At 72.5% G+C, this 46,393-nt stretch carries 44 protein-coding genes; 17 read left to right on the top strand and 27 right to left on the bottom strand.

Translation table 11 applies throughout. The features are described 5' to 3' along the window. Positions 1-168: 168 nt before the first annotated feature. From ispF to ACWDAK_RS21415, 3 genes are all read right to left on the bottom strand, one after another. Positions 169-657 (bottom strand): 2-C-methyl-D-erythritol 2,4-cyclodiphosphate synthase, encoded by a 489-nt coding sequence (gene ispF, locus ACWDAK_RS21425; RefSeq protein WP_344634989.1) that lies wholly within the window; start codon positions 655-657, stop codon positions 169-171. Next, positions 647-1,402, bottom strand: a complete 756-nt coding sequence (gene ispD / locus ACWDAK_RS21420; RefSeq protein ID WP_344635103.1) for a 2-C-methyl-D-erythritol 4-phosphate cytidylyltransferase — start codon at positions 1,400-1,402, stop codon at positions 647-649. Before ispD ends, ispF begins: the two co-directional genes overlap by 11 nt. Before the next feature lie 319 nt (positions 1,403-1,721). Further along, complete coding sequence (locus tag ACWDAK_RS21415) at positions 1,722-2,204, bottom strand: CarD family transcriptional regulator (protein WP_014136563.1); 483 nt, start codon at positions 2,202-2,204, stop codon at positions 1,722-1,724. A 459-nt stretch (positions 2,205-2,663) separates the two neighbouring features. On the opposite strand from ACWDAK_RS21415, the gene ACWDAK_RS21410 reads away from it, so the two are divergent. Then, positions 2,664-3,362 carry a DUF461 domain-containing protein gene (locus ACWDAK_RS21410; protein ID WP_427394208.1) on the top strand — a complete coding sequence of 233 codons (699 nt, stop codon included), beginning with the start codon at positions 2,664-2,666 and terminating at the stop codon, positions 3,360-3,362. A gap of 64 nt (positions 3,363-3,426) precedes the next feature. Here the strand turns inward: ACWDAK_RS21410 and ACWDAK_RS21405 are convergent, their stop codons facing one another. Next, complete coding sequence (locus tag ACWDAK_RS21405) at positions 3,427-4,122, bottom strand: response regulator transcription factor (protein WP_344634991.1); 696 nt, start codon at positions 4,120-4,122, stop codon at positions 3,427-3,429. Beyond that, on the bottom strand, positions 4,119-5,402 hold the full coding sequence (locus tag ACWDAK_RS21400; protein ID WP_427394207.1) for a sensor histidine kinase: 1,284 nt from the start codon (positions 5,400-5,402) through the stop codon (positions 4,119-4,121). Before ACWDAK_RS21400 ends, ACWDAK_RS21405 begins: the two co-directional genes overlap by 4 nt. A gap of 307 nt (positions 5,403-5,709) precedes the next feature. Between ACWDAK_RS21400 and phoU the strand changes: the two genes are divergently transcribed. After that, positions 5,710-6,390 carry a phosphate signaling complex protein PhoU gene (phoU, locus tag ACWDAK_RS21395; protein WP_344634993.1) on the top strand — a complete coding sequence of 227 codons (681 nt, stop codon included), beginning with the start codon at positions 5,710-5,712 and terminating at the stop codon, positions 6,388-6,390. Positions 6,391-6,577: 187 nt separating this feature from the next. Next, complete coding sequence (locus tag ACWDAK_RS21390; protein ID WP_344634994.1) at positions 6,578-6,757, top strand: hypothetical protein; 180 nt, start codon at positions 6,578-6,580, stop codon at positions 6,755-6,757. 84 nt (positions 6,758-6,841) lie between these two features. Here the strand turns inward: ACWDAK_RS21390 and ACWDAK_RS21385 are convergent, their stop codons facing one another. Then, the gene (locus ACWDAK_RS21385) at positions 6,842-7,084 is read right to left on the bottom strand and encodes a lytic polysaccharide monooxygenase (RefSeq protein WP_425557535.1); all 243 of its coding nucleotides are present in this window, start codon (positions 7,082-7,084) and stop codon (positions 6,842-6,844) included. A gap of 155 nt (positions 7,085-7,239) precedes the next feature. Beyond that, the gene (locus ACWDAK_RS21380; protein ID WP_344634995.1) at positions 7,240-7,998 is read right to left on the bottom strand and encodes a phosphoglyceromutase; all 759 of its coding nucleotides are present in this window, start codon (positions 7,996-7,998) and stop codon (positions 7,240-7,242) included. Positions 7,999-8,141: 143 nt separating this feature from the next. Between ACWDAK_RS21380 and ACWDAK_RS21375 the strand changes: the two genes are divergently transcribed. Beyond that, the gene (locus ACWDAK_RS21375; RefSeq protein WP_344634996.1) at positions 8,142-9,491 is read left to right on the top strand and encodes an MDR family MFS transporter; all 1,350 of its coding nucleotides are present in this window, start codon (positions 8,142-8,144) and stop codon (positions 9,489-9,491) included. Positions 9,492-9,549: 58 nt separating this feature from the next. Here ACWDAK_RS21375 and ACWDAK_RS21370 read toward each other — a convergent pair whose 3' ends face one another. Further along, positions 9,550-10,116, bottom strand: a complete 567-nt coding sequence (locus tag ACWDAK_RS21370; protein WP_344634997.1) for a type III secretion system chaperone family protein — start codon at positions 10,114-10,116, stop codon at positions 9,550-9,552. A 125-nt stretch (positions 10,117-10,241) separates the two neighbouring features. Beyond that, positions 10,242-11,612 (bottom strand): D-inositol-3-phosphate glycosyltransferase, encoded by a 1,371-nt coding sequence (gene mshA, locus ACWDAK_RS21365; RefSeq protein WP_425557536.1) that lies wholly within the window; start codon positions 11,610-11,612, stop codon positions 10,242-10,244. 218 nt (positions 11,613-11,830) lie between these two features. Here mshA and ACWDAK_RS21360 point away from each other — a divergent pair, with 218 nt between their 5' ends. Continuing rightward, entirely contained in the window at positions 11,831-12,652 is an 822-nt protein-coding gene (locus ACWDAK_RS21360; protein WP_344634998.1) for a class I SAM-dependent methyltransferase, read from the top strand. A gap of 214 nt (positions 12,653-12,866) precedes the next feature. Here the strand turns inward: ACWDAK_RS21360 and ACWDAK_RS21355 are convergent, their stop codons facing one another. Then, a complete protein-coding gene (locus tag ACWDAK_RS21355) occupies positions 12,867-13,475 on the bottom strand; it encodes an O-acetyl-ADP-ribose deacetylase (RefSeq protein ID WP_427394206.1) in 609 nt (202 codons plus the stop codon). A gap of 281 nt (positions 13,476-13,756) precedes the next feature. Between ACWDAK_RS21355 and ACWDAK_RS21350 the strand changes: the two genes are divergently transcribed. Continuing rightward, complete coding sequence (locus tag ACWDAK_RS21350) at positions 13,757-15,469, top strand: PP2C family protein-serine/threonine phosphatase (protein WP_427394205.1); 1,713 nt, start codon at positions 13,757-13,759, stop codon at positions 15,467-15,469. 166 nt (positions 15,470-15,635) lie between these two features. On the opposite strand, the gene ACWDAK_RS21345 is transcribed toward ACWDAK_RS21350, so the two are convergent. From ACWDAK_RS21345 to ACWDAK_RS21335, 3 genes are all read right to left on the bottom strand, one after another. Next, positions 15,636-15,965: a DUF2516 family protein gene (locus tag ACWDAK_RS21345; RefSeq protein ID WP_425557542.1), complete on the bottom strand. Its 330-nt coding sequence runs from the start codon at positions 15,963-15,965 to the stop codon at positions 15,636-15,638. 233 nt (positions 15,966-16,198) lie between these two features. Next, positions 16,199-16,738 (bottom strand): hypothetical protein, encoded by a 540-nt coding sequence (locus ACWDAK_RS21340; protein WP_427394204.1) that lies wholly within the window; start codon positions 16,736-16,738, stop codon positions 16,199-16,201. Between the two features lie 90 nt (positions 16,739-16,828). After that, positions 16,829-17,245 carry a helix-turn-helix domain-containing protein gene (locus tag ACWDAK_RS21335; RefSeq protein WP_344635003.1) on the bottom strand — a complete coding sequence of 139 codons (417 nt, stop codon included), beginning with the start codon at positions 17,243-17,245 and terminating at the stop codon, positions 16,829-16,831. Positions 17,246-17,594: 349 nt separating this feature from the next. Here ACWDAK_RS21335 and ACWDAK_RS21330 point away from each other — a divergent pair, with 349 nt between their 5' ends. Further along, positions 17,595-17,711, top strand: a complete 117-nt coding sequence (locus ACWDAK_RS21330) for a hypothetical protein (RefSeq protein WP_344635004.1) — start codon at positions 17,595-17,597, stop codon at positions 17,709-17,711. A 16-nt stretch (positions 17,712-17,727) separates the two neighbouring features. Here the strand turns inward: ACWDAK_RS21330 and ACWDAK_RS21325 are convergent, their stop codons facing one another. Then, the gene (locus ACWDAK_RS21325; RefSeq protein WP_344635005.1) at positions 17,728-18,906 is read right to left on the bottom strand and encodes an alpha/beta hydrolase; all 1,179 of its coding nucleotides are present in this window, start codon (positions 18,904-18,906) and stop codon (positions 17,728-17,730) included. Between the two features lie 328 nt (positions 18,907-19,234). Between ACWDAK_RS21325 and ACWDAK_RS21320 the strand changes: the two genes are divergently transcribed. Continuing rightward, positions 19,235-19,849, top strand: coding sequence for a DUF3995 domain-containing protein (locus ACWDAK_RS21320; RefSeq protein WP_344635006.1), 615 nt, complete (start codon positions 19,235-19,237; stop codon positions 19,847-19,849). A gap of 81 nt (positions 19,850-19,930) precedes the next feature. Here ACWDAK_RS21320 and ACWDAK_RS21315 read toward each other — a convergent pair whose 3' ends face one another. Further along, on the bottom strand, positions 19,931-20,206 hold the full coding sequence (locus tag ACWDAK_RS21315; RefSeq protein ID WP_344635007.1) for a hypothetical protein: 276 nt from the start codon (positions 20,204-20,206) through the stop codon (positions 19,931-19,933). Positions 20,207-20,305: 99 nt separating this feature from the next. Between ACWDAK_RS21315 and ACWDAK_RS21310 the strand changes: the two genes are divergently transcribed. Beyond that, on the top strand, positions 20,306-20,458 hold the full coding sequence (locus ACWDAK_RS21310; RefSeq protein WP_344635008.1) for a hypothetical protein: 153 nt from the start codon (positions 20,306-20,308) through the stop codon (positions 20,456-20,458). Between the two features lie 446 nt (positions 20,459-20,904). Here the strand turns inward: ACWDAK_RS21310 and ACWDAK_RS21305 are convergent, their stop codons facing one another. Together ACWDAK_RS21305 and ACWDAK_RS21300 are read right to left on the bottom strand one after the other, a co-directional pair. Continuing rightward, complete coding sequence (locus tag ACWDAK_RS21305; RefSeq protein ID WP_344635009.1) at positions 20,905-21,114, bottom strand: hypothetical protein; 210 nt, start codon at positions 21,112-21,114, stop codon at positions 20,905-20,907. Next, the gene (locus ACWDAK_RS21300; protein WP_449806487.1) at positions 21,111-24,653 is read right to left on the bottom strand and encodes an SNF2-related protein; all 3,543 of its coding nucleotides are present in this window, start codon (positions 24,651-24,653) and stop codon (positions 21,111-21,113) included. The genes ACWDAK_RS21305 and ACWDAK_RS21300 overlap by 4 nt, the downstream gene beginning before the upstream one ends. A 110-nt stretch (positions 24,654-24,763) precedes the next feature. Here ACWDAK_RS21300 and ACWDAK_RS21295 point away from each other — a divergent pair, with 110 nt between their 5' ends. Next, complete coding sequence (locus ACWDAK_RS21295; protein WP_344635011.1) at positions 24,764-25,306, top strand: DinB family protein; 543 nt, start codon at positions 24,764-24,766, stop codon at positions 25,304-25,306. Between the two features lie 255 nt (positions 25,307-25,561). After that, positions 25,562-26,167, top strand: coding sequence for a YceI family protein (locus ACWDAK_RS21290; protein ID WP_427394202.1), 606 nt, complete (start codon positions 25,562-25,564; stop codon positions 26,165-26,167). 207 nt (positions 26,168-26,374) lie between these two features. Here ACWDAK_RS21290 and ACWDAK_RS21285 read toward each other — a convergent pair whose 3' ends face one another. Beyond that, entirely contained in the window at positions 26,375-27,337 is a 963-nt protein-coding gene (locus tag ACWDAK_RS21285; protein ID WP_344635013.1) for a LysR family transcriptional regulator, read from the bottom strand. A 152-nt stretch (positions 27,338-27,489) separates the two neighbouring features. On the opposite strand from ACWDAK_RS21285, the gene ACWDAK_RS21280 reads away from it, so the two are divergent. Continuing rightward, positions 27,490-28,752, top strand: coding sequence for an MFS transporter (locus tag ACWDAK_RS21280; RefSeq protein WP_344635014.1), 1,263 nt, complete (start codon positions 27,490-27,492; stop codon positions 28,750-28,752). A 10-nt stretch (positions 28,753-28,762) separates the two neighbouring features. After that, a complete protein-coding gene (locus ACWDAK_RS21275) occupies positions 28,763-29,257 on the top strand; it encodes a macro domain-containing protein (RefSeq protein ID WP_344635015.1) in 495 nt (164 codons plus the stop codon). Positions 29,258-29,300: 43 nt separating this feature from the next. Here ACWDAK_RS21275 and ACWDAK_RS21270 read toward each other — a convergent pair whose 3' ends face one another. Continuing rightward, positions 29,301-29,834: a GNAT family N-acetyltransferase gene (locus tag ACWDAK_RS21270; RefSeq protein ID WP_344635016.1), complete on the bottom strand. Its 534-nt coding sequence runs from the start codon at positions 29,832-29,834 to the stop codon at positions 29,301-29,303. Between the two features lie 245 nt (positions 29,835-30,079). On the opposite strand from ACWDAK_RS21270, the gene ACWDAK_RS21265 reads away from it, so the two are divergent. Then, positions 30,080-30,922 (top strand): TetR/AcrR family transcriptional regulator, encoded by an 843-nt coding sequence (locus tag ACWDAK_RS21265; protein ID WP_425557537.1) that lies wholly within the window; start codon positions 30,080-30,082, stop codon positions 30,920-30,922. 135 nt (positions 30,923-31,057) lie between these two features. On the opposite strand, the gene ACWDAK_RS21260 is transcribed toward ACWDAK_RS21265, so the two are convergent. The 5 genes from ACWDAK_RS21260 to ACWDAK_RS21240 form a co-directional block, all read right to left on the bottom strand. After that, on the bottom strand, positions 31,058-32,338 hold the full coding sequence (locus ACWDAK_RS21260; RefSeq protein ID WP_344635017.1) for a GNAT family N-acetyltransferase: 1,281 nt from the start codon (positions 32,336-32,338) through the stop codon (positions 31,058-31,060). Between the two features lie 150 nt (positions 32,339-32,488). Next, on the bottom strand, positions 32,489-33,778 hold the full coding sequence (locus ACWDAK_RS21255; RefSeq protein ID WP_427394201.1) for a C40 family peptidase: 1,290 nt from the start codon (positions 33,776-33,778) through the stop codon (positions 32,489-32,491). Between the two features lie 196 nt (positions 33,779-33,974). Then, positions 33,975-35,138, bottom strand: a complete 1,164-nt coding sequence (locus tag ACWDAK_RS21250) for a hypothetical protein (RefSeq protein WP_344635019.1) — start codon at positions 35,136-35,138, stop codon at positions 33,975-33,977. Positions 35,139-35,193: 55 nt separating this feature from the next. Continuing rightward, positions 35,194-36,951 (bottom strand): threonine/serine exporter family protein, encoded by a 1,758-nt coding sequence (locus tag ACWDAK_RS21245; protein ID WP_344635020.1) that lies wholly within the window; start codon positions 36,949-36,951, stop codon positions 35,194-35,196. A 112-nt stretch (positions 36,952-37,063) separates the two neighbouring features. Next, positions 37,064-37,723 (bottom strand): DedA family protein, encoded by a 660-nt coding sequence (locus tag ACWDAK_RS21240; RefSeq protein ID WP_427394200.1) that lies wholly within the window; start codon positions 37,721-37,723, stop codon positions 37,064-37,066. A gap of 158 nt (positions 37,724-37,881) precedes the next feature. Here ACWDAK_RS21240 and ACWDAK_RS21235 point away from each other — a divergent pair, with 158 nt between their 5' ends. Continuing rightward, the gene (locus ACWDAK_RS21235; RefSeq protein ID WP_344635106.1) at positions 37,882-38,562 is read left to right on the top strand and encodes a DUF6445 family protein; all 681 of its coding nucleotides are present in this window, start codon (positions 37,882-37,884) and stop codon (positions 38,560-38,562) included. A 137-nt stretch (positions 38,563-38,699) separates the two neighbouring features. Here ACWDAK_RS21235 and ACWDAK_RS21230 read toward each other — a convergent pair whose 3' ends face one another. Both ACWDAK_RS21230 and ACWDAK_RS21225 read right to left on the bottom strand, forming a co-directional pair. After that, entirely contained in the window at positions 38,700-41,063 is a 2,364-nt protein-coding gene (locus ACWDAK_RS21230; RefSeq protein WP_427394199.1) for a hypothetical protein, read from the bottom strand. Next, positions 41,060-42,994 carry an ATP-binding protein gene (locus ACWDAK_RS21225; RefSeq protein ID WP_427394198.1) on the bottom strand — a complete coding sequence of 645 codons (1,935 nt, stop codon included), beginning with the start codon at positions 42,992-42,994 and terminating at the stop codon, positions 41,060-41,062. Before ACWDAK_RS21225 ends, ACWDAK_RS21230 begins: the two co-directional genes overlap by 4 nt. Before the next feature lie 356 nt (positions 42,995-43,350). Here ACWDAK_RS21225 and ACWDAK_RS21220 point away from each other — a divergent pair, with 356 nt between their 5' ends. Continuing rightward, the gene (locus tag ACWDAK_RS21220) at positions 43,351-43,641 is read left to right on the top strand and encodes a hypothetical protein (protein ID WP_427394197.1); all 291 of its coding nucleotides are present in this window, start codon (positions 43,351-43,353) and stop codon (positions 43,639-43,641) included. A gap of 148 nt (positions 43,642-43,789) precedes the next feature. Here the strand turns inward: ACWDAK_RS21220 and ACWDAK_RS21215 are convergent, their stop codons facing one another. Beyond that, positions 43,790-44,959, bottom strand: a complete 1,170-nt coding sequence (locus ACWDAK_RS21215; RefSeq protein ID WP_344635025.1) for a TetR/AcrR family transcriptional regulator — start codon at positions 44,957-44,959, stop codon at positions 43,790-43,792. 234 nt (positions 44,960-45,193) lie between these two features. On the opposite strand from ACWDAK_RS21215, the gene ACWDAK_RS21210 reads away from it, so the two are divergent. Continuing rightward, the gene (locus ACWDAK_RS21210; RefSeq protein WP_344635107.1) at positions 45,194-46,351 is read left to right on the top strand and encodes an acyl-CoA dehydrogenase family protein; all 1,158 of its coding nucleotides are present in this window, start codon (positions 45,194-45,196) and stop codon (positions 46,349-46,351) included. Positions 46,352-46,393 lie beyond the last annotated feature (42 nt).

The raw sequence follows: 46,393 nt of genomic DNA, 5'->3' as shown, positions 1-46,393 counted from the left end.
GCCGGCGACCAGAGCCCCCGGCTGCACACGGACCTGGGCCGGCTGGCCGAGGGCGGGGTCGGCGCGGCGATCCGCCGCCCGCCCACGCTATCGACTCTCTTGCCGTACAGGAGGGTTGAACACTCGTCAGGCCGCAAATCGTCCCGGCCGACGGTCAGCTGCCGACGGTCAGAACCGGTACACCAGCGCGGTGGCGATCGCGGCCAGGCCCTCGCCCCGGCCGGTGAGGCCGAGCCCGTCCGTGGTGGTGCCGGAGACCGAGACCGGGGCCCCGACGGCGGCCGACAGCGCGGCCTGCGCCTCGTCCCGGCGCTTGCCGATCTTCGGGCGGACGCCGATCACCTGGACCGAGACGTTGCCGATCTCGAAACCCGCCGCGCGCACCAGCCGGGCCGCCTCGGCGAGCAGGGTCACCCCGGCGGCGCCGGACCACTCCGGCCGGTCGGTCCCGAAGTGCGCGCCCAGGTCGCCGATCCCGGCGGCCGAGAAGAGCGCGTCGCACGCCGCGTGCGCGGCCACGTCGGCGTCCGAGTGCCCGGCCAGGCCGACCTCGGAGTCCGGCCAGTCGAGGCCGGCCACCCTGAGCGGGCGCCCCACCTCGAAGGCGTGCACGTCGGTGCCGATACCGATCCGCGGAATCAGCGGCTCAGAAGCCATCGGAGGCCCTCCTGCGGGCGAGTACGGCCTCGGCGAGCACGAGGTCCAGCGGACGGGTGACCTTGAAGGCCTCCTCGTGGCCGGGCACCACGACCACCTGACCGCCGTAGCGCTCGACCAGACCGGCGTCGTCGGTGACCGGCGGCAGGCCGCCGCCGGCCTCCTCGGCCAGCGCCTTCTGGTGCACCTCGTGCAGGGTGTCCAGACGGAAGCCCTGCGGGGTCTGCACCGCGCGCAACGTGGCGCGGTCGGGCGTGTCGAGCACCGGCTCGGGCACCCCCGGCGCGGCGGCCGGAGTGACCCGCTTGACCGTGTCGGCCAGCGGCACGGCCGGCACGACGGCCTCGGCACCCGCCCGGACGGCGGCGGCGACCGCGTCCACCACCTCCACCGGGACCAGCGGCCGGGCGGCGTCGTGCACCAGCACGATCCCGGTCCCGGCCGGGATCGCGGCCAGGCCCAGGCGCACCGACTCCTGCCGGGTCGCGCCACCGGCCACCACCCGGATGTCCTTGCCGTCCAGGCCGTGGCTGTCCAGCAGTGCGGCCACTCCGGCCACACCGTCCGGCGGCGCAGCGACCACCACCAGGCCGACCGCCCGGCTGCGCGCCAGCGCCCGGACCGCGTGCACCAGCAGGGGCACCCCGCCGAGCTCGCGCAGGGCCTTGGGCGCGCCCGGCCCAAGCCGTTCACCCCGCCCGGCGGCGGGTACGACGGCTGCTGCAACTGCTGCTGTGGCGTTCAGGTTTCACTCCTTCGCCGAAGTGGGTATGGCCATGGCGTGCGCGGCGGGTGCACAGCGCGGACCCCTTCCAACCGCAGACCCGTGGACCTCCGCGGACTACCGGCACTCCGCACCACCCCGGACATCGGACCGTCCAGGTCCGGCCGTGGCTGTCCGGGCCGGCTCGCCGTTTCACTCGGATCCACCGAACCAGGGCGCCCGGCTACGGGTACGCCGAAGCGCCCGAGGTGCCACCGCGCCACCCGCCCGGCGTACCGAACCGTGGTGGCGCGCCGACATCGGGCGCTGTGGCGTTCGCGGTGCTACCGGGAGGCCGGCCTCAGGAGGCCAGCACCTCGTCGAGTAGCGTCTCCGCCTTGTCCTCGTTGGTGTTCTCGGCCAGGGCCAGCTCGCTGACCAGGATCTGCCGGGCCTTGGCGAGCATCCGCTTCTCGCCGGCCGACAGGCCGCGCTCGCGCTCGCGACGCCACAGGTCGCGCACGACCTCGGCGACCTTGATAACGTCACCCGAAGCGAGCTTCTCCAGGTTTGCCTTGTAGCGGCGGGACCAGTTGGTGGGCTCTTCGGTGTACGGTGCACGCAGCACCTCGAAGACGCGGTCCAGACCCTCCTGGCCGACTACGTCGCGCACGCCGACGAACTCTGCGTTCTCCGCGGGCACGCGCAGCGTCAGGTCTCCCTGCTGCACCTTCAGCACCAGGTAGGTCTTGTCCACACCTTTGATCTGGCGAGTTTCGATGGCCTCGATCAGCGCAGCCCCGTGATGGGGGTAGACCACCGTGTCGCCAACCTTGAACGTCATGTGACAGGACCCCTTCCGTGGCTTTCCAGAATAACACGCTTTTCGGCGCACCCGAAGGGCGTTTCCGCAGGTCAGGGCGGGTCTCGGGGCTTGACAACCACCCCCTTCACGTGCTGCGACCGGTGTTCGACGGAGGCTTCTCGCAGGTCGGAGGCGGTATGGAGGACCTGACGAAACCCCTGGCGACACTTCGGAAACCATGATTGGATCTTGAGTTTTTGCCGCACAGCGCGCCGCGCCCCGTCGCGATCCCGGTCACACTCCGGTCCGCCGAGCCGCGGAGCCACGGCGGATGATCGTCGTTCGTAAACGGTGCACCCGTGTCGACGAGGGGCGGGAAGCGCCGGAAGTGCGCTCCGGATGCGACACGGGGCCACCCCGTGAGAAGCAGATAAGTGTGGTCGGTAGTCTGAGCCCTGACTGACCACCCGACACGTGATCCAAGGAGAAGTCGCCGCCGTGAGCCGGAGCCTTCGACGCGGCGCCATCGCCGCCCTCGTCCTCGCAGCGATCGTCCCGCTGTCCGCCTGCGCCGCCGGGAACACCCCGGACACCCTGGAGATCAAGCCGGACAGCGCGGCCACCTCGCTGGGCGAGCACCTCAAGCTCAACAACATCGTGGTGGTGACCAAGGCCGACGCGATCGGCGACCAGACCGGCCCGGCCAACGTCTCGGTCAACATCGCCAACAACGGCACCACCCCCGAGACGCTGCAGTCGATCACGCTCGGCGAGGGCAGCGCGGCGACCTTCACCGACGTCAAGGGCGCTCCGGTCACCGAGATCGTCATCCCGGCCGGCGGTGCGGTGCTGGTCGGCGGCCAGGGCCAGCCGGCCGCTCACGTCGCCTCGGCCAAGGTCACGGTCGGCGGCTTCGCCCCGGTCAGCTTCGCCTTCGCCAAAAGCGGCAAGGTCACCGCGCAGGCCCAGGTCAGCCCGGCCACCGGCCTGTTCGCCTCGTACGGCCCGACCGTCGCCCCGGCGCCGGTGACCCCCACCACCTCGGCCCCGGCCACCGCCTCGGCCCCGGCCACCGCCCCGGCCTCCGCCACCGCCTCGCCCTCGGGCGCCGCCACGGCCCCCGCCTCCGGCGCTGCCACGGCCCCGGCCGGTACGACCCCGAGCGGCGCCGCCTCCGGCACCCCCGCCACCCACTGACTCCGCGGTCGTACGCCGAAGGGCCCCTGCTCGGCAGGGGCCCTTCGCTTCGCTGCTGCGGGGTTTACGGCTCGAACTTGTAGCCGAGGCCGCGCACCGTGACCAGGTAGCGCGGCGCGCCCGGGTCCGGCTCGATCTTGGCCCGCAGGCGCTTGACGTGGACGTCCAGGGTCTTGGTGTCACCGACGTAGTCGGCGCCCCAGACCCGGTCGATCAGCTGCATCCGGGTGAGCACCCGGCCCGCGTTGCGCAGCAGCATCTCCAGCAGGTCGAACTCCTTCAGTGGCAGGTCGACCTTGGCGCCGTCCACCGTGACCACGTGCCGGTCCACGTCCATCCGGACCGGGCCCGCCTCCAGGGCGCCCGGGCCGCCGCCGTCGCCGTTGCCCCCCGCGTCCTCGCCACGGCGGCGCAGCACCGCGCGGATCCGGGCGACCAGTTCGCGGGTCGAGTACGGCTTGGTGACGTAGTCGTCAGCCCCTATCTCCAGGCCGACCACCTTGTCGATCTCGCTGTCCTTCGCGGTCACCATGATCACCGGGACGTTGGAGCGGACCCTCAGCTGACGGCAGACCTCGGTGCCGGGCAGCCCGGGGAGCATCAGGTCGAGCAGCACCAGGTCGGCGCCGTTCCGTTCGAACTGCTCCAGCGCGTCGGGCCCGGTGGCGGCGACGGCCACCTCGAAGCCCTCCTTGCGGAGCATGTACGAGAGGGCGTCGCTGAACGACTCCTCGTCCTCGACCACCAGTACTCGGGTCACGATCGGGCCTCCGGGGCAGAAATGGGGCTTGTGGTTGCGGGGATTCGCTTCGACAGCGGGGTGATCGGCTGCTCCACCGGGATCTGCCCGGCGGGGAGCCGCAGAGTGAACGTGGAGCCTTGGCCCTCGACGCTCCAGACGGACACGGTGCCGCCGTGGGAAGCGGCGACGTGTTTGACGATGGACAGGCCGAGGCCGGTTCCGCCAGTGGCACGGGAACGGGCCGGATCTACACGGTAGAACCGCTCGAAGATCCGCTCTCGGTCCTTCTCCGAGATGCCGATGCCCTGGTCGGTCACCGAGATCTCGATCAGTTCGCCGTCCGCCTCGCCCAGCGCCGCGGCGCTGGAGATGCGGCGGGTGGCGATGGCCACCCGGGTCCGCGGCGGGCTGTAGTTGACCGCGTTCTCCACCAGGTTGCCGAGCGCGGCGGCAAGCTGGCCGCGGTTCCCGTGCAGGTAGAGGCCGGCGACACCGCCGGAGGCGATGTGGATCTGCTTGGCGGCGGCGGGCTGGCGGCAGCGGTCGGTGGCCTCCGCGATCAGCTCGTCCACCGGCACCGGCTCCGGGTCGGTCAGCAGTTGGTCGTCCTGGACCCGGGATAGGTCGATGATCTCCTGGACCAGGCTGGCCAGCCGGGTCGCCTCGATCTGCATCCGGCCCGCGAAGCGCTGGACGGCCTCGGGGTCGTCGGCGGCGTCCGCGACGGCCTCGGAGAGCAACGAGAGCGCGCCGACCGGGGTCTTGAGCTCATGACTGACGTTGGCCACGAAGTCGCGGCGGACCGCCTCGATTCGGCGGCGCTCGGTCAGGTCCTCGACCAGGACCAGCACCAGCCGGGAGCCGAGCGGGGCGACCCGGACCGAGACCGCGAGCGGATCGGCCGCGCGGGCCACCCCCGGCTTCGGCACCTCCAGCTCGACCTGCCGGATCTCGCCGTCGCGCCGGGTGCCGCGGGCCAGCGACAGTATCTGCTCGACGGCCACCGCGCCGCCCCGCACCAGGCCCATCGCATAGGCCGCCGAGCTGGCCTTGACCACCTCGTCGGCCTCGCCGAGCACGATGGCGCAGGAGCGCAGCACCGACAGCACGGTGTCCACTCCGGGCGGCAGTGCCGGCTCGTGCGGGGGCGCACCACCGGTACTGCTCCTGGTCTTGCCGCCGACCCTGCTGCTCCGGCTCTGCTCGCGCTCACTCCAGCGGAAGGCTATGGCGGCGGTGAGGCCGACACCGAGCCCGGCTATGGCGCAGGCAGCGGCGGCGGCCACATTCACGTCCATACGGCCAGCCTAAGCGCAAGGTGAAGACCTCCCCCAAGCTTGCGATCAAGGGATCGACCTTACGTTGCCGAGAATTCACCTTCAGGTTGCCACCGGTTCACTGCTGCGGCCGTGCGCCGTCGCCCGGACGGCCCAGTGTGGGTCGCGCAGCCCGTGCGGGCGGTGGCGTGCGCGTACGATTCGCGCCACCTGCAGCGGCCTCCCGGCCCTCGCGCACGTCCACGGGCGGATGTCCACGGATGTGGTCGCACGAGTCGGCGGGACGACCGGTCGGCACCGCCACCGACACAGCTACTGAGGAGAGAGCATGCGCGACGCGTACCACGAGGAACTCGACTCGATCAGCGACGGACTGGTCGAGATGGCGCGGCTGGTCGGTTCGGCCATGGGCCGGGCCACCACCGCGCTGCTCGACGCCGACCTGGAACTGGCCGAGAGCGTCATCGCCGCCGACGCGAAGATCAACGATCTGCACCACGACCTGGAGAACCGGGCCATCGACCTGCTGGCGCGCCAGCAGCCGGTCGCCACCGACCTGCGGATCGTCGTCACCAGCCTGCGGATGAGCGCCGACCTGGAGCGTTGCGGCGACCTCGCCCGGCACGTCGCCAAGGTGGCCCGCCTGCGCTACCCGGCCACGGCCGTCCCGGGCGACCTGCACCCGATCGTGCTGGAGATGGGGCAACTCGCCCAGCGTCTGGTCGCCAAGGCCGGACTGGTCATCTCCACCAAGAACGTGGACAAGGCCCTGGAGCTGGAGCAGGACGACGACGCGATCGACGCGCTGCACCGCGAGCTCTTCTCGCACCTGCTGGACGACCGCTGGCAGCACGGCATCGAGACCGCCGTGGACGTCACCCTGGTCGGCCGGTACTACGAGCGGTTCGCCGACCACGCGGTGTCGGTGGCCAAGCGCGTGGTGTTCCTGGTGACGGGTGAGCACGCGGCCGAGTTCGTCGCCGCGCAGGAGGCTTCCCAGGCCCAGTAGGCACGGGGCGGGGGCAGCTGCCGGTGGCATGCCCGGGGCTGCCTCCGGAGGACATCGCACAGACGGGGGCGCACGGTGCGCCTCGCGAGCGCCTCTGCGCGCCCGTTGACGCCCTGTTATGGGCGGGGCTTCACTCATGGGCGTAGGCACACCCGCCGTGTGCCCGTCCCGAGGAGGGCCCAGCGCGATGAAGGCAACCCCGACCCCCAACACCCCACCGCCGAGCGTCATCGAACCGCCCGCACCGGCCCTGCTGCCGATCCTCGCCGCCGGCTGCGGCTGCGGACCCGGCTGCGGCTGCGGCTGCCAGTCCGGAGCGCCGTGCCAGTGCGGCGGCGCCAGCGGCGGCTGCTGCGGCGACCACTGAGCCCAGGCAGGCCCGCGACCGGGTGTCCCGCCGTACGGCGGGGCACCCGGTCGCGGTTCTGCTGCCGCCGCGCACCGGCGGACGTCAGAAGTCGACGTCGGTGCAGGAGTAGAAGGCGTTGCCGGTGTCGGCGATGTCCCAGACCGCGAGCACCACCTGGTGGCCGGTCCGGCCGACCGGAAGGGTCGCGGTGCGGCTGAGCGTGCTCGGGGGCTGGGCGCCGCCGTAGGGGACGGTGAGGAAGGGCGTGGTGTCCAGGCCGTCCCGGGTCAGCGGCTGGGAGGCGTCGCAGAAGCGCCACCCGCGACCGTCAATGGTCTGAACCACCGTGAGCACCAAGGGAGTTGACCGGACACCCCTGAGGACGCACGCCGCCACCACGACACTCCCCGGATCGGCCCGGCGCACACGACCGAGCCCCCTGCCGCGCGGCGGGACCGCGGGCAGGGGGCTCGGAGGAGTGCGGCGAGTGCCGTGCGGGCTTACTTCTTGCCCTGGTTCTTGACCGCCTCGATGGCGGCTGCGGCGGCCTCGGCGTCCAGGTAGCGGCCACCCTTGACGACCGGCTTGAAGTCGGCGTCCAGCTCGTACACCAGCGGGATGCCGGTGGGGATGTTCAGGCCGGCGATGTCCGCGTCGGAGATGCCGTCGAGGTGCTTGACCAGCGCGCGCAGGCTGTTGCCGTGCGCGGTGACCAGCACGGTCTTACCGGCGGCCAGGTCCGGGACGATCGCGTCGTACCAGTACGGCAGCATGCGCTCGACGACGTCCTTGAGGCACTCGGTGCGCGGGCGCAGCTCGCTCGGGATGTCCGCGTAGCGGGCGTCGTGCGCCTGCGAGTACTCGGCGTCGTCGGCCAGCGCCGGCGGCGGGGTGTCGTAGGAGCGGCGCCAGAGCTGGAACTGCTCCTCGCCGAACTCGGCCAGGGTCTGGGCCTTGTCCTTGCCCTGGAGCGCACCGTAGTGACGCTCGTTCAGGCGCCAGCTGCGGCTGACCGGGATCCAGTGGCGATCGGCCTTGTCCAGCGCGATCTGGGAGGTGCGGATCGCACGGCGCAGCAGCGAGGTGTGGACCACGTCGGGGAACAGACCCTCGGCGGCGAGCAGCTCGCCACCACGTGCGGCCTCCTTCTCGCCCTTCTCGTTGAGGTCGACGTCGACCCAGCCGGTGAAGAGGTTCTTCTGGTTCCACTGGCTCTCGCCGTGGCGGAGCAGGATGAGTCGGTACGTCGTGTCAGCCATGGCCCACAGCTTAATGGAGCCAAATAACCAGTGGCCGGGCCGAAAGTCCCTTAGTAATATGCGATCAAGCATTGGACCACTTACATGCCCGTTGGGCAGCCCCCAGCCCGCTCGGCGGGCCCCTGCTGCCCTCGGAGCCCCCTTTGCCCGGACCCGCCCGCATCCCCGCCGCCCTCTCGAACGCCGTCGGCGGCCTGCCGAGACAGTTCTGGTGGCTCTGGACGTCTACGCTTGTGAACCGCCTGGGCGGCTTCGTGGTCACCTTCCTCGCCCTCTATCTGACCGCCGAGCGCGGCTACTCGGCCTCGTACGCGGGCCTGGTCGCGTCGCTCTTCGGGCTCGGCTCGGCCATCGCGGCCCTCGGCGCGGGCGTGCTCGCCGACCGGATCGGGCGGCGGCCGACGCTGCTGGTCGCGCAGCTGTCCACGGCGCTCTTCACCGCCGTGCTCGGTTTCACCGACGGCCCGGTGGCCATCGCGGCGGTCGCCTTCCTGGTCGGCCTGTCGAACAACGCCTCCCGCCCGGCCATCTCGGCGATCATCGCCGACGTGGTTCCGGCCAAGGACCGGGTCCGCGCGTTCTCGCTGAACTACTGGGCGATCAACATCGGGTTCGGGGTCTCGTCGGCCGCCGCCGGGCTGATCGCGAGCCACGGCTACCTGACCCTCTTCCTGCTGGACGCGCTGAGCACGCTGCTCTGCGCCGTGGTGGTCTTCGTCAAGATCCCCGAAACCCGGCCGGAGGCCGCCGTCCGGCCGGTCGAGACGGCCGGGCCCGGCGCCGAGGCCCGGATCGGGCTGGGCGCGGTCTTCAGGGACGGCCGGTTCATGGCGGTGGTCGGCGCCAACCTGCTGCTCGCCGTGGTCGCGCAGCAGGGCAGCACCACACTTGCGGTCAGCATGGGGGAGGCGGGCATCTCCACCACCGGGTACGGCTTCGTCATCGGCCTGAACGGGCTGCTGATCGTGCTGCTCCAGCTGCCGCTCACCCAGCTGACCAACGGCCGCAACCGGACGGCGCTGCTGGTCGCGAGTGCCCTGCTGACCGGCTGGGGCTTCGGGCTGACCGCGCTGGCCGGCTCCTCGGCCGCCTTCTACGCCCTCACCGTGGCCGTCTGGACGATCGGCGAGATCATCAACGCGCCGACCATGATGAGCCTGGTCGCCGAGCTCTCACCGACCGTGGCACGTGGCCGCTACCAGGGTGTGTACTCGCTCTCCTGGTCACTGGCCTCCTTCCTCGGTCCGGCGGCCGGCGGCTACCTCCTGCAGCACGCGGGCGGCGCCGTCTGGGGCGCCTGCGCGGTCTGCGGGACGGCCGCCGGCCTCGCGTTCCTGCTGCTCGGGCGGCGGAAGGCGGCGCAGCCGGGCACGGCCGAGTCCGGCTCCTTCAGCGAGTCCGACTCCTTTGACGAGTCCGGCGATTTCGGCACGCCCGGTGCGTCGGGCGCATCGGGCACCGTCGCTGAGCGGAAGGCGGTCTCCTCGACCTGAGTTCCGGGTCGGGTCACTCCGGGTTTCGGCTCTTGGGCTCCGGCCGTCCGGCCGGGGCTCAGGCCGTCCCGTCCGTGCCGGCCACCGGCCGGCCGTCCTCCTGCGGCCGGGGCTCGGAGGCCGCCGGTCCGGCGAGGTGTGCGAAGGCTTCGAGATTCCGGGTCGACTCGCCGCGCTTGGTGCGCCACTCCCACTCGCGCCGGATCGCCGTGGCGAAGCCGAGTTCGAGCAGGGTGTTGAAAGGCTCGTCGGCACTCTCCAGGACGGTGCCGAGCAGCCGGTCGACGACGTCCGGGGTGAGCGCGTCCAGCGGGACGCGGCCCGCGAGGTAGACGTCACCGAGCCGGTCGACGGCGTAGGCGACCCCGAACAGACGGGTGTTGCGCTCCAGCAGCCAGCGGTAGACCGCCTCGTGGTTCTCGTCGGGGCGGCGGATCACGAACGCGTTCACCGAGAGGGTGTGCTCGCCGACCCGCAGCGCGCAGGTGGTGGCCAGCTTTCGACTGCCCGGTAGCGAGGCGACCAGGGTGTACGGATCGGTGGCGGCCGGTTCCCAGGTCACCCCAACCTCGTCCAGGGCGGAGCGGAGCAGCTCGAGGGCGTCGTCCTTCGTGCGGATTGCCATGGAGGAGACGCTACTCGGCGGTAAGCCCGGCTTTCCAGCGACACCTGGTGATGCGCGCTCCCGGGCGCAGAGTCCGCACGACGCCCCCGGGGTCGTCCGAGCGACCCCGGGGCTGGGTCAGCTGCTCAGCTGATGCGGAGGCGGGAGCGGGCGAGGCGGCCCGCCTGTCGGGCGAGCGCGCCCGCGTACACGTCGGCCGTGGCCGCGGCGGCCGTGCTCCAGCCGAAACCCGCCGCATGCCGGGCCGCGGCGGCGCCCTGCTGCCCGACCAGCTCGGGCCGGGTGGCGTACTGGTGCAGTGCGTCGGCCCAGGTGTCCGGGTCATGGCCCTGCACCAGGGTGCCGGTACGGCCGCCCTGGACCGCGACCGGGAGACCGCCGACCGCGGCCGCGACCACCGGCGTGCCGCATGCCTGGGCCTCCAGGGCGACCAGCCCGAAGGACTCGCTGTACGAGGGCATCACCAGCGCCGATGCGGCCCGGTACCACTCGGCGAGCTCGGCCTGCCCGACCGGCGGGTGGAAGCGGACCACGTCCGTTATGCCGAGCTGGGCGGCGAGCTTGTGCAGGCTCTCCGGCTTGGCCAGTCCCGTTCCGGACGGCCCGCCGACAACCGGGACCACCAGTCGCTCGCGCAGGCCGGGCTCGCGCTCCAGCAGCACCGCGACGGCCCTGAGCAGCACGTCGGGCGCCTTGAGCGGTTGGATCCGCCCGGCGAAGAGCAGGACTGGGGCGTCCTGCGGGAGCCCGAGTCTGGCGCGGGCGGCGGCGCGGTCGCCGGGCCGGAAGATGTCCAGGTTGACACCCGGGTGGACGACGGCGAGCTGGTCCTCGCGGGCGGAGTAGTGGTACGAGAGCTCGCCGGCCTCCTCGGCCGTGTTGGCGATCAGGCGGTCGGCGGCCTCGACCACCTGGGTCTCACCTATGACCCGCGCCGTCGGCTCCGGCGTGTCGCCCTCGGCGAGGGCGGCGTTCTTGACCTTGGCCATGGTGTGCATGGTGTGCACCAGCGGCACGCCCCAGCGCTCGGCAGCCAGCCAGCCGACCTGGCCGGAGAGCCAGTAGTGCGAGTGCACCAGGTCGTAGTGGCCCGGCCGGTGCCCGGCCTCGGCCCGCAGCACGCCGTGGGTGAAGGCACAGAGCTGGGCGGGCAGATCCTCCTTGACCAGCCCCTCGTACGGCCCGGCCGTGACGTGTCGGACCAGGACTCCGGGCGCGAGCTGCACCAGGGGCGCGTCCTCGGAGCGGATCGCCCTGGTGAAGATCTCGACCTCGATGTCCAGCTCGGCCAGCCGCTTGGCCAGCTCGACGATGTAGACGTTCATCCCGCCCGCATCGCCGGTGCCCGGCTGGTGCAACGGCGAGGTGTGGACGCTCAGCATGGCTATCCGGCGGGGCCTGCGCGGACGACCGCCGACCAGCGACTGCAGGCGCGCGCGGGTGGGCGTTAGCGCGTACTGGGCACGGCGTGCCTTCCGTACGGGGTGCTGGGTCACCGGGCTGAAGCCTCCTCTTGCTCCCCCGACTGCCTAGGGGCCGTGCTGCCTGCGGACCGTACTGCTCCGGACGTTCTGTGCGGCCGCCCCGCCGGACCCCCTGCCGAACGGCGGCGGCCCCACGTGGGCATTCGTCCAGTGTGACAACCCCGGGGCCGACGGCCGCTATTCCCGTCTCGCTGAATGAGATGCGGCGCGGTCCGCGTAGGCTTCCTCGCATGGCCGCCTCGTTCGATCCCTCCGCCGCCCGTGGGCGCTCCGCGCGCCCGGTCGGGACGGTCACCCGGGGCACCACCAACACCAACCGCCTGCGCCGGATGGACCGCTGGATAGCCCACGCCCTCGGCCCGGCACTGCGCCGCGCCGACCGGCCGCCGATCGCCGTGGACCTCGGCTACGGCGCGGCGCCCTGGACCGCGGTCGAACTCTCCACCCGCCTGCGTGCGGTACGGACTGACATCCGGGTGGTGGGCATCGAGATCGAGCCCGACCGGGTCGCGGCCGCCCTCCCGTACGCCGCTCCCCCACTGCTGACCTTCCGGCGCGGCGGCTTCGAGGTACCGCTGGACGGTGCGGCTCCGCTGCTGATCCGGGCGGCGAACGTACTACGGCAGTACGAGGAGTCGGCGGTGGCCGCGGTCTGGGAGCGGCTGCGCGAACGGCTCGCCCCCGGCGGACTGCTGGTCGAGGGCACCTGCGACGAGATCGGACGGCGGCACGTCTGGGTGGCACTCGGCCCCGATGGCCCCCGCACGGTGACCTTCGCGGCCCGGCTCGGCGGCCTCGACCAGCCCTCCGACCTGGCCGAACGGCTGCCGAAGGCACTGATCCACCACAACGTGCCCGGCCGTCCGGTGCACGCCTTCCTGACCGACTTCGACCGCGCCTGGGCCGCGGCCGCGCCGTACGGAGCCTTCGGGGCGCGCCAGCGCTGGGTGGCCGCGTGCACCGCCTTGGCGGGGAACTGGCCGCTGGTGGACGCCCGTGGCCGCTGGCGGCAGGGCGAGGTCACACTGCCGTGGAGCGCTCTGGCGCCGTAGCCGGGGCCAGGCCGAGCTGGGCCGGGGCCGGGGCCGGTCAGACCCGGTCAGGCCGGAACCGACTGGGCCGGACCTGCGATCCGACGCGCTGCGGCTTGCGCGAGTTCACTCGAACGAGTTATCGAATACCTCTAGCATGTTGACGCCCCACCAGGTCACCATGGGGGCGGCTGCACGAGCTGACGGCTTTCGACAAGGGGGACTTGAGCCCCCGTCAGCTCCGCCGCTCCAGGGCGCGCCACACCCGCTCGAACACTCCGCACGCCTCCGCACCGAACAGCACGAACCGCACCTCGGCCAAGCCCGTGGACTCCACCGACCCGACCGACGCCGGTCCGACCGGCACCGGCCCGGCGGGTCCGGCAGGTTCGACCGGCCCGGCCACCGCTTCCGCCACCGCCGTGAGGGCGATCCGCGCCGCGTCCTCCAACGGCCAGCCGTACACCCCGGCCGAGATCGCCGGGAACGCCACCGTCCGCACCCCCAACCCGACCGCCACCCGCAGCGATTCGCGATAACAGGAGGCCAACAGCTCGGCCCGCTGCTCGTACTCCTCCGACAGATGGACGGGCCCCACCGTGTGCACCACCCACCTGGCCGGCAACCGGCCGGCCGTCGTGGCGACGGCCTGCCCGGTCGGCAGGCCCCTGCCGTAGCGGGAGGCCCGCAGCCTGCGGCAGTCCGCGAGGATCTCCGGGCCGCCCCTGCGGTGGATCGCACCGTCTACCCCACCACCACCGAGCAGGGAGGAGTTGGCTGCGTTCACAATCCCGTCCACCTGCTGCTCCGTGACGTCACCCTCGACCAACGTGATCTGCGTCACCAGACCAGGCCTCCCGTCACACCGTGCCCACAGGGCGCCCACACTAACCACCCCGACCGCTGGGAGCATGGCAATAACCACATCGACGCCGGTCGGTCAGAGAAATCCCCGGAGATCACGTTATGGTCGCGAGAAGCTCCCCGACACACGGTGCCATGCGGGCACTGAGCACGGCTCTCAGCCGTTGCCCAGTCGGGGAAAGGGAGGATCGACCAATGCCCGCAACGGGAGACGGGCGGGCACCGCGTGCCTCGTACCGGCCGGGCAGCCCCGGCGGAGTCTTGACCGAACATGCCATCGCCACTGTCGGCGGCGTCCTGACCGAGCGTGCCGCAGGCACCGCCCTCGACCGGCTGGACGGCTGCGGTGAGACCACCGTGAACCGGTCGTCCGGGCAGGCGAGCGGGCATGCCGCATCCCGCTCGGACGGCGTCACCGACGGTCGGCCCGACGAGCAGCTCGACGAGCTCGGCGACGGACGGTTCCACGGAGAGCTCGACGGTCTCGCCGGCCGGCGCTCCGACGGCTGCGGCGGTGTGCCCGGAAGCCGATCCGACGGTCAGCTCAACCTTGCGAGCCCCATACCGCACCCGCGGAGCACCAACGGCGCTCCCGGCACGCCCTTTCGCGGCGAGCCGTTCCGGCTGCTCGTCATCGAGAGTGACGTCTCCGACGCGGTCCTGATCGAGCAACTGGTCGCCGACAGCGGTACTCCCATCGAGATCCACTGGGCGCACGGGATCGACCAGGCCGTCGGCCTGCTCTCCCCCACGCTGCCCGGTGCCAGGCGCAGCCGCCCGCGCGGCGCCGACTTCGGCTGCGTCCTGCTCGACCTGGCCGCCCCCGGCGAGCCGGGTGATCAGGCGGGCGGTCCCGCCGGGGTGCACACCCTCGGCGGGGTGAACGGACCGGACGGGCTCGACGGCCTGCGCGAGCTGCTGCGCCGGGCGCCGCACACCGCCGTCGTGGTCCTGACCGAGGCCGACAGCGCCGAGCTCGGAGCCGCCGCCGTCGCCGCGGGTGCCCAGGACTTCCTGGTCAAGCACGAGACGGACGGGCCGCTGCTGGCCCGTGCCCTGCGCTACGCGGTCGAGCGCAAGCGGGCCGACGAGTCGCAGCGCCGCCTGGTCGAGGCCGAGCTGCGCGGCCAGGAGAACGCCCGGCTGCAACGCCATCTGCTCCCCACCCCCTTGCTCGACGGCGCCGGGCTCGCGTTCACCCGGCGCTACCGCCCCGGCCGCCGCCGAGCCCTCCTCGGCGGCGACTTCTACGACGCGGTCCGCACCTCCGACGGCACCGTCCATGTGGTGATCGGCGATGTCTGCGGCCACGGCCCGGACGAAGCGGCCCTCGGCGTCGCCCTCCGGATAGCGTGGCGCACCCTGATCTTCGCCGGGCTCACCGGCGAGGCACTGCTCAGCACCCTCCAGCACGTGCTGGAGCACGAGCGCCGCAGTGACGAGATCTTCGCGACGCTCTGCATGCTGGTGCTCTCCCCCGGAGCCGCGCCGTCCACCGGCCGGGCAGCCTCCGGCCATCCGGTGGCGTCCGCCGACTCCGCGGCGCCCGTCGGCCCCGGCGAGGCCGAGCATGCCCGGCTCTACCTGGCCGGGCACCCGGCACCGTTGCTGCTCCGGCCGGACGACCGTCCCGTACTGCTCCCGTCCGACCAGGCCGGTCCCGCGCTCGGGCTGGTCCCGTGCGACGACGGACAGGCGGTCTGGCCGGCCCAGGAGCTCGAGCTCCACCCCGGCTGGCGGCTGCTGCTCTACACCGACGGCCTGGTCGAGGGCCGGGTCGGCGCAGGCTCCCGCCGACTGGGCCAGGACGGTCTGGTCGAGCTGATCGGCGACCACCAGTCCGCCGGCCTCACCCGGGGCAGGCTGGTCGACAGCGCCATCGCCGAGGTCGAGGAGCTCAACGGCGGCGCGCTCGCCGACGATGTCGCCGTTCTGCTACTGGAGCGCAACCCGGTGCCGCTCATCATGGGCTGAAGGTCGTCACGAAACGCGGTGGGAGCGGCACCCGACCGGTACCGCTCCCACCGTCCCGTACGGATCCGCCTTCTCGTACGGTTCCACTGCTCCTGCAGCCCTGCCGCTCCCATCCGTCCGCTGCATCCCGTCCGCCGCCCCGCGGGCGGCCCAGCCGGTGCGGTGATCACCAGGGTCCGTACGGCCCCACGTTCCGCCGGCCGCCCTTGCCCCGACCGTCGGTCAACTGCTTGATGGCGGGGCGGACGTCAACCACGTACACGATCGCGGCCACCAGTCCGGCCAGCGACAGCATGCCGAACAGGCTGGACCCGAGCAGCAGGTCGAGCACCAGGGCGAGACCGAGGATGATCAACCAGAACTGCTTCGTCTTCTTGTCCGCCGCACGGTAGGCGTCCTCGCGACGCGTGGCGGCGTCCACGAACGCGAAGAGCTTGAAGCACACCATCGCGGTGGTCAGCCACCAGAACGGATTCAGATAGGCGAAGGCCAGGATCTGTCCCACTGCGGTCTCCTCACTGTGGTCTCGACGGAACCGCCCCGGGTGCCACCGGGTCGGGCAACGGCCACTTCCCATCGTGGCACGGCCGGCGTCGTGCCCACCGGACAACGAACCGACCGGCCCCGATGTGCCCGGCAGCGCTCCCCGGGGCCGGACGCGGCCCGCTCACCGGCCGGTCCGCCGCCCCGCCGCGGTCTCCCCGAGCCTCCCGGTGACCCTGAGGCGGCCTACTCCGCGGACTTGTCGGCGGACTTCCGCACCCGCGGGGCCTTCCTGGCGCCCTCCGGGGCAGCCGGTGCCCCGGAGTCCTCGACGATCTCGGCCTCAACGGGCTCGTCCGCGTCGACCGCGACCACCGCGGGCTCGGTCGCCGAGCTGTCCCCGGCCCAGCTCTGGCCGCGCTCCACGACCGCCTTGCCGCGCACGGCCAGCTCGTCGTAGACCTCCTTGGCCCGGACCGCCAACTCCGCCGCCCGGCCGACCTGCTGCAACGCGAAGACCTGGGCCTTCTCCTGCAGTGCCTTCAGGTCGGTCGGCAGCGTGGTGACCGTCTCGGTCACCTTCGCCTGCGCCTCGACCAGCCGAGTCTGAGCCTCCTGCAGCCGGACCACGGCCTTCTCCTGAGTGCCCTTCCGATCGGCCGCCAGCGCCTCGACCTTGCCCGGCACCTCGCGCAGCTTCTCGTAGGCGAGGTCGCCGGCGCCCGCGAGGGCGTACAGCGGGGTCGGGTCGCTGAGGGTCTTCTTGATCTCGTCGGTGATCGGCATGACCGGTCCTCCCTTTGCGTCGACAGCCGGGCGACCGGTCTGTCATGGGTCTTCGCCCGGTGGCCACCCGATCGGGCAGCCACCCCGTGTTCAGCCCTCGTCGGCGTTCGGTCCTGGCCCGCCGGGCCCGGCCGCCGCCGTGCCGTCCGCGGGGGACGGCCCTTCCTTGTTCTCCTTCAGGAAGGCGTCGTAGACCGCGAGCAGCGCCTGCTTCTGCCGCTCGTTGATCAGCGGATCGGCCAGGATCGCGGCCCGCAGTTCGAGCCCCTCACCCTGCCGCTCCTCCAGAATCCCGGCCTGGACGTACAGCGTCTCCGCCGAGATCCGCAGCGCCTTGGCGATCTGCTGCAGGATCTCCGCACTCGGCTTGCGCAACCCTCGCTCGATCTGGCTGAGGTACGGGTTGGACACGCCGGCGGCCTCCGCCAACTGCCGCAGCGAGAACTGCGCGTTCCGCCGCTGCTCCCGGATGTACTCGCCCAGCGAGCCAACGTTCAGTGAGGCCATACGGGCAGTCTCCCCCGCCGTGCTTGCAAATGCAAGCACGGCGCTAACACTAGCAATCACTGCGACCTGGACCGGCGCCGTGAGTGTCCCGTCTCTGCGAAGGTGAGCAGTCTCGATCGTTCTGCACCAACTGATCGCGCGTCTCAGTCGACCTCGGCCAACTCCCGATCTGCCTCGATCTTCCTGAGCCAGAGGTCGTTCCCGCCCCCTACGGTCGTTCTGCCAGGTCAGCGCCGACTGAGGGGTGGCTGGTGGAGGCGGACTCCACCGCCACCACGGCCTCCCGAGACCGGCCAGGGCTTAGCACACGATCTGGCACGGATGTTCCTCAACCCCCGACTTCGCCTCGATGACGGACGAGAGGGCCCGCCTGCAGCACCTCGCGCTGCAGGCGGGCATCGGCCTGGAGACGTTCTGGCTCGACTGGCTCGACCAGGAGCTGGACGGGGACCTGGGGGAGACCTGAACCGCCTGCCGGTCGGTCAGTGCTTCGCCGGGATGATCCCGCTGAGCCACTTGAAGGAGGGCTCGACGATCGGAATCCAGGTCGAGCTCAGGTGCGGGCCGTGGGTCTCGAAGGTCGTCACCGAGGTCGGGGACTTGGCCGCCTTCTGCAGCGCTGCCGCGTCCTCCAAGCCGTCGCCCTTGTTGCCGGTCTCGAAGAGGGAGACGTTCGGCGGGGTGGTGGCGTGGGTCAGCAGGTACAGCGGGTTGGCGGTCTCCCGCAGGTGCGGGTCCTTGCCGGTCAGCGAAGCGGATTCCCCCGCCGGGTCGTTGTAGCCGGACATGCTGATCGCGGCCCGGTAGCGGTTCGGGTGCGCCAGCGCGAGCCTGGTGGCGCAGTGCCCGCCCGCCGAGTAGCCAGCCACCGCCCAGCGGTCGGAGGAGGCGTCCGCCCGGAAGTTGTCCAGCACCATCTGCGGCACGTCACGCGACAGCCAGGTCTCCGCGTTGACCTTGCCCGGGATGTCCGCACAGCCCGTGTCGGTGCTCTCGCCGAGCAGCTTGACCCGGGGTGAGACCAGGATGAACGGTGTCACCTGACCGGACTTCATCAGTGGTGCGAGCTCCTTGGAGGCCTTCATGGTGCCGAACCAGGCGTTTGCACTGCCGGGGAACCCGACCAACAGCTCGACCACGGGGAAGGTCTTGTCCTTGTACGCCGGGTCGTCGTACTGCGGCGGCGTCCACACCAGGACCTCACCGTCCACTCCGGAGAGCTGGCCCTTGAGATCGGTCTCCTTGACGTCCTTGGGAATCATGTCGTTGTCCACCCCGTGGAAAGACTGGATCACCTTGGGCCGATCCTTGCCCGCGCCGGAGTCGCCCGCGATGCCGTTGTCCTTCGGCGGCACCGGAACCGCCCGGACATGGCTGCTGGTACCCAGCAGGTCGCCCCAACTGTCGTAGAGCATGTTCTCGTTGTTGACTATGACGAACACCAGCATCACGGCGGTGAACTGGCAGAGCAGGACGGTCGCCAGGTAGCCGACGAACCGGAGCGGCCCCAGCCTGCTCGCCGCCGCCTGCCCCTGCGCGCCGCCCCGGCCCCAGCGGATGCCGCTTCCTCCTCCCCTCGCCCACTGCAGCATGGCCAACCCTATGGAGGCCAGGAACAGGACGATCGTGAGGATGTAGAAGGGGGTGCCGGTCAGTTTCATCGCGTTGTTGTATCCAGCTCCTGTGCCGTCCGGGCCACCTGCCCGGCTCGTACTGCGTTCGAAGAGACCACCGGAAGCCCGTGTTCGGTTGCCTGTGATCCACAATCCGGACGGAGTCTTCCCGGCCGCCTCAACCCGGCCCGCCGCGCTGCCCGTTGCCGCGGCGGTAGGGCGTGGGCTCCGGGTGCCAGGAGGTCCGCATTCGTGGTCGTCGGTTCCGTCTCCTTCGGGTCGTCAGCCGCAAGGCGTCGAGACCTAGCCCGCATGGGGGAGGGAGCTCCTCGGTGCAGATGATGCCTCGTCACCGCCGGTCAGCCAGAGTGGAGTCATGACGACCACGCGTTCTCCGGGTGACAGGGTGCGGCCGATCCCGCGGACGGCGCACCGTCTCCGTCCGGGCGAGTGGTCCGGATACGCCGCCGCGGCGTGGGGCCTCCTGTTCGCCGTGCCCAGCTTCGTCTGGGCCTCGGGTGGCACCCTCGGGGCGGAGTCGACGGTGTCTCCGGCGCTGATGAAGCTCGCTCGCGACGGGGTGCCGTGGTTCCTGGCCGTCCTGTGGGTGACCGGCTTCCTGAAGCTCTTCGGAGCGGTGATCGGCATCGGCCTGACACACCCCCGGCGCAGGCGGATCAGCCGCCTCCTGGTGTTCTGCGGCGGCGGCGCGGCCGTCCTGCTCGTCTGGCACGGCTGCCTCTTCGTGGTTCACGGCGTGCTGGTCGAGGCCGGAGTGCTTTCTGTCACGCCCGACCTGGTCGGGCTGACCCGTTGGTACCTCTACCTGTGGGGGCCGTGGTTCATCCTCGGTAGCCTGGTATTCGCCGCCGCTACCGTTCGACATGTCCGGCGGCACGGTTGCCCGCGCGAGGTGTGGTTCCACGGCGCTGCGGGTGCGCTCGGCGCCCTGCTCCTGTCAGTGGCGTCGACGGCCACCGGGATCGGTTGAGAGCTGTCACGTGACTGCCGGCCACGAGAGAGAAGGACGGCGCTCTCGCCGGGGCGCGGCCGGCTGGCCAGGGAAAGGCCGTCACAGAGCCTTCAGCGCGGCCTCGCAGGCCTGGCAGCGACGGGTCCGCTGGGACGGCGGGTACCAGGGGGCTCCCGGCCCGGTCGAGCGGTACGGCTCACGCTCCAGGCCGCTCGTGGCGATACCGCAGAAGGTGAGCGGGCCCGGGGCCTCGGGCACGTCCGGGGCGGTCGGGGCCGCGTGGACCCAGCGGATCCGGGCGCTCACGTCGACCTCGCCGGCATCGAGGACCTCGGCAAAGGGCTCCAGTTCCAGTAGCACGATCACACCACTCATGGTTCTGACCGTGCGGCAGCGGACCGGCGGGCGCATCTCGGCGCAGCCCCGACCGGCGGTGCTGTGACCCGTCTGCCGCGCCGTGCCGTGATGCCGGGCGTGGACCGCTTCGAAAACCCGTTCGCCGAGGTCACCCTCGACGACCACGTGGTCACCGCCACCAGTACCGCAGGCCGGATCTGGAGCTTCCCCCGGAACGCGCTCCACCGGGTGAGGACCACACCGGACCCGGCCTACCCGTGGCCCCGCTGAGGCCGCTCCCGCCGAGACCGCGCCGGCACGGTCACGACCGGCTCAGGCCGCGCCAGGAGGGCCAGCCAGTCCTGTACCGGGCCGCCTGCTCATCCGTCAGAAACTCCACCGCCACCACGGCCCTCCGAAGTTCGACAACATCGACCCGCGACCTCGACGACTTCACTGCCGAGCGCGAGGCCGCGCAGGGCGCTCAGGCATCAGATTGACTGAGACGACAACCCGCAGCTCGTCTCAGTCAATCTTGACACCCCTGGTCACAGCCTCGGCATGGTTCACCCTCACTGAGACAGGACAGTGAGCTCTTCCTGATCCACCACCACCCCGGCCGCCTCCGGGTCCGGGGTGCGGCCCGACTCGCGCCTGTGCTCGCGGCCGGCCGACCCGGCGGCAGTGGCCCGGCCGCGCTCATCGGGAGGCGGGACGGCAGTGCACACCGCCGGGCGTCAGTCGGCGGATCCGGTCAGCCGGCGGTAGGCGGGGGCGAGCAGGGCGGCGAGATCACGTCCGACGATCCGGATGCCCGCAGGGCCGAGGCCGGCGAGGGCCGAGTCGGACGACGCTCCGGCCGCGGAGTCCGGTGAGGCAGGACGGAGGGTGAACTCGCCCTCCCAGAAGGTGTCCAGAAGCTCGGACAACGGCTGCGCGTCGGTCATCGGTCACTCACCCCCACGGCAGGTCTGCCCGCACTCGCGTCATCCGGCGCCTCGAACTCGCCGATCGCGTCGGCGGAGAGGGAGACCAGTTCGCGCAGCGCGCCGGTGGACAGATCGGCGAGCCAGTGCTCACCCTCGCCGACCACGGCTTTGGCCAACGACCGCTTGGACTCGATCAGTTCGGCGATCCGCTCCTCCACGGTGCCGACGCAGACCAGACGCCGCACCTGGACGTCCCGGCGCTGGCCGATCCGGAAGGCGCGGTCGGTCGCCTGGTCCTCCACCGCCGGGTTCCACCAACGGTCGAGGTGCACCACGTGGTTGGCATTGGTCAGGTTGAGTCCGGTGCCGCCCGCTCTGAGCGACAGCAGGAAGATCCGGGGCCCGTCCGGCGCCTGGAAGCGGGCGACCATCTCCTCGCGCCGGCGCTTCGGCACACCCCCGTGCAGATAGAGCACCTCCTCGCCGAACCGGGCGGCCAGGTGGGGCTGGAGCATCCGGCCGAACTCCGCGTACTGGGTGAAGACCAGGACCCGGCCGTCCTCCGCGAGCGCCTCCGCCAGAATCCCCTCCAGGCGCGCCACCTTGCCCGATCGGCCACCGAACGCCGAACGGTCGCGCAGGAGTTGGGAGGGATGGTTGCACACCTGCTTGAGCTTGCCGATCGCGGCGAGCACGGCGCCTTGGCGCTCCACCCCGCGCACGCCCGCCAGGCGCCGCGAGAGGTCGGCCACCACCGCCCGGTAGAGCCCGGCCTGCTCGGCGGTGAGGTTGCACCAGACCGTGATCTCCTGCTTTGCGGGCAGCTCGGCCGCGACCGCCGGGTCCGACTTGGACCGGCGGAGCATGAACGGTCCGGTCAGCCTGCGGAGCCGGCTGGTCAGCGTCGCGTTCCCGTTGAGCTCGACCGGGATGGCGTAGCGCTCCTTGAAGGACTCTGCGGAGCCGAACAGGCCCGGGTTGGCGAAGTCGAGGACGGCGTGCAGCTCGGCGAGCCGGTTCTCGACCGGTGTGCCGGTGAGCGCGATCCGGTGCCCGGCCCGCAGTGAACGGACCGCCCGGGACTGGGCGGTGGCCGCGTTCTTGATGAACTGCGCCTCGTCCGCGATCACCCGGCGCCAGGGGATCCGGCCCAGCTCCTCGGCGTCCCGCTGCACCAGACCGTAGGTGGTGATCACCAGATCGGCCCCGTCCGCGACGGCCCGGGTGACCGACCCCGCCGCCCGGTCCGCGCCGTGGTGGACGTGGACGCGCAGCATCGGGGCGAACCGCGTGGCCTCCCGCTGCCAGTTGCCGACGAGGGACATCGGGCAGACCAGCAGGTTCGCCCGCGCGGCCGCCCGGCCCTTCGAGGGCCGTCCGGCTGCCTCGGTGTGCTCGACCGCGAGCAGGGCGAGGGTCTGCACCGTCTTGCCGAGCCCCATGTCATCGGCGAGTACGGCGCCCAGGCCGAGTCGGGCGAGGCTGTGCAGCCAGGCCAGGCCCCGCTCCTGGTACGGGCGAAGGGTCGCCCCGAAGCCGACCGGGAGCGCGGGCGGCGTGTGCGCCCCGTCGCCCGGAGCACCGGCGGCACCCGTACCGCCGGTACGGCCGGCGAGGAGATCGCCGAGCGGGCCGGCTGCCTCGACCCGGGCGACCGGCAGCCCGGCGACCTGCGCGGCGGGGTCGAGTGCCAGGCGCAGCACGTCCGTTGTGGACATCACCCCGGAGCCCCGCTGGGCGAGGAAAGCGAGCGCGGTCGCGATCTGCTCCACGTCCGCCTCGATCCACCGGCCGCGCAGCCGAACCAGGCCCTGCTGCGCCGCTCCCAGCTCGGCCAGCTCCTGCGCGGTGAGGGTGAGGTCGCCGATCGCAGCGGACCAGCGGAAGTCCACCACCGCGTCGCGGTCGATCCGGCCGGTCCGCTCCAGCGCCCCCGCGACGGGCGTACGAGCGGCCTTGAGCACCAGTCCGAGGCGCGGCCGGCGCTGCCACCAGGCCGGGAGCAGCACGCCGAAGCCGGCTTCGGTCAGGGCGGGGGCGGCCTCGCGGAGGAAGCCGAGGGCCTGGGCCCGGCCGAGGGTGAGACCAGTGGGACGGGAGGTGCGGAGCGCCGCGCGGAGTTCGGGGCGGCGGAGTACGGCCCGGTCGAGTTCCGCGGTGTAGCCGCCGACGGGGTCGGCGACCAGTCGGGAGAGCGCCGCCCACGCCGGGCCGCGGGACCAGAGGTCCGCGGCGGTGACGAGGAGGGAGGGTTGGTCGACGGGCTGGAGGAGGAAGTCCAGACGCCAGTCGTCGTCGCCCGCCGGCTGGTCGGGGGCGGGGAGGTCCGAACGGTCCGGCAGGTCGGCGTCGTGGCCGAGCGGTTCGGACAGCCGGAAGCAGAGGCGTAGCGCCCGGTCGGACGCGGGTGCCCCGGCCTGCCAGGCGGCCAGCCGCTCCCCGAGGTCTGCGGCGGCGGGGTCGGCCGCGGCGGGCTCCGCAGCGGTCCGCCGTGCCGCGTTCGCGCCCTCGGTGGCGGCCGGGACCGGTGGCACCACCGGCGCGAGGCGCCCGTCGGCGGTGTGGAGCGCCGCCAGCCAGGACTCGGCGGTGGTGGCAGGGGAACGGCGCAACGGGGGTGGTGCGGCCTCCAGGGCGACCCGGGTCTCCTGGTCGACCAGGACGTCCAGCAGGTCGGCGAGCAGTTCGGTGCCGGTCCGGGCGGGGTCACCGGGACGGTCCTCGGCGCGGCAGACCGGCGGGCATCCCGCGGCGAGCGCCTCCGCTTCGCGCCGGGCGGCCGCGTCGGGTGCGGGCTGCCAGTGCGCCCGGAGCACACCGTCCCGTGCGCGGAGCACCGGCAGTACGCGGCCCTGGCCGACCATCCGCCAGGCGAGGTCGTGTACGGCGGTCAGCCAGCGCAGCGAGGCCCCGTACGCGACCTCGACCGGGCCGGTCCCGGGGAGTTCGGCGATGGCCACGGAGCAGTGCGGGTCGAAGAGTTCGCCGAGCAGCTGGGCGGCCTGGGGTGCTTCGAAGAGCAGTACCGGGATCCGCCACGAGGACAGCGTGACACCGCGCCGGACGGTGCCGACGGGCAGCTGCGGGGAGGGGGCCGGCGTGGCGCCCAGGCTGGGGAGCAGCAGGGTGGCCCACCGCTCGAGGGCCTGTTCGGCCAGCCAGCCGAGCCCGGGGCCGATGGCACCGAGGAGGCGCGTGAGTGCGTCGGCGGGGCACGCGTACGGGTGCACTGCCGTACGTGCGCCCTTGTGCACCGGGCGCGCAGCGCTCGCAGTGAGCGCCCGGCTCACCGCGGCTGCTCCCGGCGCAGGCTCGGCTTCCGGCACGACGGCCGCGCCGGGCGCACTGAGAACCGCGGGCACATCGGAGAGCCCACCCGCCGGCCCGAGCGGCGTGGCGCCGGCCGCGCCAGCCGCACGGGTCTCGCGGGCCTCGCGGGCCTCGCGGGACGGCCTGCCGAAGGCCCGCGCGTCCTCCGCCCAGAGGGCCAGGCGGCCGTCGGCCCGCCAGAGCGCGTGCAGGGCGTACATCGGCCTGGCCTCCCGGGGAGCGAACACTGACTCGATCGACCCTAACCGGAGTCGAGTAGCGGACAGATCCTGCCCTAAACGCTGGCTAACGTCGGTCCTACCGAAGCGGGGCAACCCCACGACGAGAGGGAGTCGACATGCCCATCCTGGTGCGCGCGGAGAGCGATGAGCGCGACGGCCTGCTGGCCTTCCTGGACGCCCAGCGCGGCGCGATCCGCCGCGCCGCGTTCGGGCTGACCGAGGAGCAGGCGGCGGCCACACCCAGCGTGAGCAGCCTGTCGGTGGCCGGACTGGTCAAGCACGTGGCACGGTGCGAGCGGTTCTGGATCCTCGGCATCCTGATGGACGACGAGCGCGGGAAGGTCACGCCGGACGACTGGGCGGACGAGCACCGGCTGCTCGACGGCGAGACGCTGGCGGGCTGGCTCAAGGAGTACGAAGCGGTGGCCGCCGAGACCGAGGAGGCCATCCGCAGCCTGCCCGATCTGGACGTGGACGCGGCGCTGCCGACCGCCCCGTGGTTCCCGCCGGGCAGCCGCCGCACCGCGCGCTGGATCCTGATGCACCTGATCGAGGAGGTGGCGCGCCACGCGGGGCACGCGGACATCATCCGGGAGAGCACCGACGGCCGGACGGCCTTCGAGTTGGTGGACGCCGCCGAGGAGGTGGCAAAGGGCTGAACTGGATGGCCGGCGGAGGGCTGGCCACCGGGGAGCGTTCTCCGGGAGGCGCGCCCGGAGCGCGCTCTGGGGGCACCCGGAGCGTTCTCCGGGAGATACGCCCGGCGTGCACCCGTTGCCGCGCGACGGATCGAGCCAGTGGGGGGATTCCTTCGGGAATCCCCCCACTCATGGTTGAACATTGAACGAAATGGGGCTATGGTGGAGCCAACAAGTTGAAGCCTAAACAACTGGCTTCGGATTTCAGGAGGAGCCATGGGCATCTTCAGCCGCAACAAGACCACCGCCGCCGTCATCGCACCGGCCTCCGCCGGACCCGACCTGTCCCATCTGACCGGCGCCTACACCATCGACCAGGCCCACAGCCGGATCGGCTTCGGCGTGCGCCACGCCATGGTGACCAATGTCCGCGGCGAGTTCGCCGAGTACGAGGGCAAGCTGCAGCTGGACGGCAGCAACCCGGCCAACTCCTCCGCCGAACTGGTGATCAAGGTCGCCAGCATCGACACCAACCAGGCCCAGCGCGACGAGCACCTGCGCACCGGCGACTTCTTCGCCGCCGACACCTACCCGGAGATCGCCTTCCGCAGCACCTCCATCCAGCGGCTGCGCGACGACTCGTACCGGATGTCCGGCAACCTCACCGTCAAGGACACCACCCGCCCGGTCACCCTCGACCTCGACTTCACGGGCAGTGCGACCGACGTCTACGGCGCCAACCGGGTCGGCTTCGAGGGCTCGACCACCATCGACCGCACCCAGTGGGGCCTCACCTACAACGCGGCGCTGGAGACCGGTGGCGTGCTGATCGGCGAGAAGGTCAAGCTGACCTTCGACATCTCCGCCGTCAGGGCCTCCTGATCCATCCCCGAACACGTTCGGCCTCCCGGGCCGCCCCCGCCGCTCCCCCGTCGGCGGGGTCGGCCCGGGAGGCCGAACGCTTTCACTTCCGACGCCGCTACTTCCGACCCGGTCACTTTCAACGCGGCCACCCCCGACCCGGTCACCTCCGACCCGGTCACCTCCGACGGGGTCACCTCCGACGGGGAGAAGCCGCTCCGCCCGGGATCACCCCAGTAGCGCGGCATCCTCCCCCGGCAGCCAGCTGCCCGGCGGGCGCCGCAACCAGCCCTCGCGCGCGCCGAACTCCGCCGCCGCGGCGCGCAGCGCGTCCAGCCCGGGGTGGCGCAGCTCCGGACGGTGGACCAGGCAGACCAGGCTCAGCGGCACCGGATCGACCAGCGGCCGGGTGACCGATCCGGGGATCTCCGGACCGCCGACCGTGGTGAGCACCGCCTCGCCGTGCCGCGCCAGGTAGTGGGCCATCTCGTCCGCGCCGACCGGCGGGGTGTAGGGCCGCGCGGTCACCAGGCCGTGCTCGGCGGCGAGCCGGCGGCCGAGGTCGGACCACTCGGTGGTCGCCTGGTTGCCCGCGCAGACGTCGAGCGGGTGCCCGGCCAGGGCGGCCAGCGGCACCGCGGCCCGCCCGGCGAGCGGATGGCCGGCCGGCAACAGCACCGCCATGCGCTCCAGCCGGACGGGTGTGTGGGCGAGTTGGGACCGCACCGGCGCCGGAAGGCCGGCGAAGCGCCCGAACGAGACGTCCAGCCGGTGCGCCAGCAACTCCGCCGCGGCACCGGCCAGTCCACCGCAGTAGCGGGCGAGGAGTTCGCCACCGGGCAGCGCGGCGCGGGCGGCGGCGAGCAGCCGGTCGGCGGTCAGGTCCGCGCCGCTGACCGCGCTGTTGAGATCGACCAGTAGCGCCCGGTCGCCGGAGCCGGCCACGATCTCGTCGTGCAGCGCCAGTAGTCGGCGCACCTTCGGCAGCAACTGCTCGCCCGCCGGGGTGAGTTGGACGGCTCGGGTGGTGCGGCTGAACAGCGCGCCGCCCAACGCCCGCTCCAGCGCCCGGATGTCCCGGCTGAGGGCCTGCTGCGCGATGTGCAGGCGCTGCGCGGCCCGGCCGAAGTGCAGCGTCTCGGCAGTGGCCAGGAAACCGCGCAGCAGACGCGGATGCAGGTCAACGGGCATGGCCGCAGGTTAGCAACGCGATTCAGCGACCCCGTCCGCCGCCCGCGATTGACAACACGGACGCGTCAATCCGGCAGAACAGGTGTTGGACCGGCCCGGGCCGGCACCGCGAGGCTTGGCGGCACACCCCCCACCACCCTCCCGGGAGACCCGTGCTCGCCTCGTACCGCCGCCTCTTCGCCCCACCGGGGGCGCTCGCCTTCACCCTGGCCGGACTGCTCGGGCGGCTCTCGTTCTCGATGACGGGTGTCGGCACCGTGGTGATGATCGCCGCCCGCCGGGACTCGTACGCGCTGGCGGGCGCGGTCTCGGCGGCCGGCGTGGCGGCGGTGGCCATCGGGCTGCCGCTGCTGGGGCGACTGGTCGACCGGCACGGCCAGCGGAGGGTCGCGGTGCGTGGCGTGCTGGCCGCCGCCGTCCCGTTCGCCGGGCTGCTGCTCTGCGTGCACTACGGCGCGCCCGCCTGGACGTACTTCGTTTGCTGGCCGGCCGCCTCGGTGCAGCCGAACCTGGGCGGCATGGCGCGGGCCCGCTGGGCCCACCTGTACCGGGACGACCCGGCCGCCCGCCATCTCGCCAACTCCTTCGAACAGGCCCTGGACGAGTTCTGCTTCATGGCCGGGCCGGTGCTGTCGATGCTGCTCTGCACTTCGTTCTTCCCGGAGGCCGGACTGCTGATCGCCGGGCTGCTGTCGGTCACCGGTGTGCTGCTGTTCGCCGCGCAGCGCCGTACCGAACCGCCGGTGCGGCCGACGGCACACGGTGAGGGCGGCGTCGTCCGGCAGGCGGGCGGGCTGCGGGCGGTGCTGCCGATCTTCCTCGCGACCGGCGTGGCCTTCGGCTCGATGGAGGTCACCACCATCGCGTACTCCGACGCACTGGGCCAACGGGCGGCCGGGGGCGGGCTGTTGGCGCTGGTGGCAGCCGGTTCCTGCGTGTCCGGACTGGCCTTCGGCCTGGTCCGCTTCCGGCGGCCGGCGGCAGCCCGGCTACTGGCGGGGACGGCCGCGATGGCCGCGCTGCTCCTTCTGCCGACGGCCGCCGCGCTCTCCGGGGCGGGGCTCACCGTCCTCGCCGTCGCACTGTTCGCAGCCGGCTCCGGGACGGCACCGACCATGGTCGCCGGGATGACGGTGGTCCAGGAGTCAGTACCGGAGAGCAGGCTGAACGAGGGCATGTCGCTCGCCGTGTCCGGCATCGTGGTCGGGATCTCCGCCGGGTCCGCGCTCGGCGGCGCGATCGCCCAGCACGCCTCACCCGGTACCGGCTACCTCCTCCCGGCGGGTGCCGCGGCATCGGCCGTGTTGCTCACCGCGCTCGGCTACCGCCGGCTGCGGCGTCCCGCCGCGGCCCGTGCCGCACATGGGCCTTCGGCGGCGGAGAATTCGGCGGTGGCTGTCGGTGCCGGCCGCTAGCGTTGCGGCCATGGGGGAAGACAGCAGAGCAGGGATCGAATACCTGCGGGGGGACGCCACGGCGCCGCAGGGCAAGGGCGTCAAGGTGATCGCGCACGTCTGCAACGACCTGGGCGGCTGGGGCAAGGGCTTCGTGGTGGCGCTCTCCCGCCGCTGGCCCGCGCCGGAGGCGGCGTACCGGCGCTGGCACCGCGAGCGCTCCGGCAACGACTTCGGCCTCGGCGCGGTCCAGCTGGTGCAGGTCGAGCGGTACGTGTGGGTGGCCAACCTGATCGGCCAGCGGGGCACCAGGACGGGCCGCTCGACGGGCGCGCCGGTCCGCTACGAGGCGGTCGACTCGGCACTGGCCCGGCTCGGCGAGCACGCGCTCCGGCTCGGCGCGTCCGTGCACATGCCCCGGATCGGCTGCGGCCTGGCCGGCGGCCGCTGGGAGCTGGTCGAGCCGCTGGTCACGGCTCGGCTGACGGATCGGGGGGTGCCGGTGACGGTCTACGACCATGACTGACGGCCGACCTCGCGCCCACCCGCGATCCGTCCGGTACCCGAGCTCAGTCCGCGCCGCCCCGGGCAGCCGGCAGCCAGGTGTATTCGTACTCCGGCAGTACGTGCCCGCCCGGGAAGTGGCCGTCGCGCTCGTCGGTGCGGACACCGCCCTCGCGCTCGTAGAAGGCGACCGCGCGGGTGTTGCCGCGCAGCACCTCCAGATAGAGCGGGGCGTGCGCAGTACGCGCCAGCGCCTCGCGAAGCAGAGTGCGCCCGATACCGCCGCCGGTGAGCCCCGGGCGGACGTGCAGGTTGTCCAGCAGCACCCGGCCCCCGTCGGACTGCGGGACGAGGTAGGCGAAGCCGACCGTCTCGCCGTCCCGCTCGGCGATCAGCAGCAGCGGGGTCCTGGCGGGTTCGCCGTAGTCGGCGGTCAGCCGGATCGCCCACACCTCGCGGCGTTCCTCCAGCAGCCCGTCGCCCAGCGCCTCGGGCGGAACGATTCCGGCGTACGCGGTGCGCCAGCTCTCGGAGTGCAGAGCCGCGACGGCTTCGGCGTCGGCGGCACCACCGACGCGGATGACGGGCTGACGGTTCATGTGACGATCCTCCCATGCCCGTCCACTTGAACGCGTTCAAAACTATCTCTAGAGTTATCGCCAGGCAGTTTTGAACGCGTTCGAAACTGCGGGGGTTGCCGACTGGACACCGGAAACCTCGGGGTGATGAGGGGGCAGGGGGGGATCAAACCGCGTGGTACCGGGACCTCCGGGGGAATCCGGTACCACGCGGGACGCGATGACGGCGGACGGGCCGCCATCGCGTCCCGCTAGGCTCGGGGACCGTGGACGACGCGGCAACGACGAACGGTGGAAGCGACCCGATCAGCGCGGCAAGCCCGATCGGCACGGACGGCCCGACCGGAACGGACGCCTCGGAGCACAGGCCGCCCGTTCCCGGGCTGCTGCCAGCCGAGGTGCGCGGCGGGCGGGCGCAACCCAAGACCGACAAGAGCGAGCAGACCCGTGCGCTGATCCTCGAAACCGCGATGCGGCTGTTCCAGGAGCGCGGCTACGAGAAGACCACCATGCGCGCCATCGCCGCCGAGGCGGGCGTCTCGGTCGGGAACGCCTACTACTACTTCGAGAAGAAGGAATTCCTGATCCAGGGGTTCTACGACCGGATGACGTACGAGCATGCCGCCGACGCCCGCATCCGCATGGCCGGAACCACCGATTTCGCCGAGCGGCTGGAGATCGCCCTCACCTCCTGGATCGACTGCGCGGCCGAGTACCACGAGTTCGCCGCCCAGTTCTTCCGTACGGCGGCCGACCCGACGAGTTCGCTGAGCCCCTTCTCCAGCGAGTCGCACCCCGCGCGGAAGACGGCGGTGGAGTTGTTCGGCGAGACGCTGAGCGGCTCCGAGCTCGCGCCGAAGCTGGACGCCGAGCTCGCCGAGCTGCTGCCCGACCTGCTCTGGCTGCACCTGATGATCGTCGTCCTCTACTGGGTCTTCGACCGGACCCCGGACACCGAGCGCACCCGCGAGTTCGTCCGCCGCTCGACCCCGATGGCCGCGCGCATCATCAACCTGTCCCGCTTCCGGGTCTTCCGCCCGATAGTCCGGGACGCCAAGGGGCTGATCCAGGACTTCATCCTGCCGACGATCGGCCGCACCACGAAGTAGCGGCCCCGGTCCGGCCGCCGCGCGGCGGCCCGCCGGACGGCCGCGGAGCCCTGTCCCCCCGAACGGACAGGGCTCTGGCGCACCGGTCCGGAGCCTGCCGGACCGGCGCGGGCGGAGCCTGCCGGACCTCCCCGGTCAGAAACCGTCCGGGTTCCACGGCGCGAGCGGCGTGCGCAGCAGCAGGTCGGCCGCGGCGACCCCGCCCGGGCGCAGCTCGGTGACCAGCGCGGCGGCGGCCAGCCGGGGCACCGTCTCACCGCCGAGGTAGAGCGAGGCGAGGACGCCCGCGTCGAGTGCCAGGTCCGGCTCGTCCTCGGTCGGCGTGCAGCGTCCGGCGCCGTCGGCCCCGGCCTCCAGGGCCCACCGCCCGTCGACGTACCCCTCCGGGTCGTCGACCTGGAGCACCACCCGGCCGGGCGCGGCGTAGCCACGGGCTGCGAAGGCGGCGGGCAGGTCGAGGAGGCGCAGCCAGGTGTGGTCGGCGGTCTCGGGGTGCGGGGTCGCCGCACGTGGCTCATTCAGCCACAGCGGCAGCGCGTCGTCCGGGGAGAGGTTCGCCACCGCGATCCTGCGCACCCAGTCCACCGAGAACAGCAGCCGCCAGAGCGCGACGGCGGTGCCCCGATCGAGGGCGAGGAAGTCGTAGACCGTGAGGGTGCAGTTGGGACAGCTGCCGTCCCAGGCATCGTCCACGCGGTAGACCGCCAGGCCGGTGACGGCACCCTCGGCGTCCCGGTGCACGGCGGCGAACGGCTCCTGCCACACGCGTCCCGGCGACTGGACCTCGCCGGTGGCCAGCTGCCAGCCGGTCGGCAGGCGTTTGATCGCGCCCGGCTGGGTCAGTCGCCAGCGCTCGTGCAGTTCGGGGCCGAGCTTGCCGAGCTCCTCCATGGTCACGAAGCCGATCCGGCCGCCGGGTGAGTCGGGCAGCTCCGCGCGGAGCCCGCCGGCCCTGGCCAGGTCGATCTGCCGGCCGTGCGCCCGGGTCGCCGGACCAAAGCCGTACCGGCCGTAGATGTTGTACTCGGAGGCGATCAGGATCGCCGCGACCGAGCCGCGCTCACGGGCCGCGGCGAGGTCCCGGCGCATCATGCCGCTGAGCAGGCCGCGCCGGCGGTGGGTGGAGCTGACCGTCACCCCGGTGATGGCATCGACCTCGATGGCGGCACCCCCGGGAACCGTCAGCTCGGTGTCGAAGCTGCGGAACGTCCCGACGCAGCGCCCCCCGTCGGACCGGTCGAACGCGCCCTGCCAGCGCCCCGGTTCGAACAGCCGGCGGCGGTACTCGGTAGCGTCCGCACTGTACGGCCGGAGGAACCCCCGGCTGATCGCCCGATCCCAGACCGGGAGTTCGTCCTCGCCGATGTATCTGACCTCGATGTCCTGACCGGTCCGACCATGCGTGTCGTTGCCCATCTGGCCACCGTACGCGGGCATTTCGACTCTCCGCCGGGATTTCTTCACCTCCCTTTGAGCCTCCACCGACTCCCGAGGGGCGCCCGGGCCGACCGGTCCCGCCGGCTCGCGCCGAGCGGCGTCACGTGGGTTGCGGCGCGGGCCCGGGCGCTACGGGCGGCCGTAGAAGTCCGGGCGGCCCATGATCCAGAGGCTGGCCTGTTTGATCGCCCTGCCGGGGCGCGGGGCCTCGATCATCTGGTCGTCGCCGATGTAGATGGCCACGTGGTAGATGTCAGCGGCGCGGCCGGTGTGCGTCCAGAACACCAGGTCGCCGGGCCTGAGTTGGTGGTAGCCGATCGGGGTGGACTCGGCGTACTGGGTGGCGGCGAAGTGGGTGAGGGACTTGCCGCCGTGCCGCCAGGCCTTCATGGTGAGGCCGGAGCAGTCGAAGCCCTCCGGCCCCTCACCACCCCAGAGGTAGGGCAGTCCGATCTTGGAGCGGGCGAAGGCGACGGCCGCCTCCGCGCCACTGGCCGACCAGGCGCTGTCCGCCGCCGGGTTCGAGGGGGTGCCGGTGGCCTCGGTGGCCACTCTGGCCGCCTCCGCCGCGGCGAGTTCGGCACTCGACTCCTGGTCCTCGCGCCGCTGCCGCTCCTGCTCGATGGTGGTGTTGTGGGCGGCGGCGAGTTCCGCGAGCAGGTCCTCACGGCGCTTGGTGATCTCGTCGACCCGGGCCTGCTGGGCCTCGACCCTGGCCTGCGCCCGTTCCTTGGCCGTCCGTACGGCCTCGGCGGCGCGGATGGCGGTCTGCTCGGCCTCACGGGCGGCGGTGGCAGCGTCGGCCGCCGCGGCGGCGGTGGCGGTGGCCGAGTCGAAGATCTCCCGGATGCGGGCTCCGGCCGCACCGACGGCGGTGGCCTGGTCCCTGACGGCGCGCGGGCCCTTGGCGCTCAGCAGGGCGTTGATCGCGGAGAGTTCGGCGCTGATGCCCTGGCGGTAGGACTCGGCGGCGAGCTGGCCGGCGCGTTCGGCGGCGTCGGCGCGGTCCGCCTCGGCCGCGGCAGCGCGCCTGGCTGCCTCGGCCGAGGCGGTACGGGCCCTGGCCAGCTGTGCCTGCGCCCCGTTGTACGCCTCCACAGCCTGTTCGGCGGCCCGGTCGGCGTCCGCGAGTTCGGTCTGGGCGGCGGTCAGCCGGGCCTCGATCGCGTCGGCGTCGTCGTCCTTCGCGGTGGCGTCAGCCCTCACGGCGGCGTCGGCCTTCACGGTGGCGTCGGCCTTCACGGTGGCGTCGGTCCAGGCCGGGGCGGCCTCTTCGGCCGCGGGATCAGGGGGATCGACAGGGGACGCCAGCAACGGCGGGACGTTCACCACTGCACTCGGCGCGGCAGCGGCCGCGGGGAGCAGTCCGAGCAGACTCGAGGATGCCAGCAGGAGCGTCGACAGGAGTCTGCGTGCCATGGGCGGGCCCTCTCTCGCGGTATCTGATAATCGATCAAAGATCTCATCAGGTGACAATTCGGTCACTCGACGCAATATCTCAGATCTCGCATCAAGCCGAGGTCATCCCCGTGCGCCCTGTCGGGTGAGATGTGCCCTCCGCCGATCCGGCGTCAGCTTCCGCCCGCGACTTAGCCGGTGAACGCCGGCCGCGCGGTCAGCGCCGGGGTGCCGGGTGGGGCAGCCGGGGGTGCCCGGGGTAGCGACGGCCCGTGCGGGCCTCCGGCCCGCAGGCGGCCCCGGAGCCCGGCGTGCCACCCTCGCCCCGGCGGACACCGGCGCGAAGGCCGCCGGCCGCACCCGGCCGGCCGACCCAGGCAGGCAGGCGCACGGCGTAGCCGCGGCTGCGCCCGGCGCGTACCACGCGGCGGCGCTGCTGTGCGCGGTTGTGCCGTGCGGGGTCGGTCGCGGCGGCGAGGGCCGCACCGGCTGCGGCGGCCGAGCGGCGGTCGGCCAGCCGGGCGGAGCGGCGGGCGAGGGCACGGGCGGCATGGGCGTCGAGGTGTGCGGTGGCCCGGGCCGCCATGCGCTCCGCGACCCGGTGGGTGGCGGTGTGGTGCGCCGGGACCTTGTCGGGCGCCCCGGCGATCAGGTCGAAGAGCCAGGTGCGCGCCCGGTCCGCCCGCTGGTGCAGGAGGCGCTCGCGCCGTAGCGCACGCGCCGCGCGGCGGGGCCGGCTCGGGTACCACCAGCGGGCCCAGGGGCTGCTGGGGCGGGCCAGCCGGACGGCGCCGATCCAGGAGAGCCCGGGCACCATCATGCCGAGCAGACCCGTCCACACCTTGCCCTTGAGCAGGGTGACGACCGATACCAGGGCGTTCACCGCGATCACCGCGACCACGCCCCAACGGCCGGCCTCGGCGGATGCGGTCTGGCCGGGCACCACCCCGAGCGGCACGTACCCGGTGAGCAGCAGGGCGGTACCCAGGATGCCGAGGATGACGGCGTCCACGGACTTGCGCCCCTGCTCGCTCCAGTAGACGTCGTCCAGGTGCAGGATCAGCGCGAACTCGTCCAGCACCAGGCCGCAGCCGATCCCGAAGGCCAGGCCGAACCAGTCGATCCACGGATGGCCGCCGTTGGCGGCGAACACCCCGATGCCACCGAGCAGCAGGAAGCCGAGGCCGAAGACCATGTGGTGGATGTGCAGGCCGCCGGGCGTGATGTTGCCCGGCCACCAGCGGACCCTGGCGCGGATCATCCGGACGCTGAACCTGATCAGCACGAAGGAGCAGATGAACCCGACCAGCAGCAGGAACAGCGGCTGCTTGTGCGTGGTGACGATATGCGTGCGGTAACCGTCCAAAAGCGTACTGGTCATGGGTCGCGGTGCCTTCGTTCCGTGATCCTCGGGGCGCCTTCCGGCTAACACCCGGTCAGAATCCCCGGGTGCGTTTGGCGGCTCGGCGCGGCACGCCCAGCGAGGCCGCGAGGGACAGTTCGGCGCCCGGCTGCTTGAGGAAGAGGCGGGCGATCTCGCCTCCGAGGTTCACACCGACGGCCAGCGCCAGGGCGAGCGCGGCGGCCCGGCCGACCGCGACCAGGCCGGTGACGGGCTGGTTCTGGGTGAAGGAGAGCATACCGAGGTAGATCGCGGAGCCGGGCAGCAGCGGGCCGATCGCGGCGGTCACGTACGGCAGCGAGGAGGCGTGCCGGTAACGGGCCATCAGCTGGCCGAACAGGCCGACCATGCCGGCGGCGATCCCGGTGGCCACCACCGCGGAGACGTGGGCGTTGAGGGTGAGCACCCCGTAGGTGGACCAGCCGATGCAGCTGTTGAGGGTGACCAGCGGGAGCTTTCTGCGGTCGGTCTGCAGCAGTATCGCGAAGGCGAAGGTCACCAGCATCGCGGCCACCAGCTGCACCGGCGGGTGGCTGTAGCCGGTCAGGCTCTCGCTCGGGTTGAGTTTGGCGCCGAAGGTCAGCCCGAGGTAGAGGATCAGCATGACGCCGATGATGATGCCCGCGACCAGGTAGAGGACTTCCAGCAGCCGGGCGGCCGCAGTGATGTAGAAGCCGGTGAGGCCGTCCTGCACGGCGGCCATCAGGGCGCGCCCGGGCAGCAGGGCGAAGAGTCCACCGGTGATCACCACGGATCCGCGCAGGCCGAGGTGGTTGAACGAGAGGACGATGCCCGAGGCCGCGGCGGGCATCGCGGCGACCACGAACTGGTAGAACTCCGGCAGACCGCGGCGGGCGATCAGCGCGGCGAACCGGTCGCCCAGGATGGCGGCGACGAAGGCGCTGGCGAAGACCAACCATGCCTTGGCGTCCAGCCGCCCGCCCACCAGGAACGACGCCGACCCGGCCAGCAGGCCGGTGGCCAGCGCCAGCAGCCAGACCGGGTACGGGTGCCGGTTGCGGCGGATCTCGGCGAGGCGGCGGTAGGCGTCGTTGACCGAGATCTTCTCGGCGGTGATGTCCCCGACCAGCCTGTAGACGGCGGCGAGCCGGGTGTAGTCGGTGGTCCGGCGGCGCACCACCCGGTCGGCCGTGACCGGCGGCTCGACCAGGGAGGGCAGGTGCGAGATACCGATCAGGGTGAAGGTGACCTGCGGCTCGCAGTGGTCCAGGCCGTAGGCGTGGGTGATGCCCAGCATCGCGGCCTCGACGTCCTCGGCCGCCTCGCCGCTGGCGAGCAGCAGCTCGGCGATCCGCAGCGTCAGGTCGAGGACGCGGGGGATGTTCTTCTTGCTCGCCGCCTCCGGCTTCTCGCGCTGGGTGCGCTCGAAGGCGGGGCGTTCGGACATCGGCGTGCGCAGCAGGGTGCGCATCCGGTCCGGCCAGGGCGCGGCGCCGGGTGCGCCGGGGCTGAGGGCCGAGACGTCGAGACCGGCGGGCAGGCCGTAGCCGACGGCGCGCCAGACCTCGGGGGTGAGGGTGTCCTCCGGGCCGGTCGCCGGGCGGGCGTCCGACGGCTCGGGCTCGGCCGGGCGCAGCAGGCCCTCGGTCTCGACCGGCGGCGGGGCGAGCGGGATGACGGTGGGCCGCTCGACGGGCGGCGCCGCGGAGCCGAGCAGCCCCTCGGTGGGCGGCGCCTCGCGCGGTGGTACGGGCTTCGGCTCCGGCCTGACCGCCCGCCCGCCCCTGACCTTCTTGCCGCCGCCCGATCGGCCTCGGCCCCGCTTAGGCACTACCACTCCTCGCCGCCCCTGGTGGCATCCGGCCACCGATGTGATCTTTTGTCCCACCTTGCCTGATCGAACGCGCGAACGCACATATACGGAGCGGAAGCCTCTGCGCCGACTACTCGACCAACTCGTCCACCGGCCGGTGCCGGTTCGCGCGATCCGCCCGGCGGGCACGCAGCAGTTCGACCACGACCGGGAGCACCGACGCCAGGACGACCGTGACCAAGATCGCCTCGATGTCGTCCCGGACGAAGCCGATCCGGCCGAGCACATGGCCGAGGACGGTGACGCCGCCGCCCCAGAGCGCCGCGCCGAGCACGTTGCACAGGACGAAGGTCCGGTAGTTCATCCGGCCCACGCCCGCCACGATCGGCGCGAAGGTGCGGACGACCGGGACGAACCTGGCCAGCACGATCGCCTTGGCTCCGTGCCGGTCGAAGAAGGCGCTCGCCCTCTCCACATTCTCCTGCTTGAACCAGCGGGAGTCAGGGCGCTGGAAGAGACCGGGGCCGACTTTCCGCCCGAACAGGTAGCCGGCCTGGTCGCCTGCCACGGCCGCGGCCACGATGAGCGGGCAGACCAGCCGGAGCGGCCAGCCGAGAGTGCCGTCGGCGACCAGCAGGCCGGTGGTGAACAGCAGCGAGTCGCCGGGCAAGAAGAAGCCGATCAGCAGGCCGGACTCGGCGAACACGACCACGAGGATGCCGAGCAGGCCGAAGGCGGAGATCAGGGCGGTGGGATCGAGCCAGGACGGGCCGAGGGCGAGGCTGGTCACGCGCTGAACCCCTGACAGGTGGTACGGCCGGTATTGCCCGAGCAATGAAATGGTAAAGTATTCACCAAGGTGAGGGCCAACTTCCTTGAGTTGACCGAAGGTTGACCTTCTCGCAGGGGCGGGCCGACCGACCCGAACTGTATGGTCTGCCCATGCCAATGCCTCCGAGGCCGCAGAGGACCCCACCACTCCCGGTCCTCCCCTACCGCAAGCCCACACCCGGGCGGGACTACTGGGTGCTGGACGACGTGCTGCCCGACGTCGACGCCGTCCGGGCCCGCTGCCTGGCCGAGGACGACTGGACCGAGGGCTACCCGTACAAGCCGGAGAGCTGGCCGGGGCTGCGCGCCATGCCCGGACTGACACCCGAGGAACTCGCCCTGGTCGAGCGGCAGGTGATGAAGGCCACCGGCGCGGGCAGGCTCTGGCAGGAGACCGCCCCCGGTGGTGCCACCCTCAACCACAACTGCGTCCAGGTCGTCGGCCGGGACGAGGGCCAGGTCCGGCCGCACACCGACTCCCGGGCACTGTGCCGGTACGCCGCGGTGCTCTACCTCAACCCGGACGTGCCCCGGGACTGCGGCACCAGCTTCTACCGGCAGAGCCTGCCCGGCGGCACCCTCGGCGGCAATCTGGTGACCGCGCCGCACAACAACCTGGTGGACGCGTTGCGCACCCGATTCGTCTCCCCCGACGCCTTCACCGAGGACGTCCGGGTGGCGAACAAGTACAACCGCCTGCTGCTCTACACCTCCAACATGATCCACAGCGCCACCGGGTACTGGGGCAGCACCCTGGAGGACAAGCGGATGACCGCCGTCTTCTTCTGGATGGCGTGAGCCCGGGCTGGACGGCGTGAGCCCGGGCGCGCTCGGGGGCCGGCCGGGGCGCTGCTCAAGGGCACGGGGAGCGCACTGCGAAACCGTACGAGTCTCCCGCGCCCCCGAGAAGCCGACCGGGCCGCCCGAGGGCGTGTTCAGAGGCCGTAGCGCTCGGCTATCCGCCGGTGGAGGGCCACGTCCACACCAGCCGCCTCGGCCAGTTCGGGCCAGCTGAGCGGGTGCTCCCAGGCCGTCGTGAGCCGGGTGAGCAGGGCGTCGGCCTCGACCGCCGAGGCGGTCGGCGGCACACCGAGCGCGGCGTAGACACCGGGCAGCTCGCCGTCCTCGTCCGCAGGATCGGTGATCGCGTAGTCGCCGGTGCTGTACACCCAGAGGCCGTAGCCCGCCTCGCCGAGTTCCTCGCGCAGTGCCGTCCAGGCCTCGCGGCCCGGCCAGCCGCCGTCCAGCCAGTAGGTGGTGTACCCGGCCGGGTCGAGCAGGACGAGCAGCTCGAAGGCGGGCCGCCAGTTCTCGTCCGGCTCGCCCTCGGCGGGCGGCTCGTTGAGCAACTGGGGACCGAAGACCACGACGTCCCGGTGGTTGAGCGGCAGTTCCTCGCCGAGCACCGGCAGGATCCGAGCGCTCGCCGGACCGGTGCGGACGGCCGGCAGGTCGGCGGTGGAGCCGTTGGTCCTGGTCGCCCGGATGGTGACCAGCTGCCACTCCTCGTCGACCGGGCCGCCGTCGGTGGCGAACCCGATGCCGAGCAGGGCGCCGGTCGAACGCACCACCGCCCAGTCCCGGTTGGCCGTGGCGGCGGTGATCAGGTGCCAGAGGTCGGGCTGCTGGACCGTCCGGTGCCTGAGCTCCGGCGGGGTGCCCTCGGAGGGCAGTGCGTGCTCCAGCAGCTCCTGGTAGAGCCGCTGGGCGGTGGCGTGGTCGCCGAGCCTGGTCGCGGCGGAGGCGGCGAGCCGGCGCGGGTTGATCCGTGAGGGGTCCACGGCCAGCAGCGCGGCGCAGTGCTCGCCGACCTCGGCCCAGCGGCCCTCGGCGGCGGCCCAGCGGGCCCTGGTCCAGTGCGCGTCGGCCGGCCGGTGCTGGATCAGCCGGTCGGCCAGCCGCTTCACGCCCTCGCCGTCGCCCGCGTCGATCAGCAGCCCGGAGAGCATCAGGACCAGCTGCTCGTGCCCCTCGTCCTGGTCCATCCTGGCCCGGAGCAGCTCGGCCGCGGCAGCGCTGTGGCCCAGACTGCCGAGCGCTCCGGCGAGGTTGAGCACCAGGTCGGTGGTGAGCGCGGGGCCGGCCTCCCCGGTGTCGGCGCCAGGGGCCGGCACGGCGGCGGCGAGCAGGTCGACCGCGTGCTCGGCCGGAACCTCCTGCCCGGCCAGCCAGTCGATCAGCCCGGCGGCGGGCACTGGAAGCGCCGGGACGGGCAGCCCCTCGGCCTCCTCGCGCAGGGCGGCGACCTGCGCGGCCACGCCCTCGGTGCGCCGCAGGCGGGTGAGCTTGCGCTCGCCGGTGGCCGCCAGGGTCAGGGCGACCGTACGGGCGCCGCGGCGCAGCGCCAGCCGGCCGGCGATCAAGAGCAGGTCGAGGCAGGGACGGTGGGAGCCCGCGGTGTCCAGGTAGCCGACCCAGTGGGCGAGCCGGGTGCCGAGCTCGGCGTCGTTCGGGTAGGCGCCGGCGGCGGTGAGCGACTCCACGGCGGTGGCCCAGCGGTAGCGGATGTCCGGGTACCGCTCGGCCTCCGCCACGCCCGGCAGCTGCTCCAGGGCGAGTTCGGTGCGGCCGAGGGCGGCGAGCATCACCGCCCGGCCGACGGCCAGCTTGCGGCGGTCGTCGTCGTCCGGCTTCTGGCGCGCGGAGACGTAACCGAGCTCTGCGGCGTCGTACGCGGCGAGGGCGTCCTGGTAGCGGCCGAGCCGGTGGAGCGCGGAGGCACGGCTGTGGCCGAAGGCGAGCGAGACCTGCTGGTCGGCGGCCTTGATCCGGGCCTGCGCGCGGTCGAGGTGGGCCAGCGCCTCCTCGGCCCGGCCGTCGTCCTCGAGGGTGTCCGCGTACTCGCGGGAGAGGCAGTCGAAACAGGCGCGGGCCGGCTCGACCCGCTCCAGCGTCTCCTCCAGCACGGCGAGCCGCTCGGTGACGTACCCGGGCCCGTCGATGTTGGCGTGGCAGATGGTGAAGTCCTGGACGGCGCAGACGGACTGCGGGCAGGTCGCGGTCTCCTCCCGGTGGGCGAACTCCAGCAGCGAGACCGCCTCGGCCATCGCGGCCTCGCCCTGGTGACGCTTGTTCAGCAGGTTCTGCAGCCGCCAGTGGCGCAGGAAGACCTCGACCCAGGGCAGCCCCAGCGCACGGGCGGATGCCATGGCCTCCGGGAACATCGCGTCGAGCTGCTCGTTGCGACCCTCGACGGCGTGCCCGGCGATCTCCGCGAGCGCGTCGGCCAGCCGGTGCTGGCCGGACTCGACCAAGTCGCCGTGAACGTCGTGGACCCAGGCCCAGATGTCGGTGGTCATGCCGTCCCCTCCCCCTGGAGCGCGTCGTGCCGGCCGCTTCCGGACAGTGTGTCCGGCACCACTGACAGTCCCTCCGGTACGGCCGCGGTGAGCGCCGCGACGGCTGTGCCGACACCCGCCAGGGCGGCTGTCAGGTCCCCGCCCGAGGAGCCCGAGGAGCCCGAGGCCGCCGCCATGATGACCTTCAACGAGCGCAGCAGGCCGGCCGCCGTGGTGCTGCCGGTGTGTCCGGTGCGGTAGGCGGTGAGCAGTTGTTCGACGGCGGGCGAGGCGAGGTTGAGGTAGAGCCTGGCCTTGACGGTGCCGTCGGTCTTCGCGGTGAAGGCACGGGCGAGCCGTAGGGCGGCGGTCGGGATACGGGCGTCGGCCTGGTCGTCCTCGATCCTGGCCTTGAGCTCGGCCTCCCGGTCGGGGACCAGGACCAACGGCAGGCCCGGCGGGTCGAAGCGGGCCGGGACCAGCTGTTCGCCCTGGTCGGTGAGGGCGGCGGAGAGCCAGGCGGCCTCCTCGGCGGGCAGCGGCCGCTCGGGGTCGCGGAAGAGCTCGCGGTTGCCGCTCTCGCTGCCGAGTTCGACGATCCGGCAGTCGCGCAGCCGGGCGTAGCGGCGCAGGAAGGGCAGGACGGCGTACCGGTCGCCGCGGGCGATCGGCACCTGCATGGCCCGGTAGAGCATCTCCTCGAAGCCGCCGCCGCTGCCGAGCGCGACGTGCACCGCGCCGCCGCCGGCCGCGCGCAGCGCACCGGCCGTCAGGTCGCCCTGCGAGGTGGGGACCGGGACGTCGTCGGCGAGCAGGGTGAACAGCCGGTCGTCGCAGAGCGCGGCGCCGAGCAGGTCCTGGCCGTGCCGGGCGAGGATGCGGCGCCAGGCGGCCGGGTGCAGCCTGGCGGTCTCGTACAGGCCGTCCACCACGGCGTCGGCGAGGGCCTGCTGGAGTGCGCGGTAGTGCTCGTCGCGCTGGAGGTCCTCGCGGCTGGCGGTGGGGGTGAGGCGGGTGGACTCGATCACGCCGCCGATGAACCCGGCCCAGCTGGGCAGCAGGTCGCGGGCGTCCTCGGAGAGGAGCATGCCGCGCAGGTAGACCGACAGGTCCCGGTTGTCGCTGCTGCCGTAGGTGCCGCCGTCCTGGACCCAGAGCAGGCCGACGGCGTCGGTCGTGCCGTCGACGGGGGTGACCGGGAAGGCGGTGAGCGGCTCGAAGCGGCGGCCGAAGGCGGTGGCGAAGCGCATCCGGGCGGTGTGCGGGTCCCCCGGTACCTCCTGCCGCCAGGGCACGGGCACGTCGTTGACGGGTGTCGGGTCGTCGCCGACGTGGACCGGGATGGGCAGCAGTGCGCAGTACCGGGCGAGCGCCTCGCGCAGTGCGTACTCGTCGGCGAGGTGGGCGTGTTCGGGCTTGAGCAGCAGTTCGACCACGGTGCCGGGTACCGGGCGCGGCGCGACGGCCTCGACGCTGTACTGCTCGCCGCCCCGGCTGCGGTAGCGGTGGCCGGCAGCGGGCTCACGGTGCGAGGTGGTGGTGACGGCGACCTCCTCGGCCACCGAGAAGGCGGAGAGGAAGCCGAGACCGAAGGCGCCGATCAGGCTCTGGTCGCCGGTGACTTCGCGCAGCAGCCGGGTGTAGCCGGTACCGACGGTGGCCAGGTAGGCGTGGATCTCGGGTTCGGTGAGCCCGGCTCCGGTGTCCTCGATGGCGACGGTACGCCGCTCGGCGTCGCCGCGGACCCTGATCACCGGCCGGACGGTGCTGTCGGGGTCCTCCAGCCTGCGGCGGATGTGCGAGTCGTGGGCGTTCTGGACGAGTTCGCGCAGCGCGACCAGGGGAGTGGAGTACAGGTGGGTGGCGAGTACGCCGACCAGGCCGCCGAGATCGACTTCGGTGGTTCGCAGGTCGCGATCGGGCTCGCGACCGGGCTGGAGTCCTTCAGACATGAGGCCCCAGTCTGCCAGTACGACAATCCTTCGACCACTGTTTTCAGTCGCTATTCACGCGACGTGAACCGGTCAACTCGGCGTTGACGCAAGAGTGACCCCGAGCCACTATGGCAAAGCGGGGGAAATTGCCGATATTCGACGCTATTCCGGGCCTCACCAGCCCTCCGTACCAGCCTCGTACCGCTTCGCGCTATTCCATCCGGGTGACACGAACGAGGGAACCTGGCGGCGATCCATTGAAGTCAATCGGCCGTTCGGGGAATGCTTGTCCCGCGACGTCAGGAAGCGGCGCATCCCGGGGCGGCCACCCCGGGATGCGCCACAATTCGCACCAGTTAAGCAGGGAGACCACCGTGTCCCGTATTCGCGCGGCCGCTGCCGTCACCGCTCTCGGCGCGTTCCTCCTCGCCGGAATCGGCGGCGCCCAGGCGAGCAACGGCACCGGCTCCGAGCCCCAGCCCGACAGCGTGGTGAGCGACTCCGGCAGCACCTTCGACGGCGACACGGGCCGGCAGGCCGGCTCGGACGGCGGAGACCGGAACCGGCGGCAGAACCGGAACCACGGCCTCGGTGACGCCCGCACCACCCTTCAGGGCAGCGCCGACCTGGACAGCCGCGTCTACTACCCCTTCGTTCTGTACTGAGCCGCCCAGACCGCCGAGCGGGCGCGCTCAGTCCGCCGCGCGAGTGACCGGGCGGGCCCCTCCCTTCCACAGGGGCCCGCCCTTCACCGTCCGACGGCCGCCCCCTCCCACAGCCGACCGGGGCACACCGTTGCCGCCGTCGGCCGGGTCACACCGTCAGGCCCAGCACCGCCCGGCCCAACTCGACCAGACAGTCCGCCAGATCCGGCCTGGTACAGCCAGGACGGTTCCGCACCCCGTCGTTCACCAGCGCGAACATCGCATGCACCCGGATCCGCGCCTCCGTGTTCTCGAAGGCCGGCCGCACCTGGCGGAGCAGGCCGACCCAGGTGTGCAGGAAGTCCCGCCGGAAGTCCACCGCCGCCCTGCGGTCGGGCTCGGTCAGCCGCTCGGTCTCGACCAGCATCACGCCCAGGTGGTGCCGGTGGCGCAGCGCGAAGTCGACGTACGCGGACAGCCCGGCGGCGAGTGCCCCGCCGGGGGTGCCGCCGCCCGCGATCGCGCTCTCGACCTCGTGCCAGAGCCGCTCGCGGCTGCGCACCAGGGTGGCGGCGAGCAGTTCGGCCTTGGTGTCGAAGTGCTTGTACACACTGGGACCCGAGATTCCGACCGCGGCGCCGAGCTGGTCGGTGCTCACATTGTCGAAACCACGCTCGTGGAACAGCCGTACGGCGGCGGTGAGCAGTTCCTCCCGCCTGGACTCCGGCACCGCAGCGGCGGTCCGGGCCGCCACCACGGGCTCGGGCAGCCCGGACGGGGTGACCGCGAGCACCGCCCCGCCGATCCGCCGCAGCAGCCGCTCGAAGCTGCGGCGGGGTGGTGCGAAGGTGTGGTACGACAGGCTGCCGTACGCGGACAGCGTCGACCAGCAGAGGAACTCGGCGTCCTGGGGCGGGAGTTCGGGCCTGGCGTCGGAGAGCAGCTCGGCCATCGCGCCGACGTCCGCACGCAGCCGCCCCCACAGTTCGGCGCGCTGGACGGACGGCAGCAGCCTGGCGTCCCGCTGCCACAGGGTGCCGAGCGCCCGGTGCTCCACCGCGACGGCGGCGAGCGCGCCGCAGAGCCCGTCCAGGTCCCGGTGGCCGGCGCGGACCGCCGCCCGGACCGCGGCGAGGTCCGACTCGACGGCCCGAAGCAGGAGTTCGGGCTTGTTGCGGTAGTGCCGGTAGAGCGCGGGGGCGGTGATGCCGACCTCGGCGGCGACCTCCGCCATCGAGATCTGGTGGTATCCCCGCCGGTGGAACTGCTCGCTCGCCACCGCGAGGATCTGCGCCCTGCGCCCGGGCGGCCGGCGCACGACCTCCCGCTCCGTCGTCACGTGACTCCCCTCGCGATCGGCCCGGGCGCCGCACCCCGCTGGTCCGTGCTCCCCACAGCGGACCAGTTCGGTGAATCACGGCAACACCACACCTCGATGATTCGCCACAGGTTAGCAAGGATTCACTTCTTCCTCCTCGATCAGCGAGAAAGCAATGCTTCGATGCTGGACAGCCATGGCTACCCGCGATTAACTTGTGGAGCGATCAACGGGCACCACGAAGGGAGCGCCGCCGTGCGCCGCACCGTGTTCACCGAGGACCACGAGGCGTTCCGGGAGACCATCCGGAGCTTCATCGCCAGGGAAGTCGTCCCGGTCTACGAGAGCTGGGAGGCCGAGGGCCACCCGCCGCGCGACTTCTACCGCAAGCTCGGTGAACTGGGCGTCTACGGCATCGAGGTACCCGAGGAGTACGGCGGCGCGGGCGAGACCGGCTTCAAGTACCAGGCGGTGATCAGCGAGGAGTGCGCCCGCGCGGGCGTCACCTTCGGCTCCTCCGGTGTGCACACCGGCCTGGTGCTGCCCTACCTGCTGGAGTACGCCGACGAGGAGCAGAAGCGGCGCTGGCTGCCGGGCTTCGTCTCGGGCGACATCATGACGGCGATCGCGATGACCGAGCCGGGCGCGGGCTCGGACCTGGCCGGGATCAGCACCACGGCGAAGCTCTCCGAGGACGGCACCCACTACGTCCTCAACGGCGCCAAGACCTTCATCACCGGCGGCGTGCTGGCCGACCTGGTGCTGGTGGTCTGCCGCACCTCCCCGTACGACCCGGCCGACCGCCGGGCCGGCCTGTCGATCCTCTGCGTCGACACCACCTCCCCCGGCTACTCGGTCGGCCGCAAGCTCCAGAAGATCGGCCTGCGCGCCTCGGACACCGCCGAACTCTCGTTCACCGACGTCAAGGTGCCGGTGGAGGACCTGCTGGGCGAGGAGGGCAGGGCCTTCGACTACCTCACCCACAACCTGGTGCAGGAGCGGCTGGCGATCGCCGTGGGCGCGTACGCCTCGGCCGCGGCCGCGGTGCGTTTCGCGGTGGGTTACGTCAAGGACCGCAAGGTGTTCGGCCAGGCGGTGGCCGAGTTCCAGAACACCAAGTTCACCCTGGCCGACTGCCAGGCCCAGGTGATGGCCCAGCAGTCGATGGTCGACCGGGCGCTAGAGCTCTACCAGAACGGCGGGCTGACGGTCGCGGACGCGGCGGCGACCAAGCTGTTCTGCACCGAGTCCGCCTCCCAGGTGATCGACAAGTGCCTTCAGCTGCACGGCGGCTACGGCTACATCCTGGAGTACCCGATCGCCCGCCTCTACACCGACAACCGGGTGTTCAGGATCTACGGCGGCACCAGCGAAGTCATGAAGACCATCATCGCCAAGTCCCTGGGCCTGTAGGCCCGGCAGCGCGCGGCGGCCGCCCCCCACCGGATCGCCGCG

Source organism: Kitasatospora sp. NPDC001175 (assembly GCF_053598215.1).
The sequence above is the reverse complement of the archived record's forward strand: the minus strand, read 5'-3'. Positions and strand labels throughout refer to the sequence as shown.

Coding starts and splice junctions, on each gene's coding strand:
- ispF (WP_344634989.1), bottom strand. CDS start 657: ATGGCTTCTGAGCCGCTGATTCCGCGGATCGGTATCGGCACCGACGTG.
- ACWDAK_RS21415 (WP_014136563.1), bottom strand. CDS start 2,204: ATGACGTTCAAGGTTGGCGACACGGTGGTCTACCCCCATCACGGGGCT.
- ACWDAK_RS21400 (WP_427394207.1), bottom strand. CDS start 5,402: ATGGACGTGAATGTGGCCGCCGCCGCTGCCTGCGCCATAGCCGGGCTC.
- phoU (WP_344634993.1), top strand. CDS start 5,710: ATGCGCGACGCGTACCACGAGGAACTCGACTCGATCAGCGACGGACTG.
- ACWDAK_RS21390 (WP_344634994.1), top strand. CDS start 6,578: ATGAAGGCAACCCCGACCCCCAACACCCCACCGCCGAGCGTCATCGAA.
- ACWDAK_RS21380 (WP_344634995.1), bottom strand. CDS start 7,998: ATGGCTGACACGACGTACCGACTCATCCTGCTCCGCCACGGCGAGAGC.
- ACWDAK_RS21370 (WP_344634997.1), bottom strand. CDS start 10,116: ATGGCAATCCGCACGAAGGACGACGCCCTCGAGCTGCTCCGCTCCGCC.
- ACWDAK_RS21360 (WP_344634998.1), top strand. CDS start 11,831: ATGGCCGCCTCGTTCGATCCCTCCGCCGCCCGTGGGCGCTCCGCGCGC.
- ACWDAK_RS21340 (WP_427394204.1), bottom strand. CDS start 16,738: ATGCCGATCACCGACGAGATCAAGAAGACCCTCAGCGACCCGACCCCG.
- ACWDAK_RS21335 (WP_344635003.1), bottom strand. CDS start 17,245: ATGGCCTCACTGAACGTTGGCTCGCTGGGCGAGTACATCCGGGAGCAG.
- ACWDAK_RS21330 (WP_344635004.1), top strand. CDS start 17,595: ATGACGGACGAGAGGGCCCGCCTGCAGCACCTCGCGCTGCAGGCGGGC.
- ACWDAK_RS21325 (WP_344635005.1), bottom strand. CDS start 18,906: ATGAAACTGACCGGCACCCCCTTCTACATCCTCACGATCGTCCTGTTC.
- ACWDAK_RS21320 (WP_344635006.1), top strand. CDS start 19,235: ATGACGACCACGCGTTCTCCGGGTGACAGGGTGCGGCCGATCCCGCGG.
- ACWDAK_RS21315 (WP_344635007.1), bottom strand. CDS start 20,206: ATGAGTGGTGTGATCGTGCTACTGGAACTGGAGCCCTTTGCCGAGGTC.
- ACWDAK_RS21305 (WP_344635009.1), bottom strand. CDS start 21,114: ATGACCGACGCGCAGCCGTTGTCCGAGCTTCTGGACACCTTCTGGGAG.
- ACWDAK_RS21295 (WP_344635011.1), top strand. CDS start 24,764: ATGCCCATCCTGGTGCGCGCGGAGAGCGATGAGCGCGACGGCCTGCTG.
- ACWDAK_RS21290 (WP_427394202.1), top strand. CDS start 25,562: ATGGGCATCTTCAGCCGCAACAAGACCACCGCCGCCGTCATCGCACCG.
- ACWDAK_RS21285 (WP_344635013.1), bottom strand. CDS start 27,337: ATGCCCGTTGACCTGCATCCGCGTCTGCTGCGCGGTTTCCTGGCCACT.
- ACWDAK_RS21275 (WP_344635015.1), top strand. CDS start 28,763: ATGGGGGAAGACAGCAGAGCAGGGATCGAATACCTGCGGGGGGACGCC.
- ACWDAK_RS21270 (WP_344635016.1), bottom strand. CDS start 29,834: ATGAACCGTCAGCCCGTCATCCGCGTCGGTGGTGCCGCCGACGCCGAA.
- ACWDAK_RS21260 (WP_344635017.1), bottom strand. CDS start 32,338: ATGGGCAACGACACGCATGGTCGGACCGGTCAGGACATCGAGGTCAGA.
- ACWDAK_RS21255 (WP_427394201.1), bottom strand. CDS start 33,778: ATGGCACGCAGACTCCTGTCGACGCTCCTGCTGGCATCCTCGAGTCTG.
- ACWDAK_RS21250 (WP_344635019.1), bottom strand. CDS start 35,138: ATGACCAGTACGCTTTTGGACGGTTACCGCACGCATATCGTCACCACG.
- ACWDAK_RS21235 (WP_344635106.1), top strand. CDS start 37,882: ATGCCTCCGAGGCCGCAGAGGACCCCACCACTCCCGGTCCTCCCCTAC.
- ACWDAK_RS21230 (WP_427394199.1), bottom strand. CDS start 41,063: ATGACCACCGACATCTGGGCCTGGGTCCACGACGTTCACGGCGACTTG.
- ACWDAK_RS21225 (WP_427394198.1), bottom strand. CDS start 42,994: ATGTCTGAAGGACTCCAGCCCGGTCGCGAGCCCGATCGCGACCTGCGA.